Source organism: Pseudomonas sp. SID14000 (genome assembly GCF_002165135.1).
Taxonomy (GTDB): domain Bacteria; phylum Pseudomonadota; class Gammaproteobacteria; order Pseudomonadales; family Pseudomonadaceae; genus Aquipseudomonas.
In genome coordinates this window covers 1-54618 of sequence record NZ_NFZQ01000019.1, presented here as the reverse complement: position 1 = coordinate 54618, position 54618 = coordinate 1, and the positions used below count along the sequence as shown (strand labels likewise).

Annotated in this window: 54 protein-coding genes (1 of these 54 only partly in view); 28 read left to right on the top strand and 26 right to left on the bottom strand. The window is 63.7% G+C overall.

Annotation, left to right across the window (positions count from 1 at the left end; all coding sequences use genetic code 11):
• Both CAY82_RS22985 and ggt read left to right on the top strand, forming a co-directional pair.
• Positions 1–214, top strand: the final stretch of a protein-coding gene (locus tag CAY82_RS22985; RefSeq protein ID WP_087503202.1) for a LysR family transcriptional regulator. The gene continues 683 nt to the left of window position 1, outside the view; only the last 214 of its 897 coding nucleotides appear in the window; the start codon falls outside the window, past its left edge; the stop codon is at positions 212–214.
• A gap of 117 nt (positions 215–331) precedes the next feature.
• On the top strand, positions 332–1999 hold the full coding sequence (gene ggt / locus CAY82_RS22980) for a gamma-glutamyltransferase (protein ID WP_087503201.1): 1668 nt from the start codon (positions 332–334) through the stop codon (positions 1997–1999).
• 136 nt (positions 2000–2135) lie between these two features.
• Here ggt and CAY82_RS22975 read toward each other — a convergent pair whose 3' ends face one another.
• Together CAY82_RS22975 and CAY82_RS22970 are read right to left on the bottom strand one after the other, a co-directional pair.
• Positions 2136–4055: a methyl-accepting chemotaxis protein gene (locus CAY82_RS22975; RefSeq protein WP_087503200.1), complete on the bottom strand. Its 1920-nt coding sequence runs from the start codon at positions 4053–4055 to the stop codon at positions 2136–2138.
• A gap of 187 nt (positions 4056–4242) precedes the next feature.
• On the bottom strand, positions 4243–5130 hold the full coding sequence (locus tag CAY82_RS22970) for a neutral zinc metallopeptidase (RefSeq protein ID WP_087503199.1): 888 nt from the start codon (positions 5128–5130) through the stop codon (positions 4243–4245).
• A 227-nt stretch (positions 5131–5357) separates the two neighbouring features.
• On the opposite strand from CAY82_RS22970, the gene pcaH reads away from it, so the two are divergent.
• Positions 5358–6077, top strand: coding sequence for a protocatechuate 3,4-dioxygenase subunit beta (gene pcaH, locus CAY82_RS22965; RefSeq protein ID WP_003251597.1), 720 nt, complete (start codon positions 5358–5360; stop codon positions 6075–6077).
• A 10-nt stretch (positions 6078–6087) separates the two neighbouring features.
• Positions 6088–6693, top strand: a complete 606-nt coding sequence (pcaG, locus tag CAY82_RS22960; protein ID WP_087503198.1) for a protocatechuate 3,4-dioxygenase subunit alpha — start codon at positions 6088–6090, stop codon at positions 6691–6693.
• 127 nt (positions 6694–6820) lie between these two features.
• Here the strand turns inward: pcaG and trmA are convergent, their stop codons facing one another.
• The 3 genes from trmA to CAY82_RS22945 all read right to left on the bottom strand — a co-directional run bounded on the left by trmA (position 6821) and on the right by CAY82_RS22945 (position 10699).
• On the bottom strand, positions 6821–7906 hold the full coding sequence (gene trmA / locus CAY82_RS22955) for a tRNA (uridine(54)-C5)-methyltransferase TrmA (RefSeq protein ID WP_087503197.1): 1086 nt from the start codon (positions 7904–7906) through the stop codon (positions 6821–6823).
• A complete protein-coding gene (locus CAY82_RS22950; protein ID WP_015271803.1) occupies positions 7903–9198 on the bottom strand; it encodes an NCS2 family permease in 1296 nt (431 codons plus the stop codon). Before CAY82_RS22950 ends, trmA begins: the two co-directional genes overlap by 4 nt.
• Positions 9199–9478: 280 nt before the next feature.
• Positions 9479–10699 carry an MFS transporter gene (locus CAY82_RS22945; RefSeq protein WP_087503196.1) on the bottom strand — a complete coding sequence of 407 codons (1221 nt, stop codon included), beginning with the start codon at positions 10697–10699 and terminating at the stop codon, positions 9479–9481.
• A 344-nt stretch (positions 10700–11043) separates the two neighbouring features.
• On the opposite strand from CAY82_RS22945, the gene CAY82_RS22940 reads away from it, so the two are divergent.
• The 3 genes from CAY82_RS22940 to CAY82_RS22930 are packed head-to-tail and all read left to right on the top strand — an operon-like array spanning position 11044 to position 13656.
• Positions 11044–12480 (top strand): cytochrome ubiquinol oxidase subunit I, encoded by a 1437-nt coding sequence (locus CAY82_RS22940; protein WP_087503195.1) that lies wholly within the window; start codon positions 11044–11046, stop codon positions 12478–12480.
• Positions 12481–12483: 3 nt separating this feature from the next.
• The gene (cydB, locus tag CAY82_RS22935) at positions 12484–13491 is read left to right on the top strand and encodes a cytochrome d ubiquinol oxidase subunit II (protein ID WP_013974219.1); all 1008 of its coding nucleotides are present in this window, start codon (positions 12484–12486) and stop codon (positions 13489–13491) included.
• A gap of 9 nt (positions 13492–13500) precedes the next feature.
• The gene (locus CAY82_RS22930) at positions 13501–13656 is read left to right on the top strand and encodes a DUF2474 domain-containing protein (protein ID WP_085626848.1); all 156 of its coding nucleotides are present in this window, start codon (positions 13501–13503) and stop codon (positions 13654–13656) included.
• 133 nt (positions 13657–13789) lie between these two features.
• Here CAY82_RS22930 and CAY82_RS22925 read toward each other — a convergent pair whose 3' ends face one another.
• Together CAY82_RS22925 and CAY82_RS22920 are read right to left on the bottom strand one after the other, a co-directional pair.
• On the bottom strand, positions 13790–14914 hold the full coding sequence (locus tag CAY82_RS22925; protein WP_087503194.1) for a methyltransferase: 1125 nt from the start codon (positions 14912–14914) through the stop codon (positions 13790–13792).
• Positions 14915–15010: 96 nt separating this feature from the next.
• Positions 15011–15718: an autoinducer binding domain-containing protein gene (locus CAY82_RS22920; protein ID WP_087503193.1), complete on the bottom strand. Its 708-nt coding sequence runs from the start codon at positions 15716–15718 to the stop codon at positions 15011–15013.
• A 212-nt stretch (positions 15719–15930) separates the two neighbouring features.
• Here CAY82_RS22920 and CAY82_RS22915 point away from each other — a divergent pair, with 212 nt between their 5' ends.
• Positions 15931–16707 carry a ferredoxin--NADP reductase gene (locus CAY82_RS22915; RefSeq protein WP_087503192.1) on the top strand — a complete coding sequence of 259 codons (777 nt, stop codon included), beginning with the start codon at positions 15931–15933 and terminating at the stop codon, positions 16705–16707.
• Positions 16708–16764: 57 nt separating this feature from the next.
• Here the strand turns inward: CAY82_RS22915 and mscL are convergent, their stop codons facing one another.
• Positions 16765–17184 carry a large-conductance mechanosensitive channel protein MscL gene (mscL, locus tag CAY82_RS22910; RefSeq protein WP_087503191.1) on the bottom strand — a complete coding sequence of 140 codons (420 nt, stop codon included), beginning with the start codon at positions 17182–17184 and terminating at the stop codon, positions 16765–16767.
• A 177-nt stretch (positions 17185–17361) separates the two neighbouring features.
• Here mscL and radA point away from each other — a divergent pair, with 177 nt between their 5' ends.
• Positions 17362–18732, top strand: coding sequence for a DNA repair protein RadA (gene radA / locus CAY82_RS22905; RefSeq protein WP_087503190.1), 1371 nt, complete (start codon positions 17362–17364; stop codon positions 18730–18732).
• A 175-nt stretch (positions 18733–18907) separates the two neighbouring features.
• Here the strand turns inward: radA and CAY82_RS22900 are convergent, their stop codons facing one another.
• Both CAY82_RS22900 and CAY82_RS22895 read right to left on the bottom strand, forming a co-directional pair.
• Positions 18908–20425, bottom strand: a complete 1518-nt coding sequence (locus CAY82_RS22900; RefSeq protein ID WP_013974213.1) for a nucleobase:cation symporter-2 family protein — start codon at positions 20423–20425, stop codon at positions 18908–18910.
• 263 nt (positions 20426–20688) lie between these two features.
• Positions 20689–21054, bottom strand: a complete 366-nt coding sequence (locus tag CAY82_RS22895; protein ID WP_087503189.1) for a PilZ domain-containing protein — start codon at positions 21052–21054, stop codon at positions 20689–20691.
• A gap of 178 nt (positions 21055–21232) precedes the next feature.
• Between CAY82_RS22895 and CAY82_RS22890 the strand changes: the two genes are divergently transcribed.
• The 3 genes from CAY82_RS22890 to yjiA all read left to right on the top strand — a co-directional run bounded on the left by CAY82_RS22890 (position 21233) and on the right by yjiA (position 24673).
• A complete protein-coding gene (locus CAY82_RS22890; protein WP_087503188.1) occupies positions 21233–23299 on the top strand; it encodes a carbon starvation CstA family protein in 2067 nt (688 codons plus the stop codon).
• Between the two features lie 13 nt (positions 23300–23312).
• Positions 23313–23510 carry a YbdD/YjiX family protein gene (locus CAY82_RS22885; RefSeq protein WP_087503187.1) on the top strand — a complete coding sequence of 66 codons (198 nt, stop codon included), beginning with the start codon at positions 23313–23315 and terminating at the stop codon, positions 23508–23510.
• Positions 23511–23695: 185 nt separating this feature from the next.
• Positions 23696–24673, top strand: coding sequence for a GTPase (gene yjiA, locus CAY82_RS22880; protein ID WP_087503221.1), 978 nt, complete (start codon positions 23696–23698; stop codon positions 24671–24673).
• Here the strand turns inward: yjiA and CAY82_RS22875 are convergent.
• Positions 24633–26120 (bottom strand): methylenetetrahydrofolate reductase C-terminal domain-containing protein, encoded by a 1488-nt coding sequence (locus tag CAY82_RS22875; protein ID WP_087503186.1) that lies wholly within the window; start codon positions 26118–26120, stop codon positions 24633–24635. The two genes, yjiA and CAY82_RS22875, sit on opposite strands and share 41 nt — an antisense overlap.
• 314 nt (positions 26121–26434) lie before the next feature.
• On the opposite strand from CAY82_RS22875, the gene metE reads away from it, so the two are divergent.
• Positions 26435–28726, top strand: coding sequence for a 5-methyltetrahydropteroyltriglutamate--homocysteine S-methyltransferase (metE, locus tag CAY82_RS22870; RefSeq protein ID WP_087503185.1), 2292 nt, complete (start codon positions 26435–26437; stop codon positions 28724–28726).
• A gap of 75 nt (positions 28727–28801) precedes the next feature.
• Here the strand turns inward: metE and CAY82_RS22865 are convergent, their stop codons facing one another.
• Positions 28802–29980, bottom strand: a complete 1179-nt coding sequence (locus CAY82_RS22865; protein ID WP_087503184.1) for an acetyl-CoA C-acetyltransferase — start codon at positions 29978–29980, stop codon at positions 28802–28804.
• Positions 29981–30155: 175 nt separating this feature from the next.
• Between CAY82_RS22865 and CAY82_RS22860 the strand changes: the two genes are divergently transcribed.
• Together CAY82_RS22860 and CAY82_RS22855 are read left to right on the top strand one after the other, a co-directional pair.
• Positions 30156–30422, top strand: a complete 267-nt coding sequence (locus CAY82_RS22860) for a PepSY domain-containing protein (protein WP_087503220.1) — start codon at positions 30156–30158, stop codon at positions 30420–30422.
• Positions 30419–30952 carry a cytochrome b/b6 domain-containing protein gene (locus CAY82_RS22855; protein WP_087503183.1) on the top strand — a complete coding sequence of 178 codons (534 nt, stop codon included), beginning with the start codon at positions 30419–30421 and terminating at the stop codon, positions 30950–30952. Before CAY82_RS22860 ends, CAY82_RS22855 begins: the two co-directional genes overlap by 4 nt.
• A gap of 56 nt (positions 30953–31008) precedes the next feature.
• On the opposite strand, the gene CAY82_RS22850 is transcribed toward CAY82_RS22855, so the two are convergent.
• The 4 genes from CAY82_RS22850 to CAY82_RS22835 are packed head-to-tail and all read right to left on the bottom strand — an operon-like array spanning position 31009 to position 35143.
• Entirely contained in the window at positions 31009–32118 is a 1110-nt protein-coding gene (locus CAY82_RS22850) for an agmatine/peptidylarginine deiminase (protein WP_087503182.1), read from the bottom strand.
• Positions 32119–32121: 3 nt separating this feature from the next.
• Positions 32122–33207, bottom strand: coding sequence for an extracellular solute-binding protein (locus CAY82_RS22845; RefSeq protein ID WP_087503181.1), 1086 nt, complete (start codon positions 33205–33207; stop codon positions 32122–32124).
• Positions 33208–33209: 2 nt separating this feature from the next.
• Positions 33210–34106 carry an N-carbamoylputrescine amidase gene (gene aguB / locus CAY82_RS22840; protein WP_087503180.1) on the bottom strand — a complete coding sequence of 299 codons (897 nt, stop codon included), beginning with the start codon at positions 34104–34106 and terminating at the stop codon, positions 33210–33212.
• Positions 34103–35143 carry an agmatine/peptidylarginine deiminase gene (locus tag CAY82_RS22835; protein WP_087503179.1) on the bottom strand — a complete coding sequence of 347 codons (1041 nt, stop codon included), beginning with the start codon at positions 35141–35143 and terminating at the stop codon, positions 34103–34105. Before CAY82_RS22835 ends, aguB begins: the two co-directional genes overlap by 4 nt.
• A 135-nt stretch (positions 35144–35278) precedes the next feature.
• Between CAY82_RS22835 and CAY82_RS22830 the strand changes: the two genes are divergently transcribed.
• The 3 genes from CAY82_RS22830 (at position 35279) to CAY82_RS22820 (ending at position 38678) form a co-directional block, all read left to right on the top strand.
• Positions 35279–36139 carry a LysR substrate-binding domain-containing protein gene (locus CAY82_RS22830; RefSeq protein ID WP_087503178.1) on the top strand — a complete coding sequence of 287 codons (861 nt, stop codon included), beginning with the start codon at positions 35279–35281 and terminating at the stop codon, positions 36137–36139.
• A 251-nt stretch (positions 36140–36390) separates the two neighbouring features.
• Positions 36391–37602, top strand: a complete 1212-nt coding sequence (gene fabV, locus CAY82_RS22825) for an enoyl-ACP reductase FabV (protein ID WP_087503177.1) — start codon at positions 36391–36393, stop codon at positions 37600–37602.
• A gap of 167 nt (positions 37603–37769) precedes the next feature.
• Positions 37770–38678 carry an alpha/beta fold hydrolase gene (locus CAY82_RS22820; protein WP_087503176.1) on the top strand — a complete coding sequence of 303 codons (909 nt, stop codon included), beginning with the start codon at positions 37770–37772 and terminating at the stop codon, positions 38676–38678.
• A gap of 44 nt (positions 38679–38722) precedes the next feature.
• Here CAY82_RS22820 and CAY82_RS22815 read toward each other — a convergent pair whose 3' ends face one another.
• Genes CAY82_RS22815 through CAY82_RS22800 form a run of 4 tightly spaced genes read right to left on the bottom strand, consistent with a single transcriptional unit; the run spans position 38723 to position 40694 of the window.
• A complete protein-coding gene (locus tag CAY82_RS22815; protein WP_087503175.1) occupies positions 38723–39064 on the bottom strand; it encodes a HopJ type III effector protein in 342 nt (113 codons plus the stop codon).
• Positions 39057–39353 (bottom strand): DUF1244 domain-containing protein, encoded by a 297-nt coding sequence (locus CAY82_RS22810; RefSeq protein WP_087503174.1) that lies wholly within the window; start codon positions 39351–39353, stop codon positions 39057–39059. The genes CAY82_RS22815 and CAY82_RS22810 overlap by 8 nt, the downstream gene beginning before the upstream one ends.
• Before the next feature lie 9 nt (positions 39354–39362).
• A complete protein-coding gene (folM, locus tag CAY82_RS22805; protein ID WP_087503173.1) occupies positions 39363–40100 on the bottom strand; it encodes a dihydromonapterin reductase in 738 nt (245 codons plus the stop codon).
• Between the two features lie 33 nt (positions 40101–40133).
• On the bottom strand, positions 40134–40694 hold the full coding sequence (locus tag CAY82_RS22800; RefSeq protein WP_087503172.1) for an antibiotic biosynthesis monooxygenase: 561 nt from the start codon (positions 40692–40694) through the stop codon (positions 40134–40136).
• A 219-nt stretch (positions 40695–40913) separates the two neighbouring features.
• Between CAY82_RS22800 and CAY82_RS22795 the strand changes: the two genes are divergently transcribed.
• A complete protein-coding gene (locus CAY82_RS22795) occupies positions 40914–41849 on the top strand; it encodes a MerR family transcriptional regulator (protein WP_087503171.1) in 936 nt (311 codons plus the stop codon).
• Here CAY82_RS22795 and CAY82_RS22790 read toward each other — a convergent pair.
• Positions 41834–42451, bottom strand: a complete 618-nt coding sequence (locus CAY82_RS22790; protein WP_087503170.1) for a hypothetical protein — start codon at positions 42449–42451, stop codon at positions 41834–41836. The genes CAY82_RS22795 and CAY82_RS22790 overlap by 16 nt on opposite strands.
• 59 nt (positions 42452–42510) lie before the next feature.
• Positions 42511–42939: a PAS domain S-box protein gene (locus CAY82_RS22785; RefSeq protein WP_087503169.1), complete on the bottom strand. Its 429-nt coding sequence runs from the start codon at positions 42937–42939 to the stop codon at positions 42511–42513.
• Between the two features lie 128 nt (positions 42940–43067).
• Here CAY82_RS22785 and CAY82_RS22780 point away from each other — a divergent pair, with 128 nt between their 5' ends.
• Positions 43068–43523: a flavodoxin gene (locus tag CAY82_RS22780; protein ID WP_087503168.1), complete on the top strand. Its 456-nt coding sequence runs from the start codon at positions 43068–43070 to the stop codon at positions 43521–43523.
• Positions 43524–43650: 127 nt separating this feature from the next.
• On the opposite strand, the gene CAY82_RS22770 is transcribed toward CAY82_RS22780, so the two are convergent.
• The gene (locus tag CAY82_RS22770; protein ID WP_087503167.1) at positions 43651–44547 is read right to left on the bottom strand and encodes a LysR family transcriptional regulator; all 897 of its coding nucleotides are present in this window, start codon (positions 44545–44547) and stop codon (positions 43651–43653) included.
• Between the two features lie 95 nt (positions 44548–44642).
• Here CAY82_RS22770 and CAY82_RS22765 point away from each other — a divergent pair, with 95 nt between their 5' ends.
• The 4 genes from CAY82_RS22765 (at position 44643) to CAY82_RS22750 (ending at position 47822) form a co-directional block, all read left to right on the top strand.
• Entirely contained in the window at positions 44643–45029 is a 387-nt protein-coding gene (locus CAY82_RS22765; protein ID WP_087503166.1) for a CidA/LrgA family protein, read from the top strand.
• Complete coding sequence (locus tag CAY82_RS22760) at positions 45019–45705, top strand: LrgB family protein (protein WP_024087732.1); 687 nt, start codon at positions 45019–45021, stop codon at positions 45703–45705. Before CAY82_RS22765 ends, CAY82_RS22760 begins: the two co-directional genes overlap by 11 nt.
• Before the next feature lie 176 nt (positions 45706–45881).
• A complete protein-coding gene (locus tag CAY82_RS22755; protein ID WP_087503165.1) occupies positions 45882–46787 on the top strand; it encodes an alpha/beta fold hydrolase in 906 nt (301 codons plus the stop codon).
• Positions 46788–46907: 120 nt separating this feature from the next.
• Positions 46908–47822 (top strand): SDR family oxidoreductase, encoded by a 915-nt coding sequence (locus CAY82_RS22750; protein WP_087503164.1) that lies wholly within the window; start codon positions 46908–46910, stop codon positions 47820–47822.
• A gap of 351 nt (positions 47823–48173) precedes the next feature.
• Here the strand turns inward: CAY82_RS22750 and CAY82_RS22745 are convergent, their stop codons facing one another.
• Positions 48174–48956, bottom strand: a complete 783-nt coding sequence (locus CAY82_RS22745; RefSeq protein WP_087503163.1) for an IclR family transcriptional regulator — start codon at positions 48954–48956, stop codon at positions 48174–48176.
• A gap of 174 nt (positions 48957–49130) precedes the next feature.
• On the opposite strand from CAY82_RS22745, the gene hmgA reads away from it, so the two are divergent.
• The 3 genes from hmgA to maiA are packed head-to-tail and all read left to right on the top strand — an operon-like array spanning position 49131 to position 52373.
• Positions 49131–50432: a homogentisate 1,2-dioxygenase gene (gene hmgA / locus CAY82_RS22740; protein WP_087503162.1), complete on the top strand. Its 1302-nt coding sequence runs from the start codon at positions 49131–49133 to the stop codon at positions 50430–50432.
• Positions 50433–50435: 3 nt separating this feature from the next.
• On the top strand, positions 50436–51728 hold the full coding sequence (gene fahA / locus CAY82_RS22735; protein ID WP_087503161.1) for a fumarylacetoacetase: 1293 nt from the start codon (positions 50436–50438) through the stop codon (positions 51726–51728).
• Between the two features lie 12 nt (positions 51729–51740).
• Positions 51741–52373 (top strand): maleylacetoacetate isomerase, encoded by a 633-nt coding sequence (gene maiA, locus CAY82_RS22730; RefSeq protein ID WP_087503160.1) that lies wholly within the window; start codon positions 51741–51743, stop codon positions 52371–52373.
• Here maiA and CAY82_RS22725 read toward each other — a convergent pair.
• The gene (locus CAY82_RS22725; protein ID WP_087503159.1) at positions 52367–53173 is read right to left on the bottom strand and encodes a SirB1 family protein; all 807 of its coding nucleotides are present in this window, start codon (positions 53171–53173) and stop codon (positions 52367–52369) included. The genes maiA and CAY82_RS22725 overlap by 7 nt on opposite strands.
• A 124-nt stretch (positions 53174–53297) precedes the next feature.
• On the opposite strand from CAY82_RS22725, the gene CAY82_RS22720 reads away from it, so the two are divergent.
• A complete protein-coding gene (locus CAY82_RS22720; protein ID WP_087503158.1) occupies positions 53298–54317 on the top strand; it encodes a Glu/Leu/Phe/Val dehydrogenase dimerization domain-containing protein in 1020 nt (339 codons plus the stop codon).
• 202 nt (positions 54318–54519) lie between these two features.
• On the opposite strand, the gene CAY82_RS22715 is transcribed toward CAY82_RS22720, so the two are convergent.
• On the bottom strand, positions 54520–54618 hold a 99-nt coding region (locus CAY82_RS22715), incomplete at its 5' end, for an IS3 family transposase (protein ID WP_140399069.1).

Below are 54618 nucleotides of genomic sequence, written 5' to 3'. Positions count from 1 at the left end.
ACTGGCGCTGGCCGGCGAGGGCATCGTCAGCCTGTCGCACTTCATGACCCACGAGGACATCCGCACCGGGCGCCTGCAGGTGTTGCTGAGCGAAGCCAACAACGGCTACCGCCAGCCGATCCACGCGGTGTACTACCGCAACACCCAGCTGGCGCTGCGTATCCAGTGCTTCCTCGATTTCATCCAGCGCAAGTTGGCGATGTACGCCAGCTGAGTTGCCTGAACGCGACAGACCCTGTCCACAGGCGGCGAAACTTCCTGCGGTTGATTGCACAGTCGAAGCGCTTCGGCCTTACTGAACGCTCAACAAAAACAACACCAAGGAAGTGTCATGCGTATTGTTCCATTCCAGTACCTTGCCCTCGCAGCCGCGATCCTGAGCGGTTCCTCGGTTTATGCCGCCTCCCTGGAGGGCGGCGCGGTGGCTGCGCCTGATCAATATGGTGCACAGGTGGCCGCCGACATCCTCAAGAAAGGCGGCAACGCGGTGGATGCGGCAGTGGCCACGGCGTTTACCCTGGCGGTGACTTATCCGGAGGCCGGCAACATCGGCGGTGGTGGGTTCATGACCCTGTTCGTTGACGGCAAACCCTACTTCCTCGACTACCGCGAAGTCGCGCCCAAGGCCGCCACGCGCAACATGTACCTGGATGACAAGGGGGAGGTCATCGAGAACCTTAGCCTGGTCGGGGCACGCGCTGCTGGCGTACCTGGCACTGTGATGGGGTTGTGGGAGGCGCACCAGAAGTTCGGCAAGTTGCCCTGGAGCGAGCTGCTGACCCCGGCCATCGGCTATGCGAAAAACGGCTTCAAGGTGGCTGCAAAGCAGTACCAGTACCGCAACGATGCCCAGGGCATGTTCAAGACCGCGACCAATTTCAATGACTACTTCGGCAACATGAAGGTCGGCGAGCTGTTCAAGCAACCGGAAATGGCCCAGACCCTGGAGCGCATCGCCGACAATGGCGTGAGCGAGTTCTACCAGGGCAAGACCGCCGACCTGCTGGTGGCGCAGATGCAGGCCGACAAGGGCCTGATCACCAAGCAAGACCTCCAGGACTACAAGGCCATATGGCGTGAGCCGATGGCCGTGAGCTGGCGTGGCAATGTGGTCTACACCGCTCCACCGCCAAGCTCCGGTGGCGTCGCCCTGGCCCAGCTGCTCGGCATCAAGGAAAACCGCGCGGCGGATTTCAAGGGTGTGGCGCACAATTCGGCGCAGTACATCCACCTGTTGGCCGAGATCGAGAAGCGCGTATTCGCCGACCGCGCCGATTACCTCGGCGACCCGGCCTTCACCAAAGTGCCGGTGGACCAGCTGGTGGCCAAGGATTATCTGGCCAAGCGCGCCGCGCAGGTCAACCCGAAAGCGATTTCCGACACTGACAAGGTAAAGCCGGGCCTGGAGCCGCACCAGACCACGCACTTCTCGATCGTCGACAAGCAGGGTAACGCGGTCAGCAACACCTACACCCTTAACCTCGACTACGGCAGTGGCGTGGTGGTGAAAGGCGCCGGCTTCCTGCTCAACGATGAGATGGATGACTTCAGCGCCAAGCCGGGGGCGGCGAATGCCTTTGGTGTGGTTGGCGGCGATGCCAATGCCATCGCGCCCGGCAAGCGCATGCTGTCGTCCATGGGCCCCAGCCTGATGACCCGCGATGGCAAGGTCGAGCTGGTCATCGGTACCCCGGGTGGCTCGCGGATCTTCACCTCGATTTTCCAGGTGATGAATAACCTTTACGACTACGGCATGCCGCTGGACAAGGCGGTAGCGGCGCAGCGCGTGCACCATCAGTTGCTGCCCAAGGACACCATCTATTTCGACAGCTACGCGCCGCTGACCGGGCCTGTGGCTGATGAACTGAAGAAGATGGGCTATGTGCTGGAGGACCAGGGCTGGGAGATGGGCGATATCCAGGCGATCCGGGTGGATGGGGCGAAGCTGGAGACCGCTTCCGATCCGCGTGGGCGTGGGGTAGGGATGATCGTCAAGTAATACCTGTTCCATCGCTGGGAGGGCTTTGCCCTCCTTTCGCGACACAAGGCCGCTCCCACAAAGACCTGCGTACGCCGATCAATGTGGGAGCGGCCTTGTGTCGCGATGGGCCGCAAAGCGGCCCCAGATTCCAGGATCAGACGCGGAACTGGCTGACCAACGTCTGCAACTGCCCGCCCAACCGCGCCAGCTCCACGCTGGACGCTGCCGTTTCGTCACTGGCCGCCGCCGTCTGCTCCGATACATCGCGCACATTCAGGATGCTGCGGCTGATCTCCTCCGCCACCGCACTCTGCTGCTCTGCCGCCGCGGCAATCTGCTGGTTCATCGACTGGATGTTCGACACTGTGCTGGTGATGCTCTCCAGCGACGCCCCGGCCTTGCGCGCCAGCTCGACGCTGCTGTCGGTCAGGGTACGGCTGCCTTGCATGGCTGTAGCCACTTGCTGGGTCCCATGCTGCAGGCTGGCGATCAGCTCTTCGATCTCTTCGGTGGATTTCTGCGTGCGCTGGGCCAGGCCGCGTACTTCGTCGGCGACCACGGCAAAGCCACGGCCGGCTTCGCCGGCACGCGCAGCCTCGATCGCCGCGTTCAGCGCCAGCAGGTTGGTCTGCTCGGCCACGGACTTGATCACGTCCATCACGCTGCCGATCTTCTGGCTTTCCTGCTGCAGCAGGTTCATGGCCTCGGTGGAGCGGTGCATGTCCTCGGCCAGGCGCTCGATCTGGCCAATTGCTTCGCCCACCACGCGGTCGCCGGCACGGGCTTCGTCATCGGCACCGGTGGCGGCATGCGAGGCCTGTTCGGCGTTGCGCGCCACTTCCTGGACGGTAGCGGCCATTTCGTGCATGGCGGTGGCCACCTGGTCGGTCTCGACCTTCTGACTGTTGGCGCCGGCGCTGGTCTGCTCGGTCACCGCCGACAGTTCCTCGGCAGCGCTGGCGATCTGGGTGACGCCGTCGCGGATGCCGCTGATCAGCTCACGCAAAGTGGTGCCCATGCGGGCGATGCCTTGTTGCAGCACGCCCAGTTCGTCGCGTCGGGTGACGCGCAGGTGTTGGGTGAGGTCGCCGCTGGCGATCTTTTCCACTGCCACCAGGGTGTCTTGCAGCGGGCGGGTGATCTGCCGGGTGATCAGCACGGCTGCCAACACGCCGACCAGCAGAGCCAGCAGCGTGGCGATGGTCTGCAGGCTGCGGGCCTGGGTGCTCTCGATGTCGCGGCGCTGCAGCTGGATCTGGTACAGCGCGTCGCTGCGCTTGACGATGTCGGCACCCTGAACGGTCATTTCGGCGCGCGCTGTGGTGATATTGGCGACTGCATCGCGGAACTGGCGCACGGCGTCACGGTAGGCCAGCACCGAGCTTTCAAACTGTTGCAGGCGCGTGTCTTCGTTGGGCAGATGGCGCTTGAGGTTGTCGATCTCGGCCAGGGCGGTGTCCAGCTGGCGCAGAGCGGCCTGCTCGTTGGTGGTGCTGTTTTCGGCAATATAGCCGCGTACGTCAATGCGCACCTGCAGAAGTTGCTGGCGAGCCTTGCTGATCTGCTGGTACTGGGTCAGGCGCACGCTGTCGGCTTCGGGGCGTGCCATGACATCCTGGCTGAGGGTGTCCATGGCCTGGTCGGCGCGGCTGGCCGAGCCATCCATGGCCGTGCGCGCGGTGCGGGTAGCGTCGTAGCCCTGGCGCATCTTGTTCAGCGACACCTTGTAGGCGCTGATGGTCTCGCCCAGCTCACCCAGCAGCTTGATGTTCTCCGGGCTCTTGAAGGTGCTGGCCAGGTAGGCCTGCTGCTTGCTGAAGGCGTCCAGCTTGGCCTGGGTATTGGCGGCGGCGGCATCGTCGCCGTTGGCAATCATGTACTGGAGGCGCGCAATACGCAGGTCGGTCAGGTCCTTGTTGAGCTGGCCGATATCGCCCATCCAGTTGCTGCGGTCGATCAGGCTGCCCAGGCTGGTCCAGCCAGTCAGGGCCAGCAGGCCGGTGAGGATCAGTACCAGGCCGAAACCCAGGCCGAGTTTGAGGTTGACGCTGATGTTGGCGAACCAGTTGTTCATGCACGCTCTCCAGAAGTTTTTTCGCTCGCTTGATCGTCGATCGCCAGGCGTTGTTGTTCTGGATGCCTGCTGACTCGTGCAGGGGTTATCGGCAGTGATGGGGGAAGCTGAAACGCTTTTTCAGCAGATTTGTAACTGACTTGATTGGGGCTGCCCCGCGAAGGGCCGCAAAGCGGCCCCCGAAGCCTCAGAGGTTGCGCGCACTGAAGGTATCGCAGCGGTTTACCTCACCCTCGGCAAACCCGGCCTTGAACCAGCGCACCCGCTGCGCCGAGGTGCCATGGGTGAAAGAGTCCGGCACCACGCGGCCGCGGCCCTGCTGCTGCAGGCGGTCATCGCCAATGGCATTGGCCGCGTTCAGCGCCTCTTCGACGTCACCCGGCTCCAGCCAGTTCAGGCGCTTCTGCGCCTGGTAGGCCCATACGCCGGCCAGGCAGTCGGCCTGCAGTTCCTGGCGCACCAGCAGGCCGTTGTCGCCTTCCATGCGCTGACCACTGCGGCGCGCGGCATCGACCTTGGCCGACACGCCCAGCAGGGTCTGCACGTGATGGCCGATTTCGTGGGCGATCACGTAGGCCTGGGCAAAGTCGCCGGCGGCGGCGAAGCGGGTTTCCATTTCGCGGAAGAACGACATGTCCAGGTAAACCCGCTGGTCCGCCGGGCAGTAGAACGGCCCCACCGCCGCCGAGGCAAAGCCACAGGCCGAATTGACCTGGCCGCTGAACAGCACCAGCTTGGGGTCGCGGTACTGCTTGCCGCCCTCGGCGAACAGGGCTTTCCAGGTGTCTTCGGTATCGCCCAGGATCGAGGCGACGAACTCGGCCTGCTGGTCGTTGGCCGACGGGGCCTTGCCACCCGCACTGCTGGGCACCTGCTGTTGCTGCTGTTCCATCTGGCCGGCGAGTTGACCGAGAATCTGCAACGGGTCCTGGCCGGTGAGCCAGCCGATGCCGACAATCAGCAACACTGCGCCAAGCCCCAGCCCCTTGCCGCCGCCGAAACGCATGCCACCACCACCACCTTCGCCTCGGGCATCGACCACATTGTCGCTGCGTCGGCCTTTTCGCCATTCCATGAATGCTCTCCAGAGCGTGAAACAAGAAGGCAAAGATTAGTCCACGACAACGGCGAGTGTCAGGCCAAGGTGTTTATCCATAACCAAATGGTTATGTGTGAAATGCCTGATTTCAATGTTCATTGCCTGCTACCTGCTGGAAACTGCATGTGGGAGCGGGCTTGCCCGCGACAGGGTTTCGTAGAAGCCCCCCTCGCATTTCCATAATTCCAAGAGAGGAAACCGGCATGCCCGCCCAGGACAACAGCCGCTTCGTGATCCGTGATCGCAACTGGCACCCGAAAGCCCTTACGCCTGACTACAAGACATCCATTGCCCGCTCGCCGCGCCAGGCACTGGTCAGCATCCCGCAGTCGATCAGCGAAACTACCGGCCCGGACTTTTCCCACCTGGGCTTCGGCGCCCACGACCATGACCTGCTGCTGAACTTCAACAACGGTGGCCTGCCGATCGGCGAGCGCATCATCGTCGCCGGCCGTGTGGTCGACCAGTACGGCAAGCCTGTGCCGAACACCCTGGTGGAAATGTGGCAGGCCAACGCCGGCGGCCGCTACCGTCACAAGAACGACCGCTACCTGGCACCGCTGGACCCGAACTTCGGTGGCGTCGGCCGCTGCCTGACCGACCGTGACGGCTACTACAGCTTCCGCACCATCAAGCCGGGCCCGTACCCATGGCGCAACGGCCCGAACGACTGGCGCCCGGCGCACATCCACTTCGCCATCAGCGGCCCGTCGATCGCCACCAAGCTGATCACCCAACTGTACTTCGAGGGTGACCCGCTGATTCCGATGTGCCCGATCGTCAAGTCGATCGCCAACCCGCAAGCCGTGCAGCAGTTGATTGCCAAGCTCGACATGAGTAACGCCAACCCGATGGACTGCCTGGCCTACCGCTTCGACATCGTGCTGCGCGGCCAGCGCAAGACCCACTTCGAAAACTGCTGAGGACCCCGCCATGCCAATCGAACTGCTGCCGGAAACCCCTTCGCAGACCGCCGGCCCCTACGTGCACATCGGCCTGGCCCTGGAAGCCGCCGGGAACCCGACCCGCGACCAGGAAATCTGGAACCGCCTGGCCAAGCCGGATGCGCCCGGCGAGCATATTCTGCTGATCGGCCATGTGTATGATGGCAATGGCCACCTGGTGCGGGACTCGTTCCTGGAGCTCTGGCAAGCCGACGCCAACGGTGAGTACCAAGATGCCTACAACCTGGAAAACGCCTTCAACAGCTTTGGCCGCACGGCTACCACCTTTGACGCGGGTGAGTGGACGGCGCATACGGTGAAGCCAGGCGTGGTGAAAAACGCCGCCGGTGTGCCAATGGCACCGCACATCAACATCAGCCTGTTTGCCCGGGGGATCAACATCCATCTGCACACGCGCCTGTATTTCGATGATGAGGCCGAGGCCAATGCCAAGTGCCCGGTGCTCAACCTGATCGAGCAGCCGCAGCGGCGCGAGACCCTGGTGGCCAAGCGTTGCGAGGTGGACGGGAAGACGGCGTATCGCTTCGATATCCGTATTCAGGGGGACGGGGAGACGGTGTTCTTCGACTTCTGAGTTGGACCTCGGGGGCCGCTTTGCGGCCCATCGCGACACAAGGCCGCTCCTACAGGGAATCGCGTTCTTCCTGTAGGAGCGGCCTTGTGTCGCGATGGGCTGCAAAGCAGCCCCGGCTGTCTGAAGGTCAGCGCCGAACCAGCAAAACCCCACTCTCCATATGGTGGGTATAGGGGAACTGGTCAAACAACGCACACCGCTCGATGCGGTGCGTATCCTGCAACTGGGCAATGTTCGCCGCCAGTGTCTCCGGGTTGCACGAGATGTACAGGATCCGCTCGAAACGCCGGGTCAGCTCGCAGGTGTCCGGGTCCATCCCCGCCCGCGGCGGGTCGACGAACACCGTGCCGAACGCGTAGCTCTTCAGGTCAATGCCTTCCAGTCGGCGGAACGGCCGTACCTCATTCAGCGCCTGGGTCAGTTCTTCCGCCGACAGGCGCACCAGCCGCACGTTATCCACAGCGTTTTCGTCGAGGTTGCTCAGCGCGGCGTTGACCGAGGTCTTGCTGATTTCGGTGGCCAGCACCTGGCGCACGCGGGTGGCCAGCGGCAGGGTGAAGTTGCCGTTGCCGCAGTAAAGCTCCAGCAGGTCGTCGTCGCGCTCGCCGATGGCCTCGAAGGCCCAGCTCAGCATCTTCTGGTTCACCGCACCGTTGGGCTGGGTGAACGCGCCTTCCGGCTGGCGGTAGCTGAACACACGGCCAGCCACATCGAGTTTTTCCACCGCGTAGTCACGGCCGATCACCAGGCGCTTGCCCTTGGAGCGGCCAATGATGCTCACGCCCAGCTCTTCGGCCAGTTGCCGTGCGGCCACTTCCCAGGCCTCGTCCAGTGGGCGGTGGTAGCACAGGGTGACCATGGCATCGCCAGCCAGGGTGGTGAGGAACTCCACCTGGAACAGGCGGTTGCCCAGTTCCTCGCTGGCCTGCCAGGCCGCCTTCAGGCGTGGCATCAGTGCATTGACGCGCTGGCTGGCGATGGGGAAATCGTCGATCAGGATCGCCTTGTGCTTCTCGCCCGGGGCGAACATGGCGTAGTGGCGCTGGCCGTCTTCGCGCCACAGGCGGAATTCGGCGCGCAGGCGGTAATGCTCGCGCGGCGAGTCGAATACAGCCGGCTCTGGCGCGCCGAACGGCGCCAGCAGCTCACGCAGCCGGGCCACCTTGGCATCCAGCTGGGTGGTGTAGGAGGAGGGGTCGAAAGCAGCACTCATGCGTTGAACCAGCCCAGCTTGATGACGAACAGGATGGAAAGGATCACCAGGGCCGGGTTCAGGTCGCGGTGGCGGCCAGAGATCAGCTTGACGGCAGTCCAGGAAATGAAGCCGAAGGCGATGCCGTTGGCGATCGAGTAGGTCAGCGGCATGGCCAGGGCGGTCACTACCACCGGTGCGGCTTCGGTGACATCGTCCCAGTTTATTTCTGCCAGGCCCGAGGCCATCAGTACCGCGACGAACAGCAGCGCCGGTGCAGTGGCGAAGGCCGGCACGCTACCGGCTAGCGGGGCGAAGAACAGCGCCAGCAGGAACAGCACGGCGACCACGATGGCGGTCAGGCCGGTACGGCCACCGGCGCTCACGCCCGCGGCGGATTCGATGTAGCTGGTGGTGGTCGAGGTGCCCAGCAGGGAGCCGGCCATGGCTGCGGTACTGTCGGCGATCAGGGCTCGGCCCATCTTCGGCATGTGGCCGTCCTTGCCCATCAGCCCGGCGCGCTTGGCCACGCCGATCAGGGTGCCGGAGTTGTCGAACAGGTCGACGAACAGGAAGGCGAAGATCACGCTGACCAGGCCCACGTCCAGCGCGCCGGCGATGTCCAGTTGCAGGAAGGTCGGGGCCAGTGATGGCGGCATCGAGACCACGCCGCCGAATGGCGTCACGCCCATCAGGATCGAGGCGATGGTTACGGCGAGAATGCCGATCAGCACGGCACCGCGCACTTTCAGCGACTCCAGGCCGACGATAAGGAAGAAGCCCAGGGTGGCGAGGATCGGTGCTGGCTGCTTGAGGTCGCCGAGGCCCACCAGGGTGGCCGGGTTATCGACGACGATGCCTGCGTTATGCAGGGCGATCAGCGCCAGGAACAGGCCGATACCCGCGGCAATGGCCGAACGCAGCGGCAGCGGGATGCTGTTCACGATCCATTCGCGGATGCGGAAGATCGACAGCAGGAAGAACATCACTGCCGACAGGAACACCGCACCCAGTGCCACCTGCCAGGTGTGGCCCATGTGCAGGACCACGGTGTAGGTGAAGAACGCGTTCAGGCCCATGCCCGGCGCCAGGGCGATCGGGTAGTTGGCGATCAGGCCCATGGTCACCGAGCCGATGGCCGCGGCCAGGCAGGTGGCGACGAAGATCGCGCCCTTGTCCATGCCTGTCTCGCCGAGGATGCTCGGGTTGACGAACAGGATGTAGGCCATGGCCAGGAAGGTGGTGACGCCCGCGAGAATCTCGGTGCGCACATTGGTGTTGTGTGCTTTTAGTTGAAACAGCCTTTCCAGCATGCCCGCTCCCCAAGGCGCCCCCGGCGCCATGAATTTATCGACCCCATCAGCAAAGCACAGACCGTACCGGTTGCCGTGGTTTTGTGTGGGGCGGAAAAAAGCCGCGCATCATACCAGCATGCTTGGCGGGGGCCTATCGCCGTTGGGGAATGGTAATTTTTTCCCTGTGCCGGCCTCTTCGCGGGTGAACCCGCTCCCACAGGTACCCCACCAGGCCTAAGGGCGGCGCGGTCCTTGTGGGAGCGGGTTTACCCGCGAAAGGGCCGGTACAGGCTACAGATCAACCGTGATGCAACCGATCTCGCTTGGCCAGTGTGGGGAACAGTCTTATCCACACCCCCGTTACCACCAAAGTGCCCACCCCACCCAGCACCACCGCCGGCACTGTGCCAAACCAGTGCGCCGTAACCCCCGATTCGAACTCGCCGAGCTGGTTCGAGGCACCAATGAACAAGCCGTTCACCGCACTCACCCGCCCGCGCATTTCATCCGGCGTCTCCAGCTGCACGAAGGCGCCGCGGATGACCATGCTGATCATGTCCGCCGCGCCCAGCACCACCAGCACCGCCAGCGAGAACCAGAACGAGGTCGACAGGCCAAAGGCGATGGTCGCCACGCCGAACACGCCCACTGCCGTGAACATGGTCCGCCCCACGTTGCGCTCGAACGGGAAGCGTGCCAGCCACAGCGACATCAGCAACGCCCCCACCGCTGGCGCCGAACGCAGCAGGCCGAGGCCCAGCGGGCCGGTCAGCAGGATGTCCTTGGCGAACACCGGCAGCAACGCGGTGGCCCCGCCCAGCAGTACGGCGAACAGGTCCAGCGAGATGGCGCCGAGGATATCGGGCCGGCTGCGGATGAAGCGGATACCGGCCAGCAGCGATTCGATGCTGGCGCGCCCGCGCTGGGCCACCTGACCGCGAGCCTGCAGGCTCAGGGTCAGCAGGCAGGCGATGGCGTACAGGGCCACGGTGGGGCCGTACACCCAGATGCTGCCGAAGGCATACAGGAAACCGCCCACCGCCGGGGCCACGATGGTTGCCGACTGGGTGGCCGATGCCGAAGCCGCCACCGCGCGTGGGAACAGCCCGGCCGGTACCACGTTGGGCAGCAGCGCCTGGGTTGCCGGCATTTCGAACGAACGCGTGGCACCGAGCAGGAAGGCGAGGGCGAAGATCAGCTCACGGGTGACATTGTCGGTGGCGCTGCCCAGCGCCAGTGCCAGGGCTATCAACCCCTGCAGGCTCTGGCACAGCGCAGCGACCTTGCGCCGGTCATAGCGGTCGGCGACATGCCCGGTGTGCAGCATGAACAGCACCCGTGGGGCGAACTCGACCAGGCCGACCAGGCCCAGGTCCAGCACATTGCCGGTCAACTGGTAGAGGTGCCAGCCTATGGCCACGGTGAGCATCTGGAAGCCGCTGGCGGTGAACACGCGCGCCAGCCAGAAGGCCAGGAAAGGGCGGTGGTGACGCAACAACTGCGGTGCGGAATCGGACATCGGAAACCAGGGACCTCGGCGCAGTAGAGGGGGCCGCAGCGTATCATCTGTTTGTAACAAACGGTTACTGTTTGCCGGGAGCGGCACTTTTTTACGCGGTATGAAAGGGGGTGGGGCAACCGGTCACGCGGCAATCAACCACACGGCCCGGCGGGCCATTCAGGACTATGCTTCCTAGCAATCGTTGATCTGGATCAATTGTTCCAGATGTAACGATCGGGCCCTCGGGCCGAAATCCCTGCGATCGAACAGAACAATTCCAACGCGCCGCACTCGACTACCGTGGGGGCAGTGGGCGATGGGGCCAGCGGCCCGGACGCCGGATTATCTGAAGAGGAAGCACCATGTTCGGAATAGAGGCCTTGGAACTCGCCCGAATGCAGTTTGCCTTTACCGTATCGTTCCATATCCTGTTCCCGGCCATCACCATCGGCCTGGCGAGCTACCTGGCAGTCCTTGAAGGCCTTTGGCTGCGGACAAATAACCAGGTCTATCGCGACCTTTATCACTTCTGGTCGAAAATCTTCGCCGTCAACTTCGGCATGGGCGTGGTCTCGGGCTTGGTCATGGCCTACCAGTTCGGTACCAACTGGAGCCGCTTCTCCGACTTCGCCGGCGCCATCACCGGCCCGTTGCTTACCTACGAGGTGCTGACAGCGTTCTTCCTCGAGGCTGGCTTCCTGGGGGTCATGCTGTTTGGCTGGAACCGCGTCGGCCGTGGCCTGCACTTCTTCTCCACGGTGATGGTGGCGCTCGGCACCCTGGTCTCGACCTTCTGGATCCTTGCCTCCAACAGCTGGATGCAGACCCCGCAAGGCCACGAAATCATCGATGGCCGGGTGGTGCCGGTGGACTGGCTGGCGGTGGTATTCAACCCCTCGTTCCCCTACCGCCTGATGCACATGGCCACTGCCGCATTCGTTGCCACTGCGTTCTTTGTCGGTGCCTCGGCGGCCTGGCACCTGCTGCGCGGGCGGGACAACCCGGCAGTGCGCAAGATGCTGTCGATGGCCATGTGGATGGCACTGATCGTTGCCCCGATCCAGGCGGTGATCGGTGACTTCCATGGCCTCAACACGCTCAAGCACCAGCCGGTGAAAATCGCTGCGATCGAAGGTCACTGGGAGAACGTACCCGGCGAGCCGACCCCGCTGATTTTGTTCGGCATCCCCGACATGCAGGCCGAAACCACCCGCTTCAAGCTCGAGATCCCGGCGCTCGGCAGCCTGATCCTGACCCACAGCCTGGACAAGCAGGTGCCGGCGATGAAGGAGTTCCCACCCGAAGACCGACCCAACTCGACCATCGTCTTCTGGTCGTTCCGGATCATGGTTGGCCTGGGTTTCCTGATGATTTTCGTCGGTCTGTGGAGCCTCTGGCTGCGCAAGCGCGGCACGCTCTACACCTCGCGGCCGTTCCTGTACCTGGCCCTGTGGATGGGGCCTTCCGGGTTGATCGCGCTGCTGGCCGGCTGGTTCACCACCGAAATCGGCCGCCAGCCCTGGGTGGTGTATGGCCTGATGCGCACGGCAGACGGTGTGTCCAACCACAGTTACGCCCAGCTCGGCTTCACCCTGGTGGCCTTCGTGGTGGTGTACTTCGCCCTGTTCGGCACCGGGCTTGGCTACATGATGCGCCTGGTGCGCAAAGGGCCGCAGACTGGTGAGGGTGACGAGCATAGCCCTGGTGGCCCTGGTACCAAACGCACCCCGGCGCGGCCGCTGTCCGCCGCCGATGATGGCCGAGAGGCCAACTCCGCCAGCCTGAGCAAGGGGAACTGAGCCATGGGTATCGACCTTCCGCTGATCTGGGCCGTGATCATCATCTTCGGCGTCATGATGTACGTGGTGATGGATGGTTTCGACCTGGGGATCGGCATGCTCTTCCCGTTCGTCAAGGGCGAGCATGACCGCGATGTGATGATGAACACCGTCGCCCCCGTGTGGGACGGTAACGAAACCTGGTTGGTGCTGGGCGGTGCCGGGTTGTTCGGGGCGTTCCCGATGGCTTACTCGGTAGTGCTGGAGGCACTGTACCTGCCATTGATCCTGATGCTGATCGGCCTGATCTTCCGCGGCGTGGCCTTCGAATTCCGCTTCAAGGCCAAGGCCGACAAACGCCATATCTGGGACAAGGCTTTCATCTGGGGCTCGCTGATCGCCACCTTCTTCCAGGGCGTGGCACTAGGCGCCTTCCTCGAAGGCTTCAAGGTGGTCGACCGGCATTTTGCCGGTGGCACCCTTGACTGGCTTACCCCGTTCAGCCTGTTCTGCGGCCTGGGGCTGATCGTTGCCTACACCCTGTTGGGTTGCACCTGGCTGATCATGAAGACCGAAGGGTCGCTGCAGCAGAAGATGCACGACATTGCCCGGCCGCTGGCGCTGGTGCTGCTGGTGGTGATCGGGATCGTCAGCCTATGGACACCGATCGCTTACCCGCAGATCGCCGAGCGCTGGTTCAGCATGCCTAACCTGGTCTGGTTCATGCCGGTGCCGATCCTGGTGCTGGTAACCTTCTACGGGTTGCTCAAGGCGGTGGCGCGCAATGCGCACTACACGCCGTTCCTGTTGACGCTGGTGCTGATCTTCCTCGGTTACAGCGGCCTGGGCATCAGCCTGTGGCCGAATATCATCCCGCCGTCGATCTCGATCTGGGATGCCGCGGCGCCACCGCAGAGCCAGGGCTTCATGCTGGTGGGCACACTGTTCATCCTGCCGTTCATCCTCATGTATACCTTCTGGAGCTACTACGTGTTCCGCGGCAAGGTGACCCATGAAGACGGCTATCACTAGGAGGGCCGCATGATGACCGGCAAGCATGGCTTGGACGAGAAGAAACCCCTGTGGCAGCGACTGGGCTGGCTGCTGCTGATCTGGGCGATGAGCGTGGCGGCCCTGGGCGTGGCGGCCTGGGTGATGCGCCTGTTCATGGGCGCAGCCGGCCTGACCACCCATTGAACCAACGGGGGCGCTTTGCGCCCCTTTCGCGACACAAGGCCGCTCCTACAGGGATCGCGATCATACAGATTGTCGCGTCTCCCTGTAGGAGCGGCCTTGTGTCGCGATGGGCTGCAAAGCAGCCCTTCAAGGCCTATTTACGAGCTTTCAAGATGACGAACTTGGGCGTTGCCGCCACCTGCTCCACCCCCCGGAACAACCGCGCCAGCTTGCTGTGATAGCCCAGGTGCCGGTTACCCACGATATATAGCGCCCCGCCCACCACCAATGCCTCACGCGCCTGCTGGAACATGCGCCAGGCGAGGAAGTCACCCACCACCTGCTGCTGGTGGAATGGCGGGTTGCACAGCACAACGTCCAGCGACTGCTTCTCTACCCCGGCCAACCCATCGGCTGCCTCGAACACCGCCGGGCGCTCGCCCAACGCGGCCTGCCAGTTCTCCCGCGCCGATTGCACCGCCATGTACGACTCGTCGACCAGGGTGTACTGGGCATCCGGGTTGGCCAGGGCGCTGGCTATCGCCAGCACGCCGTTGCCGCAGCCCAGGTCTGCCACCCGCGCGCGGCCCAGTTCGCGGTGCAGGTGCGGCAGGAACGCCCGGGTGCCGATGTCCAGGCCTTCACGGCAGAACACGTTGGCGTGGTTGACCAGCTCCAGCGCCGGCGCGTCAAGGCGGTAGCGGCTAGGGTAGGGCGAGCGGGCGACAGGCCGTTCGGTCACCGTCGCTGTCAGCAACCGGGCCTTTTTCTGCGCCAGCGAAGCCTGCACCGGGCCGATGTACTTCTCCATCAGGTCGCCGGCAGCCCGTGGCAAGTGCTTGATCATCGCCCCGGCAATCACCTGCGCACCGGGCGCCAGGTGACCTTGCAGGCGAATCAGCTGCTCTTCGAGCAGGGCCAGGGTCTTGGGCACGCGCACCAGCACCCGGTCGAACGGGCCTTGCCAGTGTTCGCTGGCCGGCACGAACGGCACGCTGTCGAACGGCAGGCCGTTGCGTGCCAGGTTCTTTTCCAGGGCCAGGTGCGCCAGGTGCGAATCGCCACTGCTGGTCACCTGCAGCTTGCCCGCCAGGCTGGCGGCCAGGGCGCCGAAGCTGTCATTGAGCACCAGCACCCGGCAGTTGGCCTCGGGGGCCTGTTCGTGCAGCTGCGCAAGCAGGTACTCGTCGGCGGCATCGAAAGCCTGCAGCGGGTCGTTGGCCTGTTCCGGCTGGCGGATCAGGTCGAGTTCGGCGTAGGGGGTGGTCAACAGGGGCATGGCGTCTGGCTCAGGTACGAAACTGCCCGTTGCGGTTCGCCCCGGGCTTTGCCGGGCGATTCTACAGGGCTTTGCCCAAGGTCGCAGGTTTGAAGCTCAGATCCAGCCACGCATGGCGGCGATGGCGATGGCGCCAGCCTTGTTGGCGGCGTTGGTCTTGGTGATGACACTGCGCATATGGAAATTTACCGTGCTTTGCGACAGTGCCAGGATGCAGGCACACTCGGCGGCGGTCTTGCCTGCGGCCGACCATTTCAGCACTTCCAGCTCCCGTTTGCTCATTTTCGGTTGCGATGGGCACAGTGCACTGAGGTGGTGTTCGCCAAGCACCGCATGCAGGGTGTGACACAACCACTGCACACTGCCGGCCTTGCCGTAGAATTCGGTCGTGCCGATGGTACCGGTGGGTCTGGCCACGCTGATCTGGCTTTCGTTGTGCTGCAGGTCGTGCAATGACTGCGTCCAGCCATGGCGCAGACCGTTCTGGCAGGCCGCCTCACGAAAATGTGGGGCTTCGCGATACAGGTCATCGGTCCACAGCACCGGCATGGTCGAGTTGTGGCTCAAACTGGCGGCCGGGTCCTGCTTGTAGAGCTCATCACGCTGGTAACGCTCGATCCATTCGTGCGGATAGTTACTGTACAGGAACAGGCGGGGTGTTTGCGTAGCGATCTGGATACGGATATTCAGCCCCAGAAACTCCATGCCCAGGTCCTGCGTCAGGTGCACGGCGATGTCGAACAATCTCTGTGGGCGGCGTTCGTTAATGAACGCATGAAGATACTCGGGTTTCCAGTGAAACATGGGAACACTCCTTGAGCCTCAGAATTCAGTCCGTTTGAATACCCGAATGATTGTAGGAAAAGACCTACTAAAGCGTTGGGATTTTTTTGTTATAGCGATCAGGTTTTTCTGCGTCTTTGGCAGGATTTCCGCAGATGAGGCCCTACAAAGCAGTGGTTTTTATCCGCGCCACTTTGCGCGACACTGTGCGCACGCCAAACCTGGAGCCCGATATGACCGCTAGCGCCGAAAAGTTCACCCGCCAGACCCTGCTCGATGTTCAGCCACTGACGCCGAACCTCTTCAGCCTGCGGGTTACGCGCGATGCGGGGTTCCGCTTCCGCTCAGGCCAGTTCGCCCGTCTGGGCGTGACCAAGGCCGATGGCAGTGTGGTGTGGCGCGCCTATTCCATGGTCAGCGCGCCCCATGACGAGCACCTCGACTTCTTCTCCATCGTGGTGCCAGGCGGGGAATTCACCAGCGAGCTGAGCCGGCTGGGGGCGGGCGATACCCTGCTGATCGATCGCCAAGCCTTCGGCTTCCTTACCCTCGACCGCTTCGTCGGAGGCCGTGACCTGTGGTTGCTGGCGACCGGTACTGGCATTGCGCCGTTCATGTCGATCCTGCAGGACTTCGAGGCCTGGGAGCGTTTCGACAACATCAAGCTGGTGTACTCGGTGCGCGAAGCGAAAGAGCTGGCCTATGTGGATGAAATCGCCGGGCTGGAGCAGCGCGATTACCTGGCCGAGTTCGCCGGCAAGTTGCAGTTCATTCCGGTGGTGACCCGTGAACAGCACCCAGGGGCGTTGAACCAGCGTATTACCACGCTGATCGAGAATGGCGAACTGGAGAAGGCGGCGGGGCTGGAGCTGTCGCCGGAACATTCGCGAGTGATGCTGTGTGGCAACCCGGAGATGATCGACGAGACGCGTAAGGTACTTAAAGCGCGCGAGCTGCAGCTGAGCCTGAGCAAGCGGCCCGGGCAGGTGGCGGTGGAAAACTACTGGTAAGGCCATTGGGGCCATTGTGGGAGCGGGCATGCCTGCTCCCACAGCGCCCCTGCAACTTCAGGGCAAGCGGTTCTGGTTCTGCGCCTTGAGCAAATCGCGAATCTCGGTCAGCAAGGTTTCTTCAGCCGAAGGCACAGGCGGCGTAGTTGGCGCCACTGCTTCCTCACGCTTCAGGCGGTTGATGGCCTTCACACCCATGAAAATGGCGAAGGCGATGATAATGAAATCAATCACTGTCTGAATGAACTTGCCATACGCCAGCACCACCGCCGGAATGTCACCTTCGGCAGCCTTCAGGGTAATCGCCAGGTCGCTGAAGTCCATGCCACCGATCAACATGCCCAGTGGTGGCATGACCACGTCACCAACGAAAGACGAGACGATCTTGCCGAAAGCCGCGCCGATAATGATACCAACCGCCATGTCGACGACGTTGCCTTTGACCGCGAAGGCCTTGAACTCACTGATCATGCCCATGTTTGGTTCCTTGTAACAAAAGGTAAGGTTTACGCAGTGTAAGCCACTTAAACGCTTCATGCGTTGTGTTCAGGCCTACTGACTGCGGTTAGAACGAATAGTTTTGTCGCATCCCGAGGCGCTCGAGGCACGTCCAGCTCGGCTATCATGGCGGTTTTTTCCAGGAGACCCCCAGCCATGGCCAAGGCCAAGCGCTTGTATGGCTGCACCGAGTGCGGTGCGACCTTCCCCAAATGGGCCGGCCAGTGTGGCGAATGCGGGGCCTGGAACACCCTGGTCGAGACCATGATCGAAAGCGGCGGTGCCGCTGCGCCCAGTAGCGGCCGTGCTGGCTGGACCGGGCAGCAGGCGCAGATCAAGACCCTGGCCGAAGTCAGTGTCGAGGAAATCCCGCGCTTCACCACCAGCAGCACCGAACTGGACCGAGTGCTGGGCGGTGGTCTGGTGGATGGCTCGGTGGTGTTGATCGGTGGTGACCCCGGCATTGGCAAGTCCACCATACTGCTACAGACCTTGTGCAACATCGCCGTGGGCATGCCGGCGCTGTATGTCACCGGTGAGGAGTCGCAGCAGCAGGTGGCCATGCGCTCGCGGCGCCTGGGCCTGCCCCAGGACCAGCTCAAGGTCATGACCGAAACCTGCATCGAGACCATCATCGCCACGGCGCGCCAGGAAAAGCCACGGGTGATGGTAATCGACTCGATCCAGACCATTTTTACCGAGCAGCTGCAATCGGCACCCGGCGGCGTGGCCCAGGTGCGCGAGAGCACGGCGTTGCTGGTGCGCTACGCCAAGCAGAGTGGCACAGCGATCTTCTTGGTCGGTCACGTGACCAAGGAAGGCTCGCTGGCCGGCCCGCGAGTACTCGAACACATGGTCGACACCGTGCTGTATTTCGAAGGCGAGTCCGATGGCCGCCTGCGCTTGCTGCGGGCGGTGAAGAACCGCTTTGGCGCGGTCAATGAGCTTGGCGTATTCGGCATGACCGACCGCGGCTTGAAGGAAGTGTCCAACCCCTCGGCGATTTTCCTCAACCGCGCCCAGGAGGAAGTACCGGGCAGTGTGGTGATGGCGACCTGGGAGGGGACCCGGCCGATGCTGGTCGAGGTGCAGGCGCTGGTCGACGACAGCCACCTGGCCAACCCGCGCCGGGTGACTCTGGGCCTGGACCAGAACCGCCTGGCCATGTTGTTGGCAGTACTGCACCGCCACGGCGGTATTCCCACCCATGACCAGGACGTGTTCCTCAACGTGGTGGGCGGGGTGAAGGTGCTGGAAACCGCTTCGGACCTGGCGCTGCTGGCGGCGGTGATGTCCAGCCTGCGCAACCGGCCACTGGCCCATGGCCTGCTGGTGTTTGGCGAAATCGGCCTGTCGGGCGAGGTGCGGCCGGTGCCCAGTGGCCAAGAGCGCTTGAAGGAAGCCGCCAAGCATGGCTTCAAGCGGGCCATCGTGCCCAAGGGCAATGCGCCGAAAGAGGCACCGGCGGGGTTGCAGGTGATTGCTGTTACCCGGCTGGAGCAGGCCCTGGATGCGCTATTTGAGTAATTTGTAGCCTGTACCGGCCCTTTCGCGGGTAAACCCGCTCCCACAGGTACCGCATCAGCTTCAGGGTTGTGCAAACCCTGTGGGAGCGGGTTTACCCGCGAAACGGCCGGCACAGGCAAAACGAAAAAGGGGCCGACGATGCGCGTCGGCCCCCACCTCACCGCTCAGTCAGCAGTCAATGCTCGGCAACCGCACTGCGCCTGACCGTTTCATTGCCATGCTCGTCCAGTTCCAGCATCGGTACCTCATTACCCTCGGCATCGAACAGCTTGCCATCCTTGAAGTAGTCGCCATCACGCAGCGCTGAAATGTCCGAGTACTGGATGGTGCGCTCGTACGCGGCGGCAAACACCGACTGCTGGTCCGAGTTGCCGGCGGTGAAGTGGTTGAAGATCAGGTTCAGCAGAATGGCCATGATCGCCGCCGAGCTGATGCCCGAGTGGAAGATGGTCTCGAACCAGTTCGGGAAGTGGTGGTAGAAGGTCGGTGCGGCGATCGGGATCATGCCGAAGCCCAGCGAGGCTGCGACGATGATCAGGTTGACGTTGTTCTTGTAGCTGACCTTGGACAGGGTGCGGATACCACTGGCCGCCACGGTGCCGAACAGCACGATGCCCGCGCCACCCAGTACCGGAGTCGGGACTGCGGCAATCACCCGGCCCATGATCGGCAGCAGGCCGAGCACCACCAGGATCAAGCCACCGGTGGCCACCACGTAGCGGCTCTTGACCCCGGTCACGGCCACCAGGCCGACGTTCTGGGCGAAGGCGCTCTGGGTGAACGAGCCGAAGATCGGTGCGAGGATGCTCGACGCCATGTCGGCGCGCAGGCCGTTGCCCAGGCGCTTGGAGTCGACCTTGGTGTCGATGATCTCACCCACGGCGAGGATGTCGGCCGAGGTTTCCACCAGGGTTACCATGATCACGATGCACATCGACAGGATTGCGGCGATGTGGAATTCCGGCATGCCGAAATGGAACGGCGTGGGGAAGGCGAACATCGGGCCCTCGGTGACCTTGCTGAAGTCGGCCATGCCCAGCGCCCAGGCGATCAGGGTGCCGACCACCATGGCCAGCAGGATCGACAGGCGCGAGATTGCCGCGCTGCCCAGCTTGCTCAGCAGCAGCACGATGGCGAAGGTGAGGGCCGCCAGGCCGATGTTGGCCACGCTGCCGAACTCCGGTGAGGCGCTGTTGCCACCCATCACCCAGCGGGCCGCCACGGGCATCAGGGTCAGGCCGATGGTGGTGATGACGATGCCGGTCACCAGCGGCGGGAAGAACTTGGTGATGCGCGAGAACACCGGGGTGATCAGAAAGCCGATCAGCGACGCCGCCATGACCGCGCCAAGCACACCCGGCAGGCCACCGCCGCCCTCGCTGCTGAGGATCGCACCCATGGTCGCCACACCGGCGAACGACACGCCCTGCACCAGCGGCAACTGGCAGCCGAAGAACGGTAGGCCGAGCGTCTGCAGCAAGGTGGCCAGGCCACCGGCAAACAACGAAGCGGCAATCAGCATGCCGATTTCGGCGCCGTTCAGGCCCGCGGCCTGCCCCAGGATCAGGGGTACCGCGACGATCCCCCCGTACATGGTCAGCACATGCTGCAGACCATAGGCCAGGTTGGCTCCAAGGCCGAGGTTTTCATCCTCCGGGCGCTTGGCGGGAGACGTGCTAGGGGACGTAGTCATGGAGCAGGCTCTCTGTTTATTGTTGTGTTGCTACTGTAGACATTTCCTGCAAATGATTGCTACAAGAATTGTATACAATATTTTGATCGGAGCGCGCACAAGGGTGCCCGCAAGCTGTGCGGGAACCCAATGCAGAAGGCGTACCAAGTCGTCAAAGGCTGGACTAGAGGGCTGTGTACAAAACGCTGATACCCAGGCTTAAAGCTGTCTGGGTAGACAGGAAACACAAGGTGGGGAAGCCATTAGCTAGCTAAGAGATTTCATTATTCGATCAGTTCGCGCAGTTCACGCATCATTTCGGTGCTGTCGGCCACGTTCAATTCCACAAGACGGTGCAGATGGCTCATCGAATCGATGTCGATGTACAGGCAGATGAAACCCAGACGGTCCGGTTCTTCGTGGCGCAGTTCAACTTGCATCTGCACCTCGGTCACTTTGTCGTTGAGCAGGATGTACGCTTCAAAATCCTGGGTCAGGTCGGCATCCCAGGGTTTGGGACATTCAACCAGCAGGCCTTTGAGGGACAGATCAAGCAGTTTTACCTCCCAGCAACGTTCTCCCTGGCACAGCTTGGTCGGTGCGTCGAACTGGATACGCTGGAAACGGCGGCGTTCGTCGTGATCGCTCATGGGATAGATCCTCGGATAAGTCCTCAGGTGACATCCTGACTATAGTTAGAGTGGCGTGTGCATCAGGTACCGCAATCTGGCCGCAGAGGCTCTAGACCAAAGCAAGTGTGGCAATGCGCGATGACTCGCCCTAGACTCGATGGGCGGTCTTTTCCAATCCACCAGCTGGAAGCAAACCATGAACAACAATAATAGCCTGCTACGCCACATTCCGTGGCTGGCGCTGGCAGTCATAGGAGCCTGCGCGCTGGGTGTCGTCGCCCTGCGTCGCGGCGAGGCGATCAATGCCTTGTGGATCGTGGTCGCGGCAGTGGCCCTCTACCTGGTCGCCTATCGCTACTACAGCCTGTTCATCGCCACCAAGGTGATGCAGCTCGACCCGCGCCGTGCCACCCCGGCGGTGCTCAACAACGACGGCCTGGACTACGTCCCGACCAACAAACACATCCTCTTCGGTCACCACTTCGCCGCCATCGCCGGCGCAGGCCCCCTGGTCGGCCCGGTACTCGCCGCGCAGATGGGCTACCTGCCGGGCACGCTGTGGCTGATTGCCGGTGTGGTGCTGGCCGGTGCAGTGCAAGACTTCATGGTCCTGTTCCTGTCCACTCGCCGCAACGGCCGCTCGCTGGGTGACATGGTGCGCGAGGAGATGGGGCGCATCCCGGGCACCATCGCCTTGTTCGGCTGCTTCCTGATCATGATCATCATCCTCGCGGTGCTGGCGCTGATCGTGGTCAAGGCCCTGGCCGAAAGCCCATGGGGCATGTTCACGGTGATGGCGACCATCCCGATCGCGATGTTCATGGGCATCTACATGCGCTATATCCGCCCGGGCCGCATCGGCGAAATCTCGGTCATCGGTGTGGTGCTGCTGCTGGCCTCGATCTGGCTGGGGGGGCAGATCGCCGCAGATCCGACCTGGGGCCCGGCGTTCACCTTCACCGGCGTGCAGATCACCTGGATGCTGGTGGGTTATGGCTTCGTCGCCGCAGTACTGCCGGTATGGCTGGTACTGGCGCCACGTGACTACCTGTCGACCTTCCTCAAGATCGGCACCATCGTCGGCCTGGCCATCGGTATCCTGATCATCGCACCCGAGCTGAAAATGCCTGCGCTGACCCAGTTCACCGACGGCACCGGGCCGGTGTGGAAGGGCACCCTGTTCCCGTTCCTGTTCATCACCATCGCCTGTGGCGCGGTGTCCGGCTTCCACGCGCTGATCTCCTCGGGGACCACGCCGAAGCTGCTGGACAACGAAACCAACGCCCGCTACATCGGCTACGGCGGCATGCTGATGGAATCGTTCGTCGCCATCATGGCCATGGTCGCCGCCTCGGTGATCGAGCCGGGTGTGTACTTCGCCATGAACAGCCCTGCCGCGGTGGTCGGTGCCGACGTGGCATCGGTGGCGCAAACGGTGAGCAGCTGGGGCTTCCTGATCACCCCTGAGCAGCTCGAAGCCACCGCCCGCGATATTGGCGAGCATACCGTGCTGGCCCGTGCCGGTGGTGCGCCGACCCTGGCGGTGGGTATCGCGCAGATCCTGCACCAGGTGCTGCCGGGTGAAAACACCATGGCCTTCTGGTACCACTTCGCGATCCTGTTCGAGGCGCTGTTCATTCTCACCGCGGTAGACGCTGGCACACGTGCCGGGCGCTTCATGCTGCAGGACCTGCTCGGCAGCTTCGTGCCGGCGCTCAAACGCACCGAATCGTGGACCGCCAACCTGATCGGTACTGCCGGCTGCGTGGCGCTGTGGGGCTACCTGCTGTACCAGGGCGTGATCGACCCGCTGGGTGGCATCAACACCCTGTGGCCGCTGTTCGGCATCTCCAACCAGATGCTGGCCGGTATCGCCCTGATGCTCGGCACCGTGGTGCTGATCAAGATGAAGCGCCAGCGCTATGTCTGGGTCACCCTGCTGCCGGCCGTGTGGCTGCTGATCTGCACCACCACCGCAGGCCTGATCAAGCTGTTCGACCCGAACCCGGCGGTCGGCTTCCTGGCCCTGGCCAAGAAGTACAGCACCGCGCTGGACGCCGGCCAGGTACTGGCCCCGGCCAAGGACATCGGGCAGATGCAGCACGTGATCTTCAACGCCTACACCAATGCCGGCCTGACCGTGCTGTTCCTGGTGGTGGTGTTCAGCGTGTTGTTCTTCGCTGTCAAGGTCGGCTTCGCCGCCCTGGGCCGCAAGGAGCGCACCGACAAGGAAACCCCGTTCCAGGCCCTGCCTGACGCTTGAGAGGACTGCTGCGATGTTCAACGACCTGGGTCGACTGGGTAAATACCTGGGGCAGGCAGCCCGCCTGATGGTCGGCATGCCCGACTACGACAACTACGTCGAGCATATGCAGACCAAGCACCCGGACAAGCCGGTCATGACGTACGAGCAGTTCTTCCGCGAGCGCCAGGAAGCGCGTTACGGTGGCAAGTCCGGGCCCAAGTGCTGCTAAGTCCAGGCTAGCGCGGTACTGTGTAGGAGCGGCCTTGTGTCGCGATCGGGCCGCAACGCGGCCCCGGCAATTTTGGCTGCGAAGCTGAAAATCCGGGGCCGCGTTGCGGCCCGATCGCGACACAAGGCCGCTCCTACAGGGATCGCGCTCCCCCCGTCCATTTCACTGCACAGGAGATGTTCTGCGTGCAGACGCCTATCCCCGTAACCGTACTCACTGGCTTCCTCGGTGCCGGCAAGACCACCTTGCTCAAGCACATGCTCAAGGCCGAGCACGGCCTGAAGATCGCCGTGATCGAAAACGAATTCAGCGAGGCCGGCATCGACAGCCAACTGCTGGGCGACGAGCCGGTGCAGGTGATGACCCTGGCCAATGGTTGCGTGTGCTGCAGCATCCACGGCGACCTCACTCGCGCCTTGTACCTGCTGCTCGAACGCCTGGATGCCGACGAGATCGCCTTCGACCGCCTGGTAATCGAATGCACCGGCCTGGCTGACCCGGCGCCAGTGGCCCAAACCTTTTTCATCGACGAGGAACTGCGTGAGCGCTACATCCTCGACGGCATCATCACCCTGGTCGATGCCGCCCACGCCGAGCTGCACCTGACCCAGACCATCGCCCAGGCCCAGGTCGGCTTTGCCGATCGCCTGCTGCTGAGCAAGACCGACCTGGTCGAGCCCGCTGCGGTCGAGGCCCTGCGCGAGCGCCTGGCCCGCATCAATGGCCGGGCCGCGATCCGTGTGGTCGAGCATGGTCGCATCGACCTGGCTGAACTGCTGGATGTGCGTGGTTTCAACCTCAACCCCGATCTGGGCGCGAACCTGCAGCCGGCGCTACGCCCGCTGCTCAAGCCCGCTACCCCGGACCGGATCTCCACCTTGGTGCTGCGCACGGAAACCGCGCTGGACATCGACCGCCTCAGCGACTTCATGAACGAACTTCTGGAAACCCATGGCAAGCAATTGCTGCGCTACAAGGGCGTGCTGAACATTACCGGTGAAGCGCGCAAGCTGGTGTTCCAGGGCGTGCTCAAACTCTACGGCTTCGACTGGGATGCTGAGTGGGCCGAGGGTGAAGTCCGTGAGAGCGTCATGGTGTTCATCGCCGACGAACTGCCCGAAGCTACGATTCGGGCTGGGTTCGAGGCGCTGGCTGCGGGCTGAGCTGACGCGGCGTCTGGGCCTGGAACCACTGCGGCCATGAGCTGCGGTGGCGTGTCTCGAGCTCGATGCACGGGATCAGGCGCTCGGTCAGCAGCGCAGTCTGCCGCACCGCCTTGGCGGTGCGGTACTTGACGCTGTGGATGCACTCGCGGTCGCCGAACTCGCAGCGGTTCAGCGCGGTGCCGCCGCAGGGGCCATTGGCCAGGCCCTTGGGGCAGGTTTCCGGGCAGATGTAGAGGGTGTCTTCCAGGCGGCAGCGGCCGCAGGTGTCGCAGCCTACCAGCGGGTGCTTCACCGCGTGTTCCACCTTGTGCAGCACCTGCGCGCCAAGGCGTGTGGCCCATAACGGCTGGCGCACGGCCCAGCCAAATGCCTTGCTCAGGCCATTGCGGCGACTGAACAGCAGCGAATGCATGCCGTGCATCAGGTGATAGCGTGCTTTTTCTTTGAACGAGGCATCGACCCGTGACTCGCCCTGGCGCCAGCTAGCCTGCGGCGGATGGAAGCTGACTGCCGGCAGGCCGGGCATCTGCCAGCTGGCCTGCCAGGCCGGCGCCCATTGTTCCAGCGTGTGGATTTGCGCCTGCCAGTGCTCGATGCGTGCCTCCAGGGCCAGCAGTTGCTTGAGTTCGTGAACCCCCGACAGATGCACCCCGGCGTAGCCCATCAGCTTCACGCCGATGATCTGCAAGGCCAGGCGGTCGACGCTGCGCGCCTGGGCAAAGGCCTTGGACTGCGCCGCTTCCGCGTCCAGCACGTCGCGCATGGACGGCGTGACGGTCACGCCGGCCACGTGCTCGAGCATCGTCGCACGCTCGTGAGTGAGGCTCATCAGGCAGGCCAGCATCGGCCTGGGCGCGGCCTGGCGGCTCATCCAGTGCATGGCTTCCTGGTGTTTGCCGGCATCGAAACCCAGTTGCAGGGTGAGGAAGTCGGCGCCTGCCGCCAGCTTTTTCTCGGCCTTGAAGTATTGGGCGCCGCCTTCTTCCTCGCAGTACTTGAACGGGTTCAGCGCAGCGCCAAGCAGCCAGTGCGGGCAGGCCTGGCGGGCGATCTGAAGGGCTGCGACCGATTCCAGGTAGCGCACCGGGCGCTGGCCAGGCTGGTGGCCCGGAAGGCGGTCGCCGGTGAGCAGCAACAGCTGGTCGAGGCCGGCAGCATCCATGCGTTGCAGTTGGGCGAGCAGGTGGTGGCGTTCGCGGTCCTTGCCGGAGAAGTGCGGCAGGGCGGGTACCGGGTTGCTGAACGAGGCGAGGGCGTCCAGTGGCGACATGTCCAGCGGGCTACCGACGCGGTCGCCGATGGCCACGGTCATCGGCCAACCGCACAGGTGCGCACGGGCCAGGATCGCGTCCATGGCGGTGAAGCGTTCTGCGGAGGGCTTGGGGACGAACTCCATGACGCAGACAAAGGTGTTTTCGCGCAGCGCGGTTCTCAGCAGGCTCATGGGGCCGGATACCTGGTTTGGTCAGGGTGGCATTGTGCTGCAGAAGGCGGGTGGGGTCATGTCCGGATGCGCAGGGTGGTGCTCTGAATGAGACATCCGGGTTGCCTGTACCGGCCCTTTCGCGGCTAAAGCCGCTCCTACAGGGTGGCGCGGTACCTGTGGGAGCGGCTTTAGCCGCGAAAGGGCCGGTACAGGCAGCACAACAACATGAACATGAGAAAACCTTGAGTTCATCTCAAATTTATTGAGTTTGTCTCAAGATACCAGCGCCCGGAAAATCCCCTCATTCATTTATGCATGCTGAGGGACAAGACATGGCACTGGCACACAACCTGGGCTTTCCACGTATCGGCCGCGACCGCGAGCTGAAAAAGGCTCAGGAAGCCTACTGGAAAGGTGAACTCGACGAAGCCGGCCTGCGCGCCGTCGGCCGCGAGCTGCGTGCCCGCCACTGGCAGGTGCAGAAAGACGCCGGCATCGAACTGCTGCCGGTCGGCGACTTCGCCTGGTACGACCAGGTGCTGACCCACTCGTTGACCTTCGGCGTGATCCCGCAGCGCTTTCGCAGCCATGACGGCGCCAGGCCAACCCTGCAAACCCTGTTCGCCATGGCCCGTGGCGCCGTGGGTGACACCTGCTGCGGCGGTGCCCACGCCCAGGAAATGACCAAGTGGTTTGACACCAACTACCACTACCTTGTCCCCGAGTTCACTGCCGACCAGCAGTTCGCCCTGAGCTGGGAGCAGCTGTTCGAAGAAGTGGCAGAAGCCCAGGCCTTGGGCCACGCGGTCAAGCCGGTGGTGATCGGCCCGCTGACCTACCTGTGGCTGGGCAAGGCCAAGGGTGGCGATTTCGACAAGCTGGAGCTGCTCGATCGCCTGCTGCCGCTGTATGACCAGATCCTCAATCGCCTGGCTGCCCAAGGTGTGGAATGGGTGCAGATCGATGAGCCGATCCTGGCCCTGGACCTGCCTCAGGATTGGAAGAACGCCTATGAGCGCGTCTACAACATCCTTCAGCGGGCGCCACTGAAGAAGCTGATCGCCACCTACTTCGGCGGCCTGGAAGACAACCTGGGCCTGGCCGCCAACCTGCCGGTCGATGGCTTGCACATCGACTTGGTGCGGGCGCCCGAGCAGTACCCGACCATCCTCGACCGCCTGCCGGCCTACAAGGTGCTGTCGCTGGGGCTGGTCAACGGCCGCAACGTCTGGCGCTGCGACCTGGAAAAGGCGCTGGCGGTACTGCGCCATGCCCACGAGCGCCTGGGTGAGCGGTTGTGGGTGGCACCGTCCTGCTCACTGCTGCACAGCCCGGTAGACCTGGCCCGTGAAGACCAGCTCGATGCCGAGCTGCACAGCTGGCTGGCCTTTGCCGTACAGAAGTGCCAGGAAGTGGCGCTGTTGGCCAAGGCCATCAATGCCCCGCAAGCCGATGATGTGGTCGTTGCACTGGCGCAGAGCCAGGCCGTGCAGGCCAGCCGCGCCGCTTCACCACGTATTCACAAGCCTGCCGTGCAAGCCCGCCTTGCGGCCATCAAGCCCGCTGACAGCCAGCGCCAATCGGCGTTTGCCCAACGTATCGTCAAGCAACGTGCGGGGCTCGACCTGCCGGCGTTTCCGACCACCACCATCGGTTCGTTCCCGCAGACATCGGCGATTCGCCTGGCACGCCAGGCCTACAAGCAGGGCAGGTTGACCGAGGCTGATTACGTCGAGGCCATGCACAGCGAGATCCGCCATGCGGTGATGATCCAGGAGGACCTGGGCCTGGATGTGCTGGTGCATGGCGAGGCCGAGCGCAACGACATGGTCGAGTACTTCGCTGAGCAGATCGATGGTTATGTATTCACCCGATTCGGCTGGGTGCAGAGCTATGGTTCGCGCTGTGTGAAGCCTGCGGTGATCGTTGGTGATCTGAGTCGGCCAAAGGCCATGACCGTGGAATGGATCAAGTACGCCCAGGGCCTGACCAGCAAGGTGATGAAGGGCATGCTGACCGGCCCGGTGACCATGCTGATGTGGTCGTTCCCGCGTGAGGACGTGAGCCGCGAGGTGCAGGCGCGCCAGCTGGCGCTGGCGATCCGCGACGAAGTAGTCGATCTGGAAGCGGCGGGTATCAGGATCGTGCAGATCGACGAAGCGGCCTTCCGTGAAGGCCTGCCGCTGCGCCATGGTGCCTGGGCTCATTACCTGGAGTGGGCCACCGAGGCCTTCCGCCTGTGCGCCTCGGGGGTGCGTGACGAAACCCAGATCCACACCCACATGTGCTACAGCGAGTTCAACGACGTGATCGAGTCGATCGCGGCGATGGATGCCGACGTGATCACCATCGAGACCTCGCGGTCGGACATGGAACTGCTGGAGGCGTTCGAGCGGTTTGCCTACCCTAACGAGATCGGCCCGGGTGTGTATGACATTCACTCGCCACGGGTGCCGACCCGCGAGGAGATGGTCAAGCTGCTGCGCAAGGCCGCCCGGCGTATCCCGGCCGAGCGCTTGTGGGTCAACCCGGATTGCGGGCTGAAGACCCGTGCCTGGCCGGAGACCGAGGCAGCGCTGGTGAACATGGTCGCGGCTGCCCGTGAGCTGCGTGCCACTGCCTGAGTTTTTTGCTGCCTGTACTGGCCTCTTCGCGGGTTTACCCGCGAAAGGGCCAGGCCTGTTCAATTCAATCTGTGATCAACGCTCGATTGCCAAGGCCACGCCTTGCCCGCCACCAATGCACAGGGTTGCCAGGCCTTTCCTGGCGTCCCGCTTGATCATCTCGTGCAGCAGGGTCACCAGCACCCGGCACCCGGACGCACCAATCGGGTGGCCAAGGGCAATCGCCCCGCCATTCACGTTGACCCGCGTGGCATCCCATTCCAGCGCCTTGCCCACGGCCAGCGCCTGCGCGGCAAAGGCTTCATTGGCTTCGATCAGGTCCAACTCGGCCAGTTGCCAGTCGGCCTTGTCCAGGCAGCGCTGGGTGGCCGACACCGGGCCGATGCCCATGATCGCCGGATCTACACCGGCACTGGCGTAAGCCGCGATCCTGGCCAGCACTGGCAGGCCCAGGGCCTTTGCCTTGGCGGCGCTCATCAGCAGTACGGCGGCGGCGCCGTCATTCAGGCTAGAGGCGTTGCCGGCGGTGACGCTGCCGTCCTTCTTGAACGCCGGGCGTAGTTTGCCCAGGGATTCGGCGGTGGTATCCGGACGTGGCTGTTCATCCCGCGCGAAGACCTTGGGGTCTCCCTTTTTCTGCGGCAGCACGATCGGGGTGATTTCATCATCGAAGCGGCCGGCCTCCATCGCCGCCACCGCCTTGCGTTGCGACTCGGCAGCAAAGGCGTCCTGCTGCTCACGGCTGAGGCCGTATTGGTCCACCAGGTTTTCGGCGGTGATACCCATGTGGTAGTCGTTGAAGGCATCCCACAGGCCATCGGTGATCATGCTGTCGATCAACTGGCCATGGCCCATGCGCTGGCCGGTGCGGGCCGAGGGCATCACATAGGGGGCAAGGCTCATGTTTTCCTGGCCGCCGGCGATGACCACCTCGGCATCACCGCAGCGGATGGCCTGGGCGGCCAGGTGCAGGGCTTTGAGGCCCGAGCCACAGACCTTGTTCAGGGTCAATGCCGGTACGCTGAAGGGCAGGCCGGCCTTGATCGCCGCCTGGCGTGCCGGGTTCTGTCCGGCGCCGGCGGTAAGCACCTGGCCGAGGATGACTTCGTCGACCTGCGCCGGGGCCAGCCCGGTCTGCTCCAGCAGGCGCTTGATCACGGCGGCACCGAGGTCGACCGCAGGCACAGTGGCCAGGGCGCCCTGGAAGCTACCGATGGCGGTACGGGTTGCGGCGACGATGACCACGTCGTTCATGTTGTTGTTCTCCGTGCGATGGGCGTAATGCCTCAAGCATCGGTGGCTTGGGCTCATTTGTTAAGTTTGTTTTTCTTTGTGATTGATATGTAAAACAAATGAATGGGCACGATGCAGCCTCCAGATCTATGCTAAAGGATGGTCTACAGCACTCAATTGAATGGAGATCATGCTCATGCGCATCTTCATAGCTCTTATCCTCCTTATCGGCAGCAGCACTGTATTCGCTGCAACTGAATGCACCACTGCCGATAAAAGCACTTGGCAAGACCAGGAAAAGTTCCAGGCCCAGCTCAAGGAGCAGGGCTACAAGATCAACAAGTTCAAGGTCACCAAGGGCAATTGCTACGAGATCTATGGTTTCGACAAGGATGGTAAGAAGGTCGAGATCTACCATGACCCAGTGACTGGCAAGGCAGTCAAGACCGAGTACCACGAGTGAACAGCGACGGCACGGTGCAGCTGTGGGACCCCCTACTGCGGCTGTGCCACTTGTCGATCGCCGTGGTGTTCTTCGCCAATTACTTCTTCAACGAAGAGGGTGAAGACTGGCACCAGTGGCTGGGCTATTACGCACTGGCCGTTGTGGTGGTGCGTGTGATCTGGGGCTTTGTCGGGCCACGCAGCGCGCGCTGGGCCGACTTCTGGCCAACACCGGCGAGCCTGGTCGGGCATGCCCGGGCGCTGCTGCATGGGGAGCTTGACCATCACATGGGGCACTCGCCGATTGGTGCCCTGGTGATGATGCTGATGCTGACCGGCATCGCCGGCCTGGGCCTTACCGGGTGGGCGTCGCAGGAGGTGGACGCGTTGTTTGGTGTCGACTGGCCGATGGACCTGCACAGCTGGCTGGCCAATGCGCTGCTGGTTCTGGTTTGCGTGCATGTGCTGGCGGCCATCTACGAGAGCGTGCGCATGCGGGAAAACCTGCCGTGGTCGATGATCACGGGGCGCCGTCGGCACCGCGATTGACTGTGGCGGCCTCTTCGCGGGCAAGCCCGCGAAGAGGCCAGCACAGGCAGCATCTGCTACACCGCCGGGCACTGATGGGTCACACAGTGAATCCCCCCGCCCCCCGCAGCAATGGCATCGATATCCAGCTGCACGATATCCCGCCCCGGATACAACGCCTCCAGCAGCCCCCGCGCTTTCTCGTCCGCCGCCCCATCGCCAAACTGTGGCGCAATGATCGCGCCATTGAGCACGAAGTAATTGATGTACCCCGCGGCAAAGTCGTCATTGCCTTTGCTGAACCTGTTACGCCGCCCGTGCAGCGGCGGCGACACGACGTGCACCTGCAACCTGCGGCCCTCGGCATCGGTGGCCCGCTTGAGGATATCCAGGTGCTTGTGCGTCACGGCGTAGTCATACGAGTCCGGGTCGTTATCCAGGTTGGCAATCACCACCCCCGGCCTGGCGAAGCGGGCATAGAAGTCCACGTGCCCGTCGGTGATGTCCTGGCCGGCGATGCCCGGTAGCCAGATGATCTTGCTCAGCCCCAGGCGCTCCTTGAGCTCCGCCTCGATCTCGGCCTTGCTCCAGCCCTTGTTGCGGTTGGCGTTGACCCAGCTGCTCTCAGTCATGATGCCTGTGCCGTGGCCGTCCACCTCTATGGCGCCGCCTTCACCCACCAGATCGCTGCGCTGGTAGCGGGCGCCAGCCAGCGTGGTTACGCGCCTGGCCAGTTGGGCATCGTTGCGGTGACGTTGCTTGTTGCCCCAGCCATTGAAGTTGAAGTCCACCGCCGCCAGGGCTCCGTCATCATCGACGACGAAGTTGGCGCCGATGTCGCGCATCCAGATGTCGTCCAGCTCGCACTCGACGAAACTTGTGCGCTGGCTGGCACAGTGCTGCTCGGCCAGCTCGCGCTCGCTGGCCCGGCAGAACACCGTCACTGGCTGATAGCGCGCGATAGCCTGGGCGATGCGACCGAGGGCGGCCTGCACATCGGCAGTGAAGTCCTCCCAGATCGCATCCTGGGCGCCGAAGGCGATGAATGCGCGTTGCTGCGGCTCGCCTTCGTCCGGCATGAACCAGCGCCCCGGTTCTTCGGCGCGGGCCAGGCCCAGCGGCAGGCCGAGGCTGGCACCGAGGCCGGCGGCCAGCGAAAGTTGCAGGAAGGTTCTACGGCTTGGCATGGCTCAGTCCTGTGCAGTCTTGAAGCGGGTCCACACGCGCATGCGTGCACGCATGTCGGCCTGTGGGATATCGCGGCCCGGGATCAGCCGGGCATAGGTGGCTTGGTCGAGGTAGATATCGGGGTTGTCGCGCATGCGCGGGTCCACTGCCTGGCGTGCCTTGGCGCTGGCGGTAGGGTAACCGGTGAAGTTGCTGATGGCCGCCATGTTCGCCGGGCGCATGACGAAATTGATGAAACGATAGGCGTATTCCGGGTGCTTGGCATCGGCCGGGATGGCCATGGTATCCATCCACACCGTGGTGCCTTGGCGCGGCACGCGGTACTGGAAGTCGAGATGCTTGCCCGCGGCGTCGGCGGTACGCTGCGCCTGGATCACGTCGCCACTGTAGCCCAGTGACAGGCACAGGTTCTCGTTGACCAGTTCGGTCACTGGTTGCGACTGGAACTTGCGCACGTACGGGCGAATCGCCTTGAGCAGTTCGCTGGCTGCGGCCAGGTCCTCGCGCTTGGCACTGCGTGGCTCGCGGCCCAGGTAGTTGAGGACCACTGCCAGCACTTCGTCGGGTGAATCGATGACTGAAATACCGCAGTCGGCGAATTTGGCGGCCAGCTCCGGCTTGAACAGCAGGTCGAGGTTGTCCAGCGGTGCATCGGGCATGCGCTGGCGGACTTTGTCGGCATTCATCGTCAGGCCGATGGTGCCCCAGGTGTAGGGCACGGTCGCCTGGCTGGCCTTGGGGTACCGGGCGTGCAGCTGACGCAGCCCGGGCTCGATGTCGTCCAGGGCCTCCAGGCGGCTGTGGTCCAGTGGCTGCAGGCTGCCGGCGCGCATCAGGCGCTCGGCGACGGTATCACCGGGGAAGACCAGGTCGTAGCCACTGCGCCCGGACATCAGCTTGGCCTCGAGCACTTCGCTGCCATCCATCACGTCGTAGATCACCTGGATGCCGGTTTCGGCCGTGAACCGCTTGAGGGTGTCCTCGGCAAAATAGTCGGCCCAGTTGTACAGGCGCAGCACGGGCTGCTCGGCCTGAGCCTGGCAGGCGCAGACGGCCAGCGCCAAGGCGGCCAGAACGTGGCGTTTCATGCTCATGCCCTCAGGGTGTGTGGGTGGGTGCCGTCCAGGGTCAGCAGCGGTGCGTACATCTCCGGGCGGCGATCGCGGTAGATGCCCCAGCTCAGGCGGTCTTCCCGCATGCCGGCCAGATCCAGGTCGTGCAGCCAGATGCCACTGCTGTCGCGGTCGGCTTCGGCGAGCATGGCGCCCTTGTGGTCGCAGATGAACGACGAGCCATAGAAGCGCATGGCCAACGATGCGTCGCTGGCTGCGACTTCTTCGCCCACGCGATTGGCCGCCACCACCGGCAACAGGTTGGCGGCGGCGTGGCCGCGCATTGCCACCTGCCAGTGGTCACGCGAGTCCAGTTCGGCACAGCCGGGCTCGGAGCCGATGGCGGTGGGGAACAGCAGCACTTCGGCGCCCATCAGCGCCAGGCAGCGGGCGGTCTCGGGGAACCACTGGTCCCAGCAGACGCCGATGCCCAGGCGGCCGAAGGCGGTGTCCCAGACCTTGAAGCCGGTATCGCCGGGGCTGAAGTATTCCTTCTCTTGGTAGCCGATGGCGTTGGGGATGTGGGTCTTGCGGTAGACGCCAAGCAGGCGGCCATCGGCATCGGCCACGGTCAGCGAGTTGAAGAAGGCATTGCCGGCGCGCTCGTACCAGCTCAGCGGCAGCACCACGCCCAGCTCGCCGGCCAGTGCGGCGAAGCGCTGCAAGATAGGGCTGGCGGGGTAGGGCTGGGCGAGGGCCTGGTGCTGGTGATCCTGTTCGATGCAGAAGTACGGGGTGGCGAACAGCTCCTGCAGCAGGATCACCTGGGCCCCCTTGGCGGCCGCCCGGCGTACCAGTTGTTCGGCGCGGTCGAGGTTGCCAGGCAGGTCCCAGCTGCACGGCATCTGGGTGGTGGCGATGCGCAGCAGGCTCATGGCTGCACCTCGGGTTGTTGCTGGGTGATGCAATGGATGCCGCCACCGCCATGGGCGATGTGGTCGATGCGCACCGGTACGATCTCCCGGCCCGGGAAGGCGTGGGCCAGTTGCGCGGCGGCTTCCTGGTCGGCGGCGATGCCATAGGCCGGCATGATGATCGCGCCGTTGGCGATGTAGAAGTTGGTGTACGAGGCGCAGAATACCTCGGCGTGCTGGTCGACGGCGGCGCTGGCTTCATACAGGTCGAGCAGCTCGAAGTGCCGGCCTTGCGCGTCGGTGGCCAGTTCCAGGGCGCGGCGGTTTTCCCGCACGACTTCGGCGTATACCGAATGCTGGTCATGGGTGGCATCGACCAGCAGCACGCCGGGTCGGGCGAAGGCGCATACACCGTCGACGTGGCCGTCGGTCATGTCGCCGGTGATGTATTGTGGGTCGCCCGGTAGCCAGATGGTCTTGCGGATGCCCAGGTAGCGGGCGAAGCAGGCCTCGAACTCGGCCTTGCTCACGCCAGGGTTGCGGTTGGGGTTGAGCAGCACCGACTCGGTGGTGATCAGGGTGCCTTTGCCGTCCACATGAATCGCCCCGCCTTCGTTGCACAGCGCCGTGCCGAAACCGTCCAGGCCCAGGTGGTCGAGGATGCGCCGGCCGAGGCTGCGGTCCTGGCCGTGCTGCGACTTGCTACCCCAGGCGTTGAAGCGCCAGCTCAGGCCGGCCAGGCCATGCTGTGGGTGGCAGACGAAGCTTGGGCCGCTGTCCCGGCACCAGCTGTCGTCCACGGCCATTTCGACCAGTTCGATATTGGCGCCGCAGAGGGCACGTGCGCTCTGCAAGGCCGAAGGGTCGACCACCATCTTCACCGGCTCGAAACGGGCGATGGCCGCCGCGACCCGGGCGTAGTCCTGCTGTACGTCGGCCAGGCGCACGTGCCAGCCGCTTTCCCACAGGGCCTGGTTGTGTGGCCAGACCATCCAGGTGGCAGCGTGGCGGGCCCATTCGGCGGGCATGCGCCAGCCGCTGTCGAGGGACAGGTGCATAGTGAACTCCGATCAATTAAGGATTTTTATCAACGAAGCCCGCCGTCGCGGGTGTTGATGTCCATGCTATGGCTAGGCTTGGCCTGCGACAAACGATAGATTTAGCGCACATCTGATCAGCAGGGCTTATCAATCATGCTCAAACACTGGCCACCCCTGAATGCCCTGCGCGGCTTCGAAGCCGCTGCGCGGCTGGGCAGCTTCCACAAGGCCGCCGAAGCGCTGAACCTGACCCAGTCGGCCATCAGCCAGCAGATTCGCAGCCTGGAAACCTACCTGGAGCAGCCGCTGTTCCACCGCAGTGGCCGCAGCGTGAGCCTGACCGACGCCGGGCACGACCTGCTCAGCACCACGCAGTCGCTGCTGCAGCACCTGGCGGTGGGCATTCGCCGGCTCGACCAGTACCGCAAGCCCAACCAACTGGTGGTCAACACCAGCCCGGCCTTTGCCAGGCACTGGCTGCTGCCGCGGCTGGCCGACTTTCATCAGCGCTGCCCGGATGTCGACTTGTGGCTGTTCACCAGTTTCGAGGTGCCGGACATGGCGACCGAGACCATCGACCTGGCCATCCGCGACGACCTCAGTGCCCAGGCCGAGTGCAGCTTCAACGTGCTGCACCAAGACCAGCTGTACCCGGCCTGCCACCCGGCGTTGCTGCAAACGCCGATGTCGCGGCGCACCACCTTGCATGGCGAGCGCGAGATGGACTGGAGCCACTGGCAGCTGGAGGGTGGCGAGGATGTGGGGCAGCAGGGCAAGGGGCTGAACTTTTCCGACCCCGGGCTGCTGCTGGATGCGGCGAGCGAGGGGGTGGGGGTGGCCCTGGTCAGCCAGTTGCTGGCGCGGCGGGCGGTGGAGGAGGGGCGTTTGCAGGCTTTGTCGGCGCAGCGCGTGCGTGGGCCGGCGTGGGCTTGCCTGGTGCATCGGGACAGCCAGGATGATCCGCTGGCCCGGCAGTTCCTGGAGTGGCTGAAAGAGGCTCTCTTGTCAGATTGATGTTGCCAGTGCCGGCCTCTTCGCGGGTGAACCCGCTCCCACAGGTATTGCGCAGCCCTTAGGATTTGCGCGGTTCCTGTGGGAGCGGGTTCACCCGCGAAGAGGACGGCAAAGGAAAACCTCGGTTTTGCATCCCCAAGATCACCCCGTAATATGTGTCGGATAACCTGCGGGGGTAGTCTCACCCTCTGATCAACCGGAATCGCCCATGGCGGCGCTTCCCCCGGCATAAACCTGACGAGGTACAGACATTGGCCATCATTCATCCTAAGGTCCGCGGTTTCATCTGCACCACGACTCACCCGAAGGGCTGCGAGCTCAACGTCCGTGACCAGATCGAAGCCACCCGCAAGCTGGGCGTGCGCGAGGATGGCCCGAAGAAGGTCCTGGTCATCGGTGCCTCCAGCGGCTACGGCCTGGCAGCCCGCATCACCGCGGCGTTCGGCTTCAAGGCCGACACCCTGGGCGTGTTCTTCGAAAAGCCAGGCACCGAGACCAAGGCCGGCACCGCTGGCTGGTACAACGCTGCAGCCTTTGACAAATTCGCCAAGGCCGAGGGCCTGTACAGCAAGTCGATCAATGGTGACGCCTTCTCCGACGAAGCCCGCGCCAAGGTCATCGAGCTGATCAAGAACGAAATGGGCGGCAAGGTCGACCTGGTCATCTACTCGCTGGCCTCGCCGGTGCGCAAGCTGCCGCAGACCGGTGAACTGGTGCGTTCGGCGCTGAAGCCGATCGGCCAGCCTTACAAGTCGACCGCCATCGACACCAACAAGGACACCATCATCGAGGCCAGCATCGAGCCGGCTACCGAGCAGGAGATCGCCGACACCGTCACCGTCATGGGTGGCCAGGACTGGCAGCTGTGGATCGACGCCCTGGCTGGCGCCAACGTGCTGGCCGAAGGCGCCCGCACCGTGGCCTTCAGCTACATCGGCACCGAAATCACCTGGCCGATCTACTGGCACGGTGCGCTGGGCCAGGCCAAGCAGGACCTGGACGAAACCGCCCTGCGCCTGGACAAGAAACTGGCCGGCGAAATCAAGGGCGGCGCCAACGTGGCGGTGCTGAAGTCGGTGGTTACCCAGGCCAGCTCGGCTATCCCGGTCATGCCGCTGTACCTGTCGATGGTGTTCAAGATCATGCAGGAGAAGGGTGTTCACGAAGGCACCCAGGACCAGCTGGACCGTATGTACCGTGACCGCATGTACCGTGCCGACGGCGCGCCGGCCGAGGTCGACGAGAAAGGCCGCCTGCGCCTGGACGACTGGGAACTGCGTGATGACGTGCAGGATGCCTGCAAGGCCCTGTGGCCACAGGTGACCACCGAGAACCTGTTCGAGCTGACCGACTATGCCGGTTACAAGAAGCAGTTCCTCAACCTGTTCGGCTTCGAGCGCGCTGACGTCAACTACGACGAAGACGTGGCTACCGATGTGAAGTTCGACTGCATCGAGCTGTAATCGGCTTTAGCCTGTACCGGCCTCTTCGCGGGTAAACCCGCTCCCACAGGCATCTCACCAAGCCTGAAGGGAGTGGGGAACCTGTGGGAGCGGGTTTACCCGCGAAGAGGCCGGTACAGGCTATAAAATCTTTGCTAGCTTTGGCGCACGACAACAGGGAATGTGCCATGAGCAGCCTCACCCAGCCCGCCACTGCCTTTCGCCACACCGCAGCCGACGGTTACAGCCTCGGCGGCTTCCGCTGGCGCCACGCCCGACCTGACCCCCAGCGCCCGCTGGTGATCATCAACGCTGCCACCTCGGTACGCTGCCGCTACTACTCGCGTTTCGCCGACTACCTGTTCGCCCAGGGTTGCGATGTGCTGACCTTTGACTACCGTGGCATCGGCGAATCCCGTCCCGCCTCGCTGCGCGGCTTCCAGGCATCCTGGAGCGACTGGGGCCGGCTGGATTTCGAAGCCATGCTGGTGCACGCCGCTGAACATTTCCCCGGCCAGCCGGTGGACGTGGTGGGGCACAGTTTTGGCGGCTGCGCAGTAGGGCTGGCACCGTCGGCGAGCAAGGTACGCCGGGCGGTGATGGTTGGCGCGCAATTCGCCTACTGGCGCGATTACGCGGCTGACCAGCGCTGGCAACTGTTCGCCAAGTGGCATGTGGTAATGCCGCTGCTTACCCGGGTGTTCGGTTATTTTCCCGGCAAGCGCCTGGGTTGGCTGGAGGACACGCCATCTGGCGTGGTGCGCGACTGGACCACCCGTACTTCGCGCTATGAGCACCGACCCAGCGGGCGTGCGCTGGAGGCACCACCGTTCTCCCAGGTGCGGGCGGCGACACTGGCCATCAGCCTGACCGATGACCCCTTTGGTACCGTGGCGGCGACCGAGCGTTTGCTGGGTTATTTGCAGGGCGGCGAACGCCAGCACCTGCGCATTGCGCCTGTGGATATCTCGGTCGATGAAATTGGCCATTTCGCGTTTTTCCATGACCGGTTTCGCGAAAGCCTGTGGCCGGTGGCCTTGCAGTGGTTGCAGCAGGGTGGGTTGGCGGGTGGGGTGCCGGGAACCATCATGGATTGATGGTGGGGTGGAAAATCTGGGGCCGCAAAGCGGCCCCGGCTATCTCAAGCCTTGCGCGCAAGCGGCAGCTCGGCAAACTTGACGCCCGCCAGCCCATGCTTGATCAGCGCGCGGATGTTGCCATGGTCGCTGCCCTCGGGCGTGGCCACCACGTCACGGTAGTGCTCGCCGAAGGCCAGCAGCGCTTCCTGGTCGCTCAGCCCTTCCAGCAGCGCCAGGCCCAGGGTCTTGCACGAACCTTCGTTCTGCCCGGCCGCATTCGCCACGCCACCATTGTCGAAGGCCTGTGGCTGGTAGCTGTAGTTGTCGGCAATGAACGCCAGGGTGTCGGCAAACACGTGTTGGCCGCTGGCCAGGCTGGCGCGCAGGGTGGTCAGGTCAGTCACGGGGTTTTCCTTTTTCGAACGCCGCTTGTTGGTCGGCGCTGGCTTCTTTCTGGTATTGGGCTTTCCAATCGGCGTAGGGCATGCCGTACACCGCTTCGCGGGCATCATCCAGGCTCAGATCGAGCTGGCGCTCGTCAGCCGCGGCCTTGTACCACTTGGACAGGCAGTTGCGGCAAAAGCCTGACAGGTTCATCAGGTCGATGTTCTGTACGTCGGTGCGCTTTTGCAGGTGTTCGACCAGGCGCCGGAACGCAGCGGCCTCAAGTTCGAGCTGTTGTTGTGGGGTCATGGGCTTCTCTCAGGTCATGCGGTTCTTCAAGTGGCGGCCACCGTTGATGACCACCTGGCTGCCGGTGCTGTACTGGCTGGCGAGCAGGTACTTGACCGTCTCGATCAGCGGGCCGGCGCCGGGTTCGAACTCCAGCAGGGCCTTTTTCAGGGTTTGCTGGCGGTAGGCTTCGTCACCCCCTTCCTTGAGGATCAGCAGCCCGGGCAGGATACCGTTCACATGCACCTTGGGCGCATATTTTTCGGCGAACGACAGCACCATGTTCTGTAACGCGGCCTTGGTCGCGGCATAGCCGATGTGGCTTTTGCTGCCGCGCGAAGAGGTTTCGTCGCAAATATGGATGATGTCGGCCTTTTCCACCTTGCTCAGCATGTCGCCCAAGGCCAGGTTGAGGTGGTAGGGCGCTTCGACGTGCAGGCGGAACATGGTCTCGAGGTTGTCGAGGCCATCGTCGAGCCACAGCGAGGCATTGTGGATGATGGCGCGCAGGCCGTCGTAATGGTTGTGCAGGTAGTCGATCAGGGCCTGGCGGTCGGCCGCCTGACACAGGTCGGCCTGGAACTGCACGATGTTCGGGTGGGCCGCCTGGGGCCGGACGCTACGGCTGGCACTGACCACCGTATGGCCGGCCTGTGCCAGTTCAAGGGCCAGGGCCAACCCGACGCGCTGGCTGGCTCCGGTAACGAGAATGGGGCTGTTCATGTTCGGGGCGGTCAACTTGTCTGTACTTTGGTTGCCGCCCAGCATACCCGAACTGTCTACCGTGTGTACGGCCTGGCCTCAGCGGCTACGCAGGGCGCCAGCAGTGGCCGGGGATGCATGCAGCCAACCAGCCAGCAGCCGAGTGGACAAGGGGATGAACAGGTAGACCATCACCGGCGTCAGGCCCAGGGTGCTGAGCAGTACCCGGGGCACCAGGTCCAGTGCTGCCAGCCAGTGGCCGAACACCAGGTTGAACACCAGCGAGACCGGGAAGAAAGCTAGCCAGATGGCCACGGCCTGCTTCCAGCGTGGTGGTTTTTGCACCATATTGGTGCCAAACCAGTCGTCGATGCCGCTCACGCGCGCCTCTTTGGGGCGTTCGAACAGGCCATTGCCACGTTGCAACCAGGCCCGGCGCGAGGCGGAATGCTCCCAGGCATGCAGGGTCGGTTCGTCGCTGAAGCGGAAGATGATCTGGAACTCGTCGCTATCGCGGGGTGGCGCCAGGATGCCCGAGCCAAGGTAGCCGGGAAAGTCGGTGGCCAGCTGTTCGCCTTCATGCAGCCAGGCCAGCAGGTCCTGGTAGCGGCCATGGGCGGCGCGGCGCGACACCATCAGGGTGACGGGTGGGGTAGACATCGTGTATCTCCTGGCAACGGGGCTGGCGGGTAGCCGGCCTCTTTGGCTGTGTGGCCCGGGGTGGTGGGCGACGCAGGTGTGCATGCAAGAATCGGGCGCGGATTATCGCCCATGTGCGATCCTCGGCAACTGTCAGCCGGCAGACGGTCGTGGCCCAGTGTCTGGTGCTGCCGTAGTAAACTAGCTATTCAACTTGCGCATACAAGGTACCCCGTGCAGATGAACGAACAGGGACGTAATGCGGTAATCGATGCGGGCCTCGCGCAGCAGGACCTGTTTCCGATCCGTGAGGTTTCCCGCCTGACCGGCGTCAACGCCGTGACCTTGCGCGCCTGGGAGCGCCGCCATGGCCTGATTCAGCCAATCCGCACCGACAGTGGCCACCGCCTGTATTCCCAGGCCGACATCGATGACATCCGCCGCATCCTTGGCTGGTTGGAGCGCGGTGTGGCGGTGAGCAAGGTCGCTAGCATCCTCGCGCGCGACCATGCCCTTGCCGGGCAGGCAGGTGGTGCGGCGGATGCCTGGTTGCGCTGGCAGCAGCAAATTCGCCAGGCGCTGCAACATTTTGACCTGGTCAGCCTCGACCGCCTGTTCGATGAGGTGTTTGCCGCCAGCACCCTGGACCATGTATTCAGCGAAGTGTTCATGCCGGTATGGCATGACCTGGCGGTCGGGCAGGGCGGCTACGGGCAGGCCAGCGAATGGCTATTTTTCGATCAGTTCCTGCGTGGCCGGGTGTTTGCCCGCTTGCAACTTGCCCGTACACCACGCAGCCGCATGGTACTGCTGGCGCCGTTGCCGGGGCAGTGCCACGAGCTGGAATTGCTGGTGACCAGCCTGACCCTGGGCAGCGATGAAGTTGGCGTGACGCCACTGGCTAGCGGGCAGCCGCTGGCGGAACTGGCACTGGTCTGCGAGCGCCTGAAGCCGGACGCCCTGGTGCTTTTTTCCCACCAGGCGCCCACGTCGGAACTCACCCGGCGCCTGACGCGCCTGGTGGCAGGGCTGGAATGCCCCTTGTTACTGGCTGGTGAAGCGGCGGAACTGGCACAGGACAGCCTGGTTGGCAGCCCGATTGCCTGCCTGGGTGCGCAGGGCAGCGTGATGCGCCAGCGTTTGCGGCAGTTTCTGGCCGGTCAGCTCGATACTTGAGTGTGTAGCTCGGGGTGGGCCCGGCGATGGGCCTGGAGGATGTAGTCGCGCAGGCGTTCGATCTCTTCGTCCGGGCTTTGGCTGAGGTCGTAGGCGGCCAGGTCGGGGCCGATGCACCGGCTAAGCACGCCATGCAGTTCGATAGGGCTGATGCCGCCAGGGGCGAAGTACAGTTCGAAGCGGGCTGGCGCTGCAGGCAGGCCACGGACTTCCAGCAATGTACCCTTGAACGAAATATCGCGAACCCACAGGCTGCTTTCCTTCCCGTGGGCATCGAGCAGCGCGCTCGGTTGGTCCATCGACAGGCGCCAGGGGCGCAGCATGGGGCCGTCTTCGTAGATTTCCGGTGAGCCCAGTTGCAGGTGCAGGGCGTGGAACTCGTCTTCCACCAGTTGCAGCGGGAAGCTGATCTGCTGGTTGTTGAACTGGGCTTGCAAGGTTACCTGCTCGTTGGCCACCAAGCGGGTGAGCAAGCTCTGGATGCGGCGGTCGCCATTGACCAGCAGGCTCGACATGGGGTCGGCCAGGTTCAACTGCGGCGAATGCTGCATGTTCTGTATGAAGTCCAGCTCGTCCTGGGTCAGGAGCGCTTCTGCTTGCATGATCGAACTCGATGGTGGCGATTTCTTCAACGGGATTGACCGCGCCAGGCGTACTTGGTTCAGGTGCGTTCGTCGGGTTTCGGACGAACGCGCAGTTGGGCCAATTCCCGCTCCAGTTCGACCTGGCGGCTGACGTCTTTCTGGATACCGATGAAGTAGGTGCGCTGGTCGGTGTCGTGCCTTACGGGGGTGATCGACAGCTCGTTCCAGAAGGCACTGCCATCCTTGCGGTAGTTGCGCAGCACTTCGCGGCACGGGCGGCCTTCGGCCAGAGCCTTGCGGATGCGGGCGCGGCCAAGCTGGTCGCGGTCGTCGGCCTGCAGGAAGCGGCAATCCTGATAGAGGATTTCGTCACGGCTGTAGCCGGTCAGGCGTTCGAAGGCGGCGTTCACGTAGATGAGGATGGTATCGTCGCCTTCCTGTTCGGCGACCACGATCCCGTCATTGGACGCATCGACCATGGATTGCAGCAGTTGCGCGTTGATCATGTTCGGGCCATTGAATAAACAAGGGTGCGAAGCAGGGCTGAGGATGGTGACTTTGGTAGAAGCGGCCTTTTGCCGGCGCTGGATGCTAGTATCCTACGTTTTCACTCAGTTTCGGAATCCTCTACTCGATGAAAGTCGCCATTATTTCCGGATCGGTCTACGGCACCGCCGAAGAAGTCGCCCGTCACGCTGAAACGCTGCTCAAGGTTGCGGGCCTGGAGGCCTGGCATGCGGCGCGCGCCACCTTGCAGGACCTCGAAGGTTTTGCCCCTGACGCCTTGCTGGCCGTGACCTCGACCACGGGCATGGGCGAACTGCCGGACAACCTCATGCCGTTGTACAGCAGCATTCGCGATACCTTGCCTGCGGCCTGGCGTGGTCTGCCGGGTGCGGTGATTGCGCTGGGTGATTCCAGTTATGGCGATACCTATTGCGGTGGTGGCGAGCAGATGCGCGAGCTGTTCGCCGAACTGGGCGTGCGGGAAGTGCAGCCGATGCTGCGCCTGGATGCCAGCGAGACGGTGACCCCGGAGGCGGATGCAGAGCCTTGGTTGGCTGAGTTGGTGAGTACACTTAAAGCCTGACGGGTATTTTTCGCCTGTACCGGCCTCTTCGCGGGTAAACCCGCTCCCACAGGTACTGCACAGATTTCAGAGGCTGTGGTGTTCCTGTGGGAGCGGGTTTACCCGCGAAGAGGCCAGTAAGGGCAACTCATTCCTTGCTGTCGAGCACCGGCCACTCGTTCACCAACGCCAACCACGCCTGCGCCGCCCGTGACAGGTACGCCCCGCGCCGCCAGATGAACGCAATATCCCAACGCAAATCCCCCGGCGAGCGCAGCGGCAAACGCACCACCCCGTGGCGCTCCAGCGCTTTCGCCACCACACGGGGCAGCAACACCACGCCCTGGCCCGCCGCCGCAAGCGCCGCGAGGAAGTCCGCCTGGCCACTGCGCCCGCCTTCCTTTGGGGTAAAACCCTGCTGCTGGCACGCCTTCAGCAATCGGTCATTGAGCACGAAGCTGCGCTGGTAAAGCAGGAACGGGGTATCAGCCAGCTGCTGCAGGTCCACCCCGTCCTGGCCTGCCAGCTCATGGTCGGCCGGCAGCAGGACGTCAAGCGGTTCGTTGCAGAACGGCTGGTATTCGAACCCCTCATCACTGGGCGTCAGGCTGCCACCCAGTTCCAGTTCGCCACTCCTGACCGCCTGTTCGATGCTGCGGCTGCCACCTTCGAGCAACTGGATCGCAATGTTTGGGTGACGCCGCCGATACTCGGCGAACAACCCGGCGAACAGCGCGTTGCTGCCCAGCATCGGCAAGCCCAGGCGCAGTTCGCCGCGGCCCATCTGACTGAGGTCGTCCAGTTCGCCGAGCAGTGCCTGACGTTGGCGCAGCAGTGCTTCGCCACGCTCCAGCACAATGCGTCCGGCAGCGGTCAGGTGCAACTGCGAAGCCTGGCGCTCCAGCAGCGGCTGGCCCACATCTTGCTCCAGCTGGGCCACCTGTTTGCTCACCGCCGACTGGCTGATGTGCAGAGTCTGTGCCGCCTGGGTAAAACCGCCACGATGGACCACTTCGATAAAGCTGCGCAGCTGTTTGAATTCCATGATCGAAATTCCATTCTGGAATGGTGTTCAGTCTAACAATTCGCTTCTGGCCTAGGCAGCCGAATCTTAAAATGAGGGCCTGTCGAGGACCCCCCATGAAACCCGCATTACTGAAAAAAGCCCTGCGCCTGCTCGTCGAGCTGGCGATTCTCTGCGCCCTGTTCCTGCTCGGCGGCCAGCTTGCCACCTGGCTGGGCTGGCCGATTCCCGGCGGCGTGATGGGCCTGGCATTGCTGTTGTTGCTGTTCGCCTCTGGTGTGCTCCAGCCAGCCATGCTGCAACTGGGCGCCGGATGGCTGATGGCTGAGATGCTGCTGTTCTTCATCCCGGCGCTGATGAGCCTGCTCGATTACGGCGCCCTGATCCGTGACGAGGGCTGGCGTATCCTGCTGGTGATCGCTGCAAGCACCCTGATGGTAATGGTGGTGACTGCGTTGACCGTGGAACTGGTGTGTCGCTGGAGGTTGCGTCATGAGCCTTGAACCCATGCCGCTGTTCTGGCTGGCCCTGACCTTGCTGGCCTACCTGGGCAGCCGCTGGTTGTACCGGCGCAGCGGGCGCTACCTGCTGTCGCCACTCATCCTGGTGCCGGTGCTGTTGCTGGCGGTGGCTGTGCCGCTGCACACCGCCTATGCCGAGTATGCCCGCAACACCCACTGGCTGATGAGTGTGCTTGGCCCGGTGACCGTGGCATTCGCGGTGCCGATCTGGCAGCAACGGGCCATGCTGGCGCGCCACTGGCCGGCACTGATGGTAGGCATGGTCGCCGGTAGCAGCGCTTCGATCGCCAGTTCCTGGGGATTGGCTCATATGTTGGCGCTGGACAGCGCGACCAGCCTGTCGCTGGTGCCGCGCTCGATCACCACGCCCTTTGCCATGCCATTGGCCCATGACCTGGGTGGCGTACCGGAGCTGACGGCGGTGTTCGTGATGTTCACCGGCGTGCTGGGTGCCATGTTCGGCGGCGTGTTGCTGCGCTGGTTGCCGTTGCGTACGCCGCTGGCGCGGGGTGCGCTGTTCGGCGTCGGCGCCCATGGTGCCGGGGTCAGCCGGGCACAGGAGGTGGGCCGCGAGGAAGGCTCGGTGGCGGGCTTGGTCATGGTGTTGACCGGGCTGCTGAATCTGTTCGCGGCACCGCTGCTGGCCATGCTGCTCTGACCGTTCGTGCCACTGACTCGCCAAGTCATCAAGCTGGCTGGCAACGCAAGTTCCAGCCCATCGGCTGCTGGCTAGACTCAGCCTCGACATAGAGAGCACATGTAAGTGCCGAGGTGACATGCAATGACCGCAGCCTTGCTCTATTCCGACATCACCACTTCACCGGGACCGTTCTGATGCCTATGGCCGAAATTCCATTGTGCGTCTGGCGTACCCGGGGACAGAGTTTCACCTTCCGGGGCCAGAGCATCCGCTACTGGACCGCAGGGCAAGGAGAGCCCCTGCTTCTGTTGCACGGTTTCCCCACCGCCAGCTGGGATTGGCACTACCTGTGGGGGCCTTTGACCCAGCGCTTCCGAGTGATTGCATGCGACATGCTTGGCTTTGGCGATTCGGCCAAACCGGTCGATCACGTCTACAGCCTGATGGAGCAGGCCGACCTGCAGCAGGCCTTGCTCGCCGAACTGAAGATCGACCAGCCGGTGCATCTGCTGGCCCACGATTACGGCGGCAGTGTGGCCCAGGAACTGCTGGCGCGGCATCATGAACAGCGCACCACCATCGCCAGCTGCGTGTTTCTCAACAGCGGGTTGTTCCCCGAAAGCTGCCGCATGCTGCTGATCCAGAAACTGCTGCTCAGCCGCCTGGGCTGGCTGGTAGGGCGCTCGTTCGGGCGCGACGACCTGGTGCGCAGCGTGACTCAGGTTTACGGCCCTTGCACCCACCCCAGTGAAAGCATGCTGGATGACTTCTGGAGCCTGATCGTCGCCAATCGTGGCACGCGCATCCTGCACAAGCTGGTGGGTTACGTGCCGGAGCGCAGATTACACCGCGACCGCTGGGTTGGCGCGATGCAGCACGAAGGGGTGCCGCTGCGCTTCATCAATGGCGTGGTCGACCCGCTGTCCGGCGCGCACATGGTGGAGCGCTACCGGCAACTGGTGCCGGAACCGGATACCGTGCAGTTGCAGGGCATCGGCCATTACCCGCATACCGAAGCACCGGTTCAGGTGCTGCGCCATTACCTGGCCTTTCGCGAGCAGCCGTTGAACTGCTACCAGCCGAAAGTGGCGTGGTCCTGACAGGGCCTCATAACCATCGCGCTGCGTTATTGCCAGGCATTCAGTCTGCGTGAGCTTGATTGTCCACCTTCCGCTGGCGGCGGACACTCGGCTGACCTGAACCTGCCTGGAGCCATGAGCATGAGCGAGCCTGTCCGTCTGCAAGATCGCGTGGTGATCGTCACCGGAGCCGGCGGCGGCCTGGGCCGTGCCCATGCCTTGCTGTTTGCTGCGCGTGGCGCCCGGGTGGTGGTCAACGACCTCGGCGGCTCCACCCATGGTGAAGGTGCCAGCGCCTCCGCCGCCGACCGGGTGGTTGAGGAGATTCGCGCCGCCGGCGGCAGTGCTATTGCCAATCATGACTCGGTCAGCCATGGCGCGCGTATTGTCGAGCAGGCCCTGGACAGCTTCGGCCGGGTCGATGTGCTGGTGAACAATGCCGGCATCCTGCGTGACAAGACCTTCCACAAGATGGAGGACAGTGACTGGGAGCAGGTCTATCAGGTGCATGTCGAGGGGGCTTACAAGGTCACCCGCGCCGCCTGGCCGCACCTGCGCGAGCAGAACTGGGGGCGGGTGATCTTCACCGCTTCCACGTCCGGCATCTACGGCAACTTCGGGCAGGCCAACTACGGCATGGCCAAGCTGGGCTTGTATGGGCTGACTCGTACCCTGGCGATCGAAGGGCGCAAGCACGGCATTCTGGTCAACGCCATCGCCCCCACGGGTGGCACCCGCATGACTGAAGGGCTGATCCCGCCCCAGGTGTTCGAGCGGCTCAAGCCTGAACTGGTCAGCCCGCTGGTGGTTTACCTGGGCAGCGAGCAGTGTCAGGGAAGTGGTGAGCTGTTCGAAGTCGGGGGCGGCTGGGTGGGCAAGGTGCGGTGGGAGCGTAGCCTTGGGGTAGGCTTCGATCCGCGTGAAGGCTTTACCCCGGAACAGGTGGCGGAGAACTGGGCACGGATTGGCGACTTCGACGGGGCAGTGCATCCGCAGGACAGCTTGCAGGCATTGCAGCAGATGATGGAGAACTTGCAGAAGTATCCGCTGGGCTGAAACTTGTATGCTTGTGCCGGCCTCTTCGCGGGTAAACCCGCTCCCACAGGTACACCACAAGCCTCTGGGGTAGTGATATCTCTGTGGGAGCGGGTTTACCCGCGAAGAGGCCAGCACGGGCGAAGAATTTTTCAGGGCAGATAAAAAAGGCCGCTGCAAGCCGCAGCGGCCAATCGAGACGTTAGATCAAGGAGCTTCAAAATCTACGTCGGTGAACCTCGCAGGCCTGAAAGGCGGGGGGGAGAGCCCTTCATGCCGGCCAGTGAGTTAAGAATAAGCGCCTGATCTTGTGGGAAAAATAGTCGCTTATGACATTCACCTTTACGTATCGGGCAATAGTGCCGCAGAAGCTCAGCCGGCGGGCGAGTAGCCCATGCGCCAACTGGTTTCCCGTGCTGCCGCCAGCAGCCGTTGCGCCGCCGGGCCATGCTCGTCGGCATGGAAGATCGATGTAGGCCCGACCACGGTCATCACCGCAGCGATCTGCCCCATGGCATTGAACACCGGGGCCGACAGCGCATCCACGCCCGGCATCAGCAGCCCGTGTACATGGTGCAGGCCCCGTTCACGAATGCCCGCCAGTACCGCCTGGTAGTCGGCGGCGCTGTGCTGCAGGGCGGCCAGTTCCTGGTCACGCAGCTCCACGGTCTCGCGCTCGGGCAGGTAGGCGGCGAACACCAGCCCGGTAGACGACGTGAGCAGCGGCAGTACCGAGCCGATCTGCGTTACCACGGTGACTGCGCGCACTGCCGGCTCGATGCTGACCACTGTCGCACCCTGGTTGCCCCATACGGCAACGAAACAGCTCTCGTTCAGTTCATCGCGCAGTTGCGACAATGGCAGCGCGGCAATTTTCAGCACATCGATGCTGCCCAGCGCCGCCAGCCCTACCCGCAGTGCCTCACGCCCCAGGCCGTAATGGTTGGTGGCCGCATCCTGCTCGGCGAATCCGCTGGCGATCAATGCCTGCAGGTAACGGTGCACCTTGCTCGCCGGCATCTGCACATGTTCCGCCAGGCGCGACAGGGAAGTGGACGGGGAGAGCTCTGCAAGGGCCTTGAGGATGTCGGTGCCGACCTCCGCCGAGCGGACTTTCTGCTTGCCGTTGTCGGCGGGGGAGCTGGCTTTGGTCATGGACATCTTCTTCCGGATTCTTCGAGTCGCGCCTTTATAGCTTGACGCATTGCCCGTAGCAAATTACGTTATTCGTAATCTGATTACGATAAAAACAATGCAGACGCGCTGCCACCCCGCTCCGGGCCAGCAGCCAGCTGCCAGCAACGGCTCGGCCAGAGCCCGGAGGCATCGATGAATCGCGATACGTCACCCGACCTTCACTACCTCAGCGGCTTTGGCAACGAGTTTGCCAGTGAAGCGCTGCCAGGGGCCTTGCCGGTCGGCCAGAACTCGCCGCAGAAGGCACCCTATGGGCTGTATGCCGAGCTGCTCTCGGGCACGGCGTTCACCATGGCGCGCAGCGAGCAGCGCCGCACCTGGCTGTATCGTATTCGCCCGTCTGCCTTGCACCCACGCTTCGAGCGCCTGGCGCGCCAGCCGCTGACCGGCCCGCTGGGGGCTGTAACCCCTAACCGCCTGCGCTGGAACCCCCAGCCGATCCCCACCGAGCCGACCGACTTCATCGAAGGTTGGCTGCCCATGGTGGCCAACGCCGCTGCGGAAAAACCGACCGGCGTAAGCATCTACATCTACCGCGCCAACCGTTCCATGGAGCGGGTGTTCTTCAACGCCGACGGTGAACTGCTGCTGGTGCCGGAACAGGGCCGCCTGCGCATCGCCACCGAGCTGGGGGTGATGGAAGTCGAGCCGCTGGAAATTGCGGTGATCCCGCGTGGCATGAAGTTCCGCGTCGAACTGCTCGACAGCCAGGCCCGCGGCTACATTGCCGAAAACCATGGCGCGCCGCTGCGCATCCCGGACCTGGGCCCGATCGGCAGCAACGGCCTGGCCAACCCGCGCGACTTCCTCACCCCGGTGGCGCACTACGAAGAGGCCGATGGCCCGGTGCAGCTGGTACAGAAGTTCCTCGGCGAACACTGGGCCTGCGAGCTGCAGCATTCGCCACTGGATGTGGTCGCCTGGCACGGCAGCAACGTGCCGTACAAGTACGACCTGCGCCGCTTCAACACCATCGGCACGGTCAGCTTCGACCACCCGGACCCGTCGATCTTCACCGTGCTGACCTCGCCGACCAGCGTGCATGGCCTGGCCAACATGGACTTCGTGATCTTCCCGCCACGCTGGATGGTGGCCGAGAACACCTTCCGTCCACCATGGTTCCACCGCAACCTGATGAACGAGTTCATGGGCCTGATCAACGGTGCCTACGATGCCAAGGCCGAGGGCTTCGTGCCGGGCGGTGCCTCGCTGCACGGGGTGATGAGCGCCCATGGCCCCGACGCCGAAACCTGCGAAAAGGCTATTGCAGCCGACCTGGCGCCGCACAAGATCGACAACACCATGGCCTTCATGTTCGAGACCAGCCAAGTGCTGCGCCCGAGCCTGCAAGCCCTTGAATGCCCGCAGTTGCAGGCCGACTACGATAGTTGCTGGGCCACCTTGCCGAGCACCTTCAACCCGAACCGGAGATAACCCATGAACCAGACCGCCATTGCCCGTAGCTGGGTCGAGCACGCCAACGGGCACAGCGACTTCCCGCTGCAGAACCTGCCGTTGGGCATCTTCAGCCGGCCGGGTGAAGCCAGGCGCTGTGGCGTGGCCATCGGCGACGCGATCCTCGACCTAGAGGCGGTGCTGGCCGCCGGTCTGTTCGACGGTGCCGCCAAGGCCGCGGTCGAGGCCACCCGTGGTGGGGCGTTGAACGCATTCTTCGCCCTCGGCCGCGGTGCCCGCGTTGCCCTGCGCGAGCGCCTGCTGGTGCTGCTGGACGAGCACAGCGAACACCAGGCGGCGCTGCAGGCCGCACTGTATCCGGCCAGCACTTGCCAGTTGCATGTACCGGCGCAGATCGGTGACTACACCGACTTCTACGTGGGCATCGAGCACGCCAAGAACGTGGGCAAGCTGTTCCGCCCCGACAACCCGCTGCTGCCCAACTACAAGTACGTGCCAATCGGTTATCACGGCCGTGCCTCGACCATCCGCCCGTCCGGTACCGATGTACGCCGGCCCAAGGGTCAGACACTGCCGGCCGGGCACACTGAGCCAAGCTTCGGTCCCTGCGCGCGCCTGGACTACGAGCTGGAGCTGGGTATCTGGATTGGCCAGGGCAACGACATGGGCCAGGCGATCCCGATAGGCGATGCCGCCGAGCACGTGGCCGGCCTGTGCCTGCTCAACGACTGGTCGGCGCGCGATATCCAGGCCTGGGAATACCAGCCGCTGGGGCCGTTCCTGTCCAAGAGCTTCATCACCACCATCTCGCCCTGGGTGGTTACCGCCGAAGCGCTGGAACCGTTCCGCTGTGCCCAGCCGGTACGCCCGGAAGGCGACCCGCAGCCACTGTCGTACCTGCTGGACAAGCGCGACCAGGCCGCAGGTGCATTCGATATCGAGCTTGAGGTATTGCTGCTGACCGAGCAAATGCGCGAGCAGGGCCTCGCCCCGCACCGCCTGACCCTGAGCAACACCCGCAGCATGTACTGGACCGTGGCGCAGCTGGTCGCGCACCACAGCGTCAATGGCTGCCAGTTGCAACCGGGCGACCTGTTCGGTTCGGGCACGCTGTCGGGCGCCACGCCCGGTTCGTTCGGCAGCCTGCTGGAAATCACCGAAGGTGGCAAGCACCCGGTGGAACTGGCCAGTGGCGAGGTACGCAAGTTCCTCGAAGACGGCGACGAGATCATCCTGCGTGCCCGTTGCACGCGTGATGGCGTGGCCAGCATCGGCTTCGGCGAATGCCGCGGCACGGTCATCGCGGCCAACTGAGGAGGCACGGGTATGGAGCTGTACACCTATTACCGTTCCACCTCGTCCTACCGGGTGCGCATTGCCTTGGCACTGAAGGGGCTGGCCTACCAGTCCTTGCCGGTCAACCTGTTGCAGGGTGAGCAACGCGGTGCGGGCTATGTCGCTGTCAACCCGCAGGGCCGCGTGCCGGCCTTGCGCACCGATGGCGGTGAGCTGCTGGTGCAGTCGCCGGCGATCATCGAGTACCTGGAAGAGGTTTATCCGCAGCCTGCGCTGCTGCCTGCCACGGCGGAGGCGCGCGCCAAGGTGCGTGGCGTGGCGGCGATCATCGGCTGCGACATCCACCCGCTGCACAACGTCAGCGTGCTCAACCGGCTGCGCCAGGCTGGTCAGGACGAGAGCCAGGTCAACCAGTGGATTGCCCACTGGATCAGCCAAGGGCTGGCGGCAGTGGAGCAACTGATTGGCGATCACGGCTTCTGTTTCGGTGATGAGCCGGGCCTGGCGGATGTCTACCTGATCCCGCAGTTGTATGCGGCCGAACGCTTCAACGTCGACCTCGACAGCTTCCCGCGGATCCTGCGGGTTGCCGCCCTGGCGGCCGGGCACCCGGCGTTCGCCCAGGCTCACCCCGCCCGGCAGCCGGACAGCCCGGCTCAGTGAATGGAACGGTTCGTCGCCGGAAGCTTGCCGATACGCTCGGATAGCTTCAGGCGCTGGACCGGGTCTTCCGTCAGCAGTAACGCATGCTCCAGGTCGAAGCGCTCGGCCTGTGGGCAATCCAGGTGCTGGTAGAGCGAGGCGCGGGTCACATAGTCGCTGACCTGCACCGGGCCCAGTTGCATGACCCGCTCGGCATCGATCAGCGCCGCCAGGTGGTTGTCGTTGCTGATGTGCAGCTGGCGCAGATTGCGTGACAGGCGTTGTAGCATCTGCAACGGGCTGGCACTGCACATGTGCTCGGCAGTCAGCGCTACATGCGGGCCGAACTGGCGAGCCAGCAGCTCACGGCAATCGTTGGGGTACAGTCGCCGGCCACCACAGGGGTCGAGCAGATGGTCGGCACCCGGCACGCGCAACAGAAAATGGCCGGGGAAGCCTACGCCCTCCAGGGGGATGGAAAGGCGCCGGGCCAGTTCCAGGGCAAGAATGGCCAGGGTCAGCGGTTGGCCACGGCGTCGCTGCAACACCTTGTCCATCATCGCGGCATGCGGGCGAAGCGGGTGGTATTCATCCTGCTGGAAGCCCAGTGCATTGAGTTGGCGCAACAGTGGCTGGGCTAGTTCGCACAGCGGCAGCATCGGCAGGTTGGCGCTGATTTCGCGCTGCAGCTCATGCAGCGTGGCAAGGCTGGCCGCGGGCTCGACGCTGCGGTCGTGCTCGGCGGCAATCCACAATGCGGCTTCCAGCAGGGCGACGGGCTCGCGTTCCAGGCAGGCCAGGCAGGCTTGACGTGGCTTCATGGGGCTTCTCCACACACGCTTGAGTATTAACCGTGGCGCGCGGTTTCGTCCAGTGGTCCGGCGGCGGCGCCAGCCCAAGGGCCGTGCCTATACTGGAAGGAGCACCTCGTAGGGGAGCCTGTCGATGTTCGCTCTGATGCAAAGCACCCGTACCCAGTCGCTGCACTTGTTCACCCACCAGCCCACCGGCCTGAAGGCCGTGGTGGCAATCCACAGCGAGCAGTTGGGCCCGGCCATGGGCGGTTGCCGCTACCTGCCTTACGCCGATGATGAAAGCGCCATGACCGACGCAATTCGCCTGGCCCAGGGCATGAGCTACAAGGCGGCGCTGGCCGGCCTGCCACTGGGTGGCGGCAAGGCGGTGATCATGCGCAACCCGCATGTGGAAAACCGTGCCGCGCTGTTCGAGGCCTTTGGCCGCTTCATCGACACCTTGCAAGGGCGCTTCATCATCGCCGTGGACAGCGGCACCTCGACCCTGGACATGGACTGCATTGCCCAGAGTACTCCGCATGTGACCAGCACCACGGCCTCGGGTGACCCCTCACCGCATGCGGCGATGGGGGTTTTTGCCGGCATTCGTGCGACCACTTCGTTCCGCCTTGGCAGTGATGATCTGCAAGGGCTGCGGGTGGCGGTGCAAGGGCTGGGCAATGTCGGTTACGCGTTGGCGGAGCAACTGCATGCGGCGGGGGCGGACCTGCTGGTGAGCGATCTGGACCCTGGGCGGGTGCGGCTGGCGGTGGAGCAATTCAATGCCCATCCGGTAACCAACGATGCGTTGATCAGCACCCCTTGCGACATCTTTGCCCCTTGTGGCGTGGGGCCGGTGTTGAACGGGCAGAGCGTGATGCAGTTGCGTTGCGCGGCAGTGGCGGGGGCGGCGAACAACCAGCTGACCACCTTGCAGGTAGCCGACCAGCTGGAGTCGCGCGGGATACTGTATGCACCCGACTACGTGATCAATGCCGGTGGGTTGATCTATGTGGCGCTTAAGCATCGGGGCGAAGACCTGGGCACCATCACTGCGCACCTGGCGCGGATACCTTCGCGGCTGACCGAAGTGTTTGGCCATGCGCAGGCAGAGAAGCGCTCGCCGGCACGGGTGGCGCAGATGCTGGCGGAGCGGTTGCTCTACGGCTGAAGGTTGATACCGGCTTTGCTGGCCTCTTCGCGGGCACGCCCGCTCTCATGGAGTTGCACATAACTCATTGAATTAGCAGGGACTCTGTGGGAGCGGCTTTAGCCGCAAACACCGGCGCAGCCGGTGCCATGCACCGCGTTGGATTCTTCGCGGCTAAAGCCGCTCCCACAGGAATGGACTGCCCCCGAAAAGTTGGACAGTTTTAGCCAGTAGCCTGAGTCCTGTAGCTGACAGGGCTCAGGCCATTGAGTTTCAGCCTGATGCGGTCATGGTTGTAGTAATGGATGTACTCCTCCAGGCC

What these genes read in the sequence shown, in the direction of transcription:
- metE (WP_087503185.1), top strand. Translation starts at nt 26,435, where the DNA reads ATGGCACTGGCACACAACCTGGGCTTTCCACGTATCGGCCGCGACCGC.
- CAY82_RS22940 (WP_087503195.1), top strand. Translation starts at nt 11,044, where the DNA reads ATGTTCGGAATAGAGGCCTTGGAACTCGCCCGAATGCAGTTTGCCTTT.
- CAY82_RS22970 (WP_087503199.1), bottom strand. Translation starts at nt 5,130, where the DNA reads ATGGAATGGCGAAAAGGCCGACGCAGCGACAATGTGGTCGATGCCCGA.
- CAY82_RS22765 (WP_087503166.1), top strand. Translation starts at nt 44,643, where the DNA reads ATGAAACCCGCATTACTGAAAAAAGCCCTGCGCCTGCTCGTCGAGCTG.
- CAY82_RS22925 (WP_087503194.1), bottom strand. Translation starts at nt 14,914, where the DNA reads ATGCCCCTGTTGACCACCCCCTACGCCGAACTCGACCTGATCCGCCAG.
- CAY82_RS22875 (WP_087503186.1), bottom strand. Translation starts at nt 26,120, where the DNA reads ATGAGCCTGCTGAGAACCGCGCTGCGCGAAAACACCTTTGTCTGCGTC.
- maiA (WP_087503160.1), top strand. Translation starts at nt 51,741, where the DNA reads ATGGAGCTGTACACCTATTACCGTTCCACCTCGTCCTACCGGGTGCGC.
- CAY82_RS22930 (WP_085626848.1), top strand. Translation starts at nt 13,501, where the DNA reads ATGATGACCGGCAAGCATGGCTTGGACGAGAAGAAACCCCTGTGGCAG.
- CAY82_RS22745 (WP_087503163.1), bottom strand. Translation starts at nt 48,956, where the DNA reads ATGACCAAAGCCAGCTCCCCCGCCGACAACGGCAAGCAGAAAGTCCGC.
- CAY82_RS22785 (WP_087503169.1), bottom strand. Translation starts at nt 42,939, where the DNA reads ATGATCAACGCGCAACTGCTGCAATCCATGGTCGATGCGTCCAATGAC.
- CAY82_RS22950 (WP_015271803.1), bottom strand. Translation starts at nt 9,198, where the DNA reads ATGCTGGAAAGGCTGTTTCAACTAAAAGCACACAACACCAATGTGCGC.
- CAY82_RS22860 (WP_087503220.1), top strand. Translation starts at nt 30,156, where the DNA reads ATGCGCATCTTCATAGCTCTTATCCTCCTTATCGGCAGCAGCACTGTA.
- CAY82_RS22885 (WP_087503187.1), top strand. Translation starts at nt 23,313, where the DNA reads ATGTTCAACGACCTGGGTCGACTGGGTAAATACCTGGGGCAGGCAGCC.
- CAY82_RS22895 (WP_087503189.1), bottom strand. Translation starts at nt 21,054, where the DNA reads ATGAGCGATCACGACGAACGCCGCCGTTTCCAGCGTATCCAGTTCGAC.
- CAY82_RS22790 (WP_087503170.1), bottom strand. Translation starts at nt 42,451, where the DNA reads ATGCAAGCAGAAGCGCTCCTGACCCAGGACGAGCTGGACTTCATACAG.
- CAY82_RS22975 (WP_087503200.1), bottom strand. Translation starts at nt 4,055, where the DNA reads ATGAACAACTGGTTCGCCAACATCAGCGTCAACCTCAAACTCGGCCTG.
- CAY82_RS22890 (WP_087503188.1), top strand. Translation starts at nt 21,233, where the DNA reads ATGAACAACAATAATAGCCTGCTACGCCACATTCCGTGGCTGGCGCTG.
- ggt (WP_087503201.1), top strand. Translation starts at nt 332, where the DNA reads ATGCGTATTGTTCCATTCCAGTACCTTGCCCTCGCAGCCGCGATCCTG.
- CAY82_RS22915 (WP_087503192.1), top strand. Translation starts at nt 15,931, where the DNA reads ATGACCGCTAGCGCCGAAAAGTTCACCCGCCAGACCCTGCTCGATGTT.
- CAY82_RS22920 (WP_087503193.1), bottom strand. Translation starts at nt 15,718, where the DNA reads ATGTTTCACTGGAAACCCGAGTATCTTCATGCGTTCATTAACGAACGC.
- cydB (WP_013974219.1), top strand. Translation starts at nt 12,484, where the DNA reads ATGGGTATCGACCTTCCGCTGATCTGGGCCGTGATCATCATCTTCGGC.
- CAY82_RS22845 (WP_087503181.1), bottom strand. Translation starts at nt 33,207, where the DNA reads ATGAAACGCCACGTTCTGGCCGCCTTGGCGCTGGCCGTCTGCGCCTGC.
- CAY82_RS22810 (WP_087503174.1), bottom strand. Translation starts at nt 39,353, where the DNA reads ATGACCCCACAACAACAGCTCGAACTTGAGGCCGCTGCGTTCCGGCGC.
- CAY82_RS22795 (WP_087503171.1), top strand. Translation starts at nt 40,914, where the DNA reads ATGAACGAACAGGGACGTAATGCGGTAATCGATGCGGGCCTCGCGCAG.
- CAY82_RS22760 (WP_024087732.1), top strand. Translation starts at nt 45,019, where the DNA reads ATGAGCCTTGAACCCATGCCGCTGTTCTGGCTGGCCCTGACCTTGCTG.
- CAY82_RS22720 (WP_087503158.1), top strand. Translation starts at nt 53,298, where the DNA reads ATGTTCGCTCTGATGCAAAGCACCCGTACCCAGTCGCTGCACTTGTTC.
- CAY82_RS22780 (WP_087503168.1), top strand. Translation starts at nt 43,068, where the DNA reads ATGAAAGTCGCCATTATTTCCGGATCGGTCTACGGCACCGCCGAAGAA.
- CAY82_RS22725 (WP_087503159.1), bottom strand. Translation starts at nt 53,173, where the DNA reads ATGAAGCCACGTCAAGCCTGCCTGGCCTGCCTGGAACGCGAGCCCGTC.
- pcaH (WP_003251597.1), top strand. Translation starts at nt 5,358, where the DNA reads ATGCCCGCCCAGGACAACAGCCGCTTCGTGATCCGTGATCGCAACTGG.
- CAY82_RS22770 (WP_087503167.1), bottom strand. Translation starts at nt 44,547, where the DNA reads ATGGAATTCAAACAGCTGCGCAGCTTTATCGAAGTGGTCCATCGTGGC.
- CAY82_RS22865 (WP_087503184.1), bottom strand. Translation starts at nt 29,980, where the DNA reads ATGAACGACGTGGTCATCGTCGCCGCAACCCGTACCGCCATCGGTAGC.
- CAY82_RS22820 (WP_087503176.1), top strand. Translation starts at nt 37,770, where the DNA reads ATGAGCAGCCTCACCCAGCCCGCCACTGCCTTTCGCCACACCGCAGCC.
- radA (WP_087503190.1), top strand. Translation starts at nt 17,362, where the DNA reads ATGGCCAAGGCCAAGCGCTTGTATGGCTGCACCGAGTGCGGTGCGACC.
- mscL (WP_087503191.1), bottom strand. Translation starts at nt 17,184, where the DNA reads ATGGGCATGATCAGTGAGTTCAAGGCCTTCGCGGTCAAAGGCAACGTC.
- pcaG (WP_087503198.1), top strand. Translation starts at nt 6,088, where the DNA reads ATGCCAATCGAACTGCTGCCGGAAACCCCTTCGCAGACCGCCGGCCCC.
- fahA (WP_087503161.1), top strand. Translation starts at nt 50,436, where the DNA reads ATGAACCAGACCGCCATTGCCCGTAGCTGGGTCGAGCACGCCAACGGG.
- aguB (WP_087503180.1), bottom strand. Translation starts at nt 34,106, where the DNA reads ATGAGCCTGCTGCGCATCGCCACCACCCAGATGCCGTGCAGCTGGGAC.
- folM (WP_087503173.1), bottom strand. Translation starts at nt 40,100, where the DNA reads ATGCTGGGCGGCAACCAAAGTACAGACAAGTTGACCGCCCCGAACATG.
- trmA (WP_087503197.1), bottom strand. Translation starts at nt 7,906, where the DNA reads ATGAGTGCTGCTTTCGACCCCTCCTCCTACACCACCCAGCTGGATGCC.
- CAY82_RS22835 (WP_087503179.1), bottom strand. Translation starts at nt 35,143, where the DNA reads ATGCACCTGTCCCTCGACAGCGGCTGGCGCATGCCCGCCGAATGGGCC.
- hmgA (WP_087503162.1), top strand. Translation starts at nt 49,131, where the DNA reads ATGAATCGCGATACGTCACCCGACCTTCACTACCTCAGCGGCTTTGGC.
- CAY82_RS22900 (WP_013974213.1), bottom strand. Translation starts at nt 20,425, where the DNA reads ATGACTACGTCCCCTAGCACGTCTCCCGCCAAGCGCCCGGAGGATGAA.
- CAY82_RS22800 (WP_087503172.1), bottom strand. Translation starts at nt 40,694, where the DNA reads ATGTCTACCCCACCCGTCACCCTGATGGTGTCGCGCCGCGCCGCCCAT.
- CAY82_RS22850 (WP_087503182.1), bottom strand. Translation starts at nt 32,118, where the DNA reads ATGCCAAGCCGTAGAACCTTCCTGCAACTTTCGCTGGCCGCCGGCCTC.
- CAY82_RS22830 (WP_087503178.1), top strand. Translation starts at nt 35,279, where the DNA reads ATGCTCAAACACTGGCCACCCCTGAATGCCCTGCGCGGCTTCGAAGCC.
- CAY82_RS22750 (WP_087503164.1), top strand. Translation starts at nt 46,908, where the DNA reads ATGAGCGAGCCTGTCCGTCTGCAAGATCGCGTGGTGATCGTCACCGGA.
- CAY82_RS22755 (WP_087503165.1), top strand. Translation starts at nt 45,882, where the DNA reads ATGCCTATGGCCGAAATTCCATTGTGCGTCTGGCGTACCCGGGGACAG.
- CAY82_RS22945 (WP_087503196.1), bottom strand. Translation starts at nt 10,699, where the DNA reads ATGTCCGATTCCGCACCGCAGTTGTTGCGTCACCACCGCCCTTTCCTG.